This is a genomic window from Candidatus Poriferisocius sp., from assembly GCF_965219775.1.
GTDB lineage: Bacteria > Actinomycetota > Acidimicrobiia > Acidimicrobiales > Bin134 > Poriferisocius.
The window spans coordinates 1,776,553-1,832,176 of sequence record NZ_OZ244793.1 but is presented as its reverse complement, the minus strand read 5'-3'; the positions used below and the strand labels follow the sequence as shown (position 1 = coordinate 1,832,176).

The following is a 55,624-nucleotide window of genomic DNA, read 5'->3' as shown; positions in this document are numbered from 1 at the left end:
GTTGGTCGTCCACCATGACTTGGCGGTACTCATCCCAGTCGGGGTGCTCGCCCCGCAGGGTGCGGTAGTAGTCCACCAGCGGCTCGATGGCGTCGGGGCCGGAGATGATCTCGGCTCGGCACTCCACCTGCACCCAGTCGCCGAACCAGTCGCGGGGAAACACGCACAGCCAGCTTCTGGGGTCTCGCCGGAGGTTCTTGGTCTTGTAGGCCGTCACCCGGGTGCTCATCACCACCGTGTCGTCCACCACCGCCAGGGTGACCGGCGACATCTGCGGGGTGCCGTCACGCCGAACGGTGGCCAGCACCGCATTGGTGTTCTCCCGGATGTAGTCCAAGGCTCTTGCAGGGTCCATGCAGGCATCCTAAGCCCCGCCGTCCCAGCTTTAACGCGTAGAGCCAGAAATGGGAAGTTCTCTTTCGTTGACCCGGGCAGCACCGAATTCAAGTGCCGCTGTGATGTCCTCTGGTTCGAGGTAGGGGTAATCAGCCAGCAATTCGTCATGAGATCTGCCAGCCGCGAGCTGGCCCAGGATCATGGAGACGGTCACGCGCAAATCCCTGATGCAGGGCAAACCGCCCATACGGCCAACGTCGACGGTGATCCGGTCCAGGTGCATGGCCTTACGGTACTTCTCCCGCTTGACTTCGTGGTCGGGATATTCCCGGGAGTACTGCCTACCAGTGGTTCCAGCGGGTGACCAGCTCCAGGGGTTCCCGGCGGGCGGGGCGGAAGTCGGTGCCGATGGTGTGGGCGAAGGGGATGAGGGCCACCTGCATCACCTCGTCGTAGGGGATGCCCAACAGCTCGGCCGCTTCCTCCTCGTAGCAGAGATGGATGGTGGTCCACACCGTGCCGATGCCCCGCTCCCGAGCGGCCAGCATGAACGACCAGACCGCCTGGATCACCGACCCCACATGGGAGGCCACCGTCACCGGGTGGTGGCCCCACACCCGGCCCATCAGGCAGGGGATGAGCATGCCCGGCACCTCGTGGATGTGGTCGAACAGGTGGCCGGCCGAGGCGTGCATCTTCTCGTCGTCGGCCTCCAGGCGGGAAGGATCGGCCCCGTCCAGGCGGGGGAGCACGCTCAGGTGGTCGCCGACCACGTCCCGGGCCCGGCGGTACAACTCGGCCAGGGCGGCAATCAGGTCGGGTTCGGTCACCACCATGAACCGCCAGTTCTGGCGATTCGATCCGGTGGGGGCCTGCACGGCGATGTCCAGGCATTCGTTGATGAGCTCGGGGGCCACCGGTCGGGAGGTGTCCAACCGCCGGCGCACCGCTCGAGTGGTGGTGAGCACCTCGTCGGCGCTCAAGTGCAAATTGGCCATGGCCTTAGTTCTAGCGGCTGGCGACCGGGGTGAGGGGACTCTCCAGTGCCGGCATCTCCGGGTCGAACAGCCACGCCCTCACCACCGCCACGGCCTCGGCGCCCCCGATGTCGCCCACGATCCCGAGGAAGGCGTCGGTGTTGGTGTTGCCCCCGGCGGCCCGGTCGTAGTGGGTGCGCAGGATGGCGAGGAACTGCTCCTCGCCCACCTGGGTGCGCAGGGCGTGCAGGGTCAGCGCGCCCCGGCGATAGACCGAGTTGGTGTCGAACAGTTCGTGGATCTCGATGGCACCCGGTGGTGTGGTCCCGGTTTCGACCAGGTCACGGTGCTCACCGGCCATCACGGCATTGATGTCCAGGTCGTTCCTGTCGGCGATGAACATGAGCGAGAGGTAGTGGGCGAAGCCCTCGTGCAGCCAGGTCTCACTCCAGTCGTCGAGGGTCACGGAGTTGCCGATCCACTGGTGGAGCACCTCGTGGGCGATCACGTAGGAGCCGATCCTGTCGGGGCCGTGGATCGACAGCGTTTGGTTCTCCAGGGCATAGCCGAGGGGGAAGGGCATGACGATGGTGCCGTAGGCGTCGAATGGGTAGGGCCCGAGGATGTCCTCGAAGTAACCGATGGCGTCGATGGCCACCCTCACCCGGTCGAGCATCGAGGCGTCCGCGCCCTTGGGCAGGTAGTCACGGATCAACAGGCCGTCGGGCAGGCGCTGCTCGTGGCGCTCGAAGTCCCCGATGTACACCGCGGCCAGGTAGGAGGCCATGGGGTCGTCCATCCGCCACGTGGTGGTGGTGCGGCCGGCGGCGGAGGACTCATTGGTGAGCAGGCCGGTGGCCGCGGCGGTCACTCCGTCGGGAACGGTGAGGTGGAAGGTGAAGGTGGCCTTGTCGGTGGGGTGGTGGTTGCCGGGGTACCACGTCATCCCTCCCGACGGCTCGCTGACGGTGTAGATGACGCCCTCATTGGCGTGCCACCCCAGCGGGACAAGGCCCACTCCGGGATCCTCGACAGGCTGGGGGATGCCCGAGTACGTGACGGCCACTTCGAAAGTGGTGCCCGAGGTGATCGAATCAGCGGGCCGGATGGTGAGTTCCTGCCCGTTGCGGGAGTACTCGGCCCGGCGGTCGTCCACGGTCACCTCGGTGACGTCGAGGCCGTGGAAGTCCAGATTGAAGGTGGTGAGATCCTGGGTGGCCACCGCGGTCACGGTGGTGACGGCGTCGATGGAGTTCTCCGCCACGGCGACGTCGAGGTCGATGTCGTAGTGGACGACGTCGTAGCCGCCGTTGCCCAGCAGGGGGTAGAAGCTGTCGCCCACCCCGGCCAAGGCATCCACCGGGTTGGACGAGGCGGTGGCCGAGGCCGTGGTGGACGAGCTGACAGTCGGGGAGGAGCTGGCCGTGGCCGATGGGTCCGTCGTGGGCGGGGCCGATGGCTGTTGGTCCGGAGTGAGCGGGGCGTCCGACGTGGCCGGCGGGGAGGTGGTCGGGTCGTCGTCGCTGCAGCCGGCGGCCAGGGCCAACAGCACCACCACGACAAGAATCCCGAGCCGCTTTCCGGGGATCACCACTCAAGCCTACGGGTAGAGTGGAGAAATGGCGCTGGTGCTCGACCGGTATCCCGACATCACTTACGACGCTGCTCCTTCCCAGATTGACGACCCCGAAGAGCTGCGCCTGCTCCGCCAGTGGGAGGTGGCCATCGGCTACCGGATCTTCGCCGCCCTGCGGTGGGGGCAGATCGGCGACGGGCACATCACCGCCCGTGATCCGATCCTCACCGATCACTTCTGGGTACTGGGGTACGGCATCCGATTCGGGGATGCCACCGTGGAAAGCCTCACCCTGGTCGGTCCCAACGGCCAAGGCGTGGCCGGCCCCGTGGGCAACGGGGTGAATTTCGCCGCCTACCACATCCACTGGCCCATCCTCGATGCCCGCCCTGATGTGGTGTCGGCGGCCCATACCCATACTCCTTTCGGTACGGCGTGGTCTGCGAATGTGGCGCCGTTTCGGGCGATCAGTCAGGAGTCGTGTGGTTTCGTGTTCGATCAGGCGTTGTATGAGGGTGAGAACCTGGAGATCAGCGACGTGGGTGGGGGTGAGGCCATTGCCCGGGCCATGGGCAACAGTCGGGTGTGCATCCTGCGCAACCACGGGCTGCTCACTGCGGGGCGTTCTCCCGCGGAGGCGGTGGGGTGGTTCGTGGCGGCCGAGCGGGTGGCGGAGGTTCATGTGAAGGCCCCGGATGCTCGGGCGGTGAGCGAGGAGGCGGCCAAGGAGGTGGAGGCGTCGCTCTACACCGCCGACATGGGTTGGCGGATGTTCCAGTGGTTGGCCCGCGACCTGGTCCCCGACCCCTCCGTGGTGTTGACCTGAGTCCCAATGGCGGCCAACGGCGATAGGATGCCCCCATGGTGAAATCCAGGATTCTTTGGCCGTTGTTGGCGATGGCGGTGGCGATGGCCTTGCTGGCCACTGGCTGCGGTGGAGGCGGCGGCGGGGAGACGAGTCCCGCTGAGTCCGAACCCCAGGCGACGATTTCCCCGGAGACGCTGGACTTGTCGAGGTCGATCCAGTTGGCAGCCGCCCAATCAGCCGAAGCCACCTCAATGCGTGGCGACATGGCTGTTGGCTTACACAATGTCCCCGAACTCGACACTTTGGAAATGCGCTGGGAAATGGAATGGAACATCAATGGCGACACTGTGGTCAGTATTGACCTTAGTGACCTGCCGGGCAGTGGAGGTGACCTTGTGATGGAAACACGAGATGTTGACGGGATATACTATGTGCCTTCATGGGCCATGGAGGGCATGTACAGGGCAACCAGCCCTTGGGTTAGTTTTACAAACGAAGAATTCGAAGAGTGGACAGGTGCTGACCTTGGGCCGTTGGAGCAGATGGAGAGCAATGCCGCTGGCATGTTCAACTTCCTTGATGGATTGACAGACGTGGAATATGTGGGTCGCGAGACAATTGATGACATGGCGACCTCCCACTATCGAGGCACACAGTCCGTGGCCGAGCTATTGGAGTCGTCAATAGTGGGAACCCAGGAGGAAAAGGACGCGGCAGTGGATAGCCTTATGTCACTTGTCGGGGATGTGGGTGGTCTCGACATTGGTGCCATGAGATTCGACTATGAAGTGTGGATTGACAGTGAAGACTATGTTCGTCGTCTCAACCTGTATGTTGACGACCTGACCAGCATGTTTTCTGATGAGGCTCGTGATGAACTCGACGACGCTGCCTGGAAGATCTTGAGCGAGGCCACCATGTCCATGGAGTCGACCTACTACGACTACGGTGCGGCCATTGAGATTGAGGCGCCGCCGGCGAGTGAGGTCACGCCGTTCTCGGAGCTGGAATCTCGTTTCCTGAGCACGGATGAGGCTCTAGAGCGGTTGGGGGTCGACGACGTAGACAGCCTCTAGGGCGACGATCGCCGCGGGGAGATCGACGCCCAGGCGCTGGGCTTCCCGGGCGAACGTCTCGGCGGCGTCGGCCAGTTGGCGTTCGACCACCGAGAAGGCCACGGGGGGCTCATCCACCACGAAGGTGCCCGCTCGGCCTCGGCCCTCCACGATTCCGGCCCATTCCAGCTCACGGTAGGCCCGGGCCACCGTGCCCGCCGACAGCGCCAGGTCGGTGGCCAGGGCGCGAATGGGCGGCAGTCGTTCATTGGGCTTGAGCCGTCCCGACGACACCATGAGCTGGAGCTGGGCCCGAAGTTGCTCGTAGGGGGGCACCTTGGTTCGTTCGTCGATCCAGATTCGCACACCGATATTGTACCAATGTATTGATGCATAAGGCACAATATTGGGCGAATTCGCCATAAACATTTGGTAGTTGCCTCTTTTGTATTGACCTGATAGCGTCACGGCGGCGACCAGAAAGGACACAGCCATGAAACTCATCACCGCGGTGGTCAAGCCGCATCAGGTCGAGGACATCAAGGAGGCCCTGGCCGAGGTCGGCGTGCAGGGCATGACGGTGAGCGAAGCCCAGGGCTTTGGTCGCCAAGGAGGCCACACGGAGACCTACCGGGGCACCGAGTACAAGGTGTCGTTCACGCCCAAGTCGCGCATCGAAATCGTGGTCGACGACTCGTCGCTGTCGGCCGCCACCGAAGCCATCGTGGGGGCGGCCCGCACCGGCAAGATCGGTGACGGCAAGATCTGGACGTCGTCGGTGGAGAGCCTCACCCGCATTCGCACCGGCGAGCAGGGCGCCGACGCACTCTGACACCAGGGCCGGTCACGTCCTGACCGGCAGATACGGAGCCGCTACCAGCCCTTCCACTCAGGGTCGCGCCGCTCCTTGAAGGCGTTGACCCCCTCGTCGGCGTCCTCGCCGGCCAGCAGCAGGTCTTGGGCCCATGCCTCCATCTCGAACATGGTCTGGCGGCTGGTCTCGAAACTGCGGTTCACCAACAGCTTGCTCATGGTCAGGCTCTTGGTGGGCTGGGCGGCCAGCCGCTCGGCCCACGCTCGGGCGGTGGGCATCAGCTCGTCGGGAGGCACCACCCGATTCACCAGTCCCATGGCGCAGGCGTCGGCCGCGCTCACGTCGTCACCGAAGAACATCAGCTCCTTGGCCTTCTGGGGGCCGATGAGTCGGGGAAGCAGGTAGACCCCACCGGCGTCGGGCACCAGTCCCCGGCGCACGAACACCTCGATGAACCGCACCCCCTCGGCGGCGAGCACCAAGTCGCAGGCCACCGCCATATGAACCCCCATGCCAGCGGCCGTGCCGTTGACGGCGGCGATCACCGGCTTCTCACAGTCCAAGATGGCCGCCACCAACTTCTGGGCGCCGGTCTTGATGCCCCGGGCCCCGTCCAGAATGGCCCGGTCGGGGGCGCCCGGGGGCCGCGCCGGGGCGGGGCGGGCCACCCGCAGGTCGGCGCCGGTGCAAAAACCCTTGCCCACGGCGGTGAGGATCACGGCCCGAACAGCCAGGTCATCGCCGGCTCGGGCGAACTCGTCGGCCAGAAAGTCCCGCTGATCGGGGGTGATGGCGTTGTGGGCTTGGGGCCGGTTGAGGGTGAGGGTGAGCACGCCACCGTCTCGGGTCACCAGGATGTCGCCGTCCAGAACCTCGGTGACCGTGCCGGGTTCGCTCTCGCTGCTCATGTTGGCCATCGCTCACCTCTGGGTCCGGTCGGGTCGGGCAACACCTGTACGGTGAAAACTAGATGACGCCATCGGGTGCCCCGCAACCGGTGACCCACCATCCGGCGGTGGGTCTGACCGCCCTGGTCATCGCGGCCTCGTTGACCGGCATCGCCATGTCGATCATGGCCGTGGGCTACCCCGCCTTGGGCGATGCCTTTCCCGGTACCTCGGCGCCGACCCTTTCGTGGGTCACCAACATCTTCACCATCGTGGGGGCGGCCGTCCTGGTGCCTGCGGGGGCGCTGGCCGACATCCTGGGACGGCGGCGGATGCTGATGGTGGGCACGCTGATATTCCTGGCCGGATCTGTGGCGGGCGGGTTGGCTCCGACGGTAGGGGTGCTGATCGGGACCAGGGCCGTGCTGGCCGTGGGCTCCTCGGTGATCCAAACCGCGGCGGTGGCCCTGCTCTTGGCCACCATGCCCGCCAACCGGCTGCCGCTGGCCATCGGGGTGTGGGCGGTGGCGGGGGGTACTTCGTCGGCCATCGGCCCCCCGGTGGGCGGGCTGATGATCCAGTGGCTGGGGTGGGAGTGGATGTTCTGGCTGAACGTGCCGTTTTGCTGCTTCGTGCTGGTGGTGGTGCCGCTGGTGTACCGGGAGTCTCGGCCCGCCGAGGCCGGGCCCCTTCCCGATCCGGTGGGCGGGGTGATGGTGGCCGCGGCCACTGCCATGGTGACCCTGGGCATCGTGCAGAGCGATCCGTGGGGCTGGTGGGACGCCAAAGTGGCGGGCAGCATCGTGGCCGGTCTGGTGGTGTTCGGGCTGTTCGTGCGGCGGAGCTGGCACCATCCCAACCCGTTGGTGGAGCTGCGGTTGTTCCGTTTCCCCAATGTGCGGCGCAGCAATCTGGCCATGCTCATCTTCGCCTCGTCGTGGTTCGCCATGTTCTTTGGTTTCACCGTGATCGTGATCCGGTCGTGGGGGTGGACACCCCTCGAAGGCGGATTCGCGGTGGCACCGCTGGCGTTGTTCGCGGGTTTGTCGGGCGTGCTCATCGGTCGGATCGCCCACCGCACCGGCCACCGGGTGTTCATCCTTCCCGGAACCGCCCTCTACACCGGGGCCACCATCGGGCTTTGGGCGCTGCTGGGCGACGAACCCGATGCGGTGGTGTTCGTGACCGGAATCACGGTGATCGGGGTGGCCACCGGCATGGTGTTCCCGTCGCTCATGGCCGCGGCGGTGAGCGACGTGCCCCCCGCCCAGCACTCGCTGGCCACCGGCATCAACTTCACCTCCCAGCGGGTGGCCACCACCATCGGAGTGGCGTTGGGGCTCACCTTCGTGACCAGCGCCGCCTCGGCGTCGGAAGCCCTCGACTTGCTGTTGGGCATGGTGGTGGTCACCGCCGCGGTGTCGTTGCCGTTCAGCGCCCGGATCGACACCCGCCCCCGCCGGAGGCCAAGCTGACGGCGTGTACATCGCAATCGGTGACGGCGTCACCCTTGAGGACGAGAACAACTTTGGGGAGTTCCACGTGGCCGTCGACGGCGACGTGGCCGCCGCGGTGGCTGCGCTGGGCGGACGGGCCCACCCCTCGGAGCGGGACAACCACCTGTGGATGGACATCGCCCTGGTGCGGGAATTGGCGGGCGAAGCCGCCGACACCGCCTGGGAGGAGCGGTTCGAGGCCATGCTGGCCTTCGCCGCCGACCACGGCTGGATCGACGACGCCGGCAACCGGGTGGAGGCCCACATCCAGGCTCCGCCGTCGCGGGGATGACCCGCCAGGAGCTTGCCCGGCCGACGATCTGACGGCTTGGCAGCCTGACGGACGGAGGGTCAGGTGCGGTAGCGCCAGGCCATGTGGGCGGTGCGTCGGCGCAGGTCGTCGTGGCGGTCCACCGGGGGGAGGTCGAGGTCGGCCAACGGGACCACCCGGGCGCGGACTTCGGGGGTGGCGGGGGCGTCCCACCAGCGGATGGTACAGAGCACGGCTTCTCGGCCTTCGGTGTCGAGCCAGTTGGGGCCGCCGGGGTCGGAGGCGGCGATCACGATGGGTCCCGGTTCGGCCAGCGCGTGGTTGAGACAGGTGAGCCGGTTGGAGAAGTCGAGGGCCTCGTACCAGGGCCGGTTGTAGAGCTGGATGTCCCAGGTGCGGGCGCCCCGGTGGTCGATGTCCACCACCAGGGCGTCGTCGGGATGAAGCGCCACCCCGGCGTGGCTGTAGAGCACGCTCTGCACGCCCCGGGCCATGCCCGCGGGGGCCAGGAACGTGTTGGGCGGCTGATCGCCGAGCATGCGCTCCTGGTAGCCCGACCAGAACCGGTCGGAGTGCTCGACCTCGTTGGCCGCCGTCTCCAGCAGGGCGGCGACGTCGAGGTTCGGCTTGGGGTCGCCCACGGTGTCGAGCCGTTCGATCACGAAGGTGGCGGGCTCCCCCGGCTGCCAGTTGAAGTAATAGTCGCGGATGTGGACGAAGGTGGCCTCCGGGTCGAGTTCCAGCCAGTGCCCCTTCCCGCCGGCGGGCGGCGGGCCGCCCAGCAGGATGTGGATGTCGTCGCCGGGGCCGAGGCCCAGGCTCGAGGCGGTCACCTCCAGGGCCACCCCGGCGCCGCCGCTTTGGGCCTGGCCCAGCTTGATCTGCAGGATGAACTCCTCGCAGGTGCCCATGTGGCCCGAGATCCGGTAGACGCCGCTGCCCTCGATGCGGGCCCGTCGGGCCACCTGGTCGGCGTTGGGCCCGCCCCACTGGTACACCGGGTCGCTGCTGCGGAAGAAGGCGGGGTGGCGGGGGTCGGTGTAGCCGATGGCGTAGGTGAGCCAGCACGCCACCTGATTGGCCAGGTGGGCCACGCCCTCGTCGTCGAGGCCCTCACCGAGGGCTGCCATCCGGTCACAGAACTCACGCCAGTCGCTCATACCCACCCCGCAACCTAGCGGGCCCCGCGGCCCCTGAGCCCACGACCGCCGTCCGGGCCCGTTGGTTGCGTCGTCCGCCGGAGAGCCTCAGAGGAGTTGGCGGAAGAGTAGGGCCACGCCGCCGATGAAGGCCACCACCAGGACCACCGGGCGGAACCAGGTGCGATCCACGCGGGGGCGGACAAATCGGGCGATGAGCAGTCCGAGGAGGATGCCGGGGATGAGCCAGCCGACGAGTTCCAGTTCGTGGCCGCCGAACTGGCCGGTGGCCACCAAGCCGACCACGCTCGACACGGCCACCAGGAAGAACACTGAGCCGATGGTGCCCCGCATGGTGGGCGGTTCCATGTCGCTGAAGGTGAGGGCGAACATCGGGCCGGGCAGACCAGCGGTGACGCTGGTGAACGCCACCGCGGTCCCGGTGGTCACCTCCACGGGGGTCGAACGGGGAATCCGGAGGCCGCACAACCGGATGAGGGCGCCCCCCGCAGCCACGCTGCCCACCAAGATGGCGATGGTCTCGTCGCTCATCGCGGCCAGAACGGACAGCCCCGCGGCCAAACCGAAGGGCAATCCGATGGCGCAGTGACGCACGGCGGAGCGGTCGGTGTGGATGCGCTCGACGACCACGTTGCGCAACCCCACGATCTGGCCCACCACGATGAGCGGTCCCGGGGCGAAGTCGGCGTCGACGGCCACCAGGGCCGGTCCCGAGACCAGGGCCAGTCCGAGCCCGATGCAGCCCTGCACCATGGCCCCCGCCGCCGAGAAGACGATGACGACGAAGGCCTCGATAACGGACACCGCGGTTGCTATCCGCCGGTCGAAGAGGCCACGGGGTCGCAGCGGTCCATGGGCGGTAACGGTTCCTCAACGCCGCGAACGAACCGGCCGAAACTGTGGAACCTCAACACCGGCGTGAGCCTCAGCCCTTGAGGGCGTCGAACAGTTGGGCCACCAGGGGCAGCGGGGCGCCGTGGAGGGAGAGGTGGATGCGGTCGGCGAGGTCCCCGAAGCGGCGGCGGATCTCGGCGGCGGCTTCGGTCGGCGTGCCCTGCACGCTGAGGGTGTTCACCATCTCGGGATCCCACACCGCGCCGATCTCGCCCCAGCGGCCCTGCTTGGTGAGCCGGTTGAGTTCGTCCTGCAGGTCGCCCCAGCCGTGGGCGTCGAGCACCACCCGGTAGGCGGGCGTGGAGCCGTAGAAGCCCAGGTTGGCCCGGCACCGCTGGTCCACCGCCTGGGCGGCCTCGTGGTCGGCGTCGTCGTCGTACAGTCCGACGATCACCCCCACCCCGACGGTGAAGTCGTCGCGACTGCGTTCGGCGGCGTCCAGCCCGGCCTGCACTTCGGGCATGGTGTGGGCCTGCAGGAATTGCCGGGTGCAGAACGGGTGGATGAGGATGCCGTCGGCGGTTTTGGCCACCATCCGGGTCATCTTGGGCCCGAGCGCCCCGGCCCAGATGGGCGGGGGGCCGAACGGCAGCGGTCCGGGCTCGAACGTGGGGATGGACAGGGTGAACGTGTAGTAGTCGCCCCGGAAGTCGAGGCGTTCGCCGTCCTGCCAGGAGGCGAAGATGGCCCGAGTGGCCTCCATGAGTTCGCGCATCTGGGCCACCGGTCGATCCCACACCGCGCTGTATCGCTTGGTGATGTGGGGCTTGATCTGCGACCCCAACCCCAGGGCGAACGTGCCGCCCGACAGCCGGTGCAGGTCGAACGCTTGGTAGGCCAGGTGCATCGGGCTGCGGGGCAGGGCGATGGCCACGTTGGTGTAGAGGTCGAGGCCGGTGTGTTCGGCGGCGGCCACCAGGGGGAAGAACACGTCCCGCTGGCCCTCGAAGGTGAACACCCCGTCGACCCCCATGGCCTCGTAGGCCTGGGCCTGGGCCCGAACCTCCCCCAGCTCGGCCGACAGGGCCATGTCGAACTTCACGGTTGCCTCCGGGCGGGCCGGGCCATGTCGAACTTCATTGCTGCCTCCCGTCGGGTCGGGCCACGTTGTACCGGATCAACCCTCGGCCTCCAGGCGGGGGAACATGGGGAAGAACACCTGATCGCCGTCGGGCGATTCGGGCAGGCCGCCGGCGAAGATCGGCCACACCGTCTCGGCGGTGTGGGGGTGGGGCAGCGACCAGTCGATCTCGTGGTCGATGCCCACCATGGAGGTGAACGGCCACATCAGGCCCCGGAAGTAGACATGGGTGCCGTTGCGCACCTTCTCCTCGAAGCTCCAGGTGTTCATCAGCCGGTAGGCGTCGGCCTGCGCTCTCTTCACGGCGGCCAGGATGTCGGGCAGCTCCTGTCGGTCCACCGGCACCAGTTCGCCGCCGGGGCGGGGGTCGAACACCGACACCGCCTCCAACCAGGCCAGGTTGTCGGCCGGCACCGAGAACGTGGACGACAGGTCGCTCACCCGATTGTGGACGCCGGGCCGAAACACCAGCCCCACCACCAGGTTCTGGTAGGGGACGTCGGCGGCCACGTGGCTCCAGGGGATCCAGCTCTCGGCCAACGACGAGAACTCCCGCACGATCATGTGGCGGCCGTTGGGCAGCGGGTAGGGGCCGGTGTCGCCGGTCCCCAGCCGGGTGTCCAGGTACAGCAGGAACAGATACTGCTGGAGGCCGGCCACGAACCGGCGGGCCATCCGGTTGTCGTCGTCGGTGGTGATCGGCCAGGCCGCCTCGTACAAGGTGTCGATCACCTCGGGGTCGCAGGTGCGCAGGGTGTCGGCCGCATCCCAACAGGAGCGGAACCCGTCGTCCCGCCAGGGCTCCACCCACCGAATCCAGTAGTCGATGAGGAACCGCACCCGGTCGCCCACGTCGTCCACCTGAGGGGCGAGGCCCATCTTGGAGAACTCCTCCAGCGCCCGCCAGCCCCCGAAGGGGATGCACGCCAGGGCGAAGGGGTGGGCGTTGGTGGTCTGCGTGCCCGGGCCCCGCATCTTGGCGCCCAGCTCCGACGCCTCGATCACCTCGTCGCACCGGGCCAGGATGTCGGGCCACCGCAACCAGGCCTCCATGCCCGAATAGCCCGTGTACTCCCGCACCGGGATGAGCCCCGAGGTGAGGCCGGTGCGACGCTTGGAGTTCTCCGACACCAGGATGTCCCAGAACTCCACTTGTCGGTTCAGTTCCCCGACGTCCAGCGGGATGGTTTGGGGCACAGCCGACGAGGATACTCCTGGGTACGGGGGCCAGGTGTGTCGTGGAGGGCGGGCTCGGCCTACCATCGCACCATGTGGGCGGCGACTGTGCGAGACGGGGGCGACCCCAACCTCGACGCGGGCGACGACGTGGTGATGGAGGTGCTCTGATGGGCAGGGCGACGAGGGCGTTGTGATGGGGCAGTTCTGATGGGGGCGCATTGATGGGCAAGGTGGTGGGCCGGGGCAGCCCGGTGTTCTCCGGGGTTTCCGGCGCCGGGCGGCTGAAGCGCTTCGAGACGCCCGACGACGTGATCGCCGTGCTCGATGCCGGTGAGGAGGCCGCCGCGGCCACCGTCGCGCTGGTGAAGGACGCCGGGGCCACCTTCCTGGCCCCCATCGAAGCCGATCTGGCCGGGATCCTGTGCCGGCTGGGCGACATCGAGAGCCACCTGGCCATCATCAGCCGGGACTTTCGGATCCCGTGCCTGATGGGGGTGACCTTCGACGGCGACGAGCCTCCCGACGGCACGCCGGTGGTGATCGACACCGATGCCGGCACCATCTCCGTGGACGGGGCAGGATAGGACCATGGCGGAGGGGGACACAGTGACGGCGGAAACTTCAGGCCCGACCCAGGAACGGTTGCGGGCCGACCTGGTGTTGGAGTACCCGTTCACCCGCACCACCGGCCCGGTGATCGGAGCCTTCCTCACCGGGCTGCGGGAGAAGATGGTGCTCGGCATCCGCCGCCCCGACGGCACGGTGCTGTGCCCGCCCACCGAATACGACCCGGAGACCTCGGTGCCGCTCACCGAGTTGGTGGAGGTGGGCCCGGGCGGCGAGGTGGTGAGCTGGACCTGGGTGGACCCGCCCCGGTCCCAGTCCCCGTGGGACGCGCCCCACGGCCTGGGCCTGATCCGCCTGGACGGGGCCGACACCCCCATGGTCCACGGGCTGTTGGTGGATGACCCCGGCGAGCTGGCCGTGGGGATGCGGGTCACGGCCCGGTGGCGGGCCGAACGCGAGGGTCACATCGCCGATTTGGAGGGGTTCGTGCCCGAGACATCGCGAGGATCCGACCGGTGAGCGTCGACCCGAGCACCCCTCCGGCGGCGTTGGCGGGCGAGGTGCGGCTGCCCGACGGGCTGGCCGACGTCGAGCCGGTGCGGTCGGTTCGCACCCCCATCCGCCTGCAGTACGACTTCATCCCCGGCGAGGCCTCGTCCGGCTATCTCAACGCCTTCGCCGACCGGAAAATCCTGGGCCAGCGATCCCCGATCGACGGGGCGGTGTTCGTGCCCCCCCGAGGGGTGGACCCCCGCCACGGGGCGGCCACCCCGGAGTACGTGGAGCTGCCCGACACCGGCCACGTGGGGAGTTTCTGCGTCACCCGGCTGCCCATTCCCGGTCGGGACGATCTGGAACTGCCCTACGTGAGCGCCTGGATCCACCTGGACGGCGCCGACATCGGATTCCTGGGGTTGGTGGCCGGAATCGACACCGCCGAGGTGCGCATGGGCATGCGGGTGCGGGCCGTGTGGAAGCCCGACGACGAGCTGGGCCGCACGGCGGAGAACATCTTGTACTGGACGCCCACCGGCGAGCCCGACGTGCCGGTGGGAGAGGCCGGCACCAACGCCTGGCACGCCAAGCAGGCCGCGGGGGAGGGAAGCTGATGCGCCCAGTGGCGGTGGTCTCGGTGGCCCAGCACCAACAGAAGGCCCTCACCCACACCACCGAGGTGGAGTTGATGGTGCCCGTCATCAACGAGGCCCGGGGCGGGGTGGGGCTCACCCAGGACGACATCGGCTTCACCTGTTCGGGCAGCAGCGACTTTCTCGCCGGTCAGGCCTTCTCGTTCGTACACACCCTGGACGCGGTGGGGGCCGTGCCCCCCATCAGCGAGAGCCACGTGGAGATGGACGGCGCCTGGGCCCTGTACGAGGCGTGGGTGAAGCTGCAGATCGGCGGGGTGGACACCGCCTTGGTCTACAGCTACGGCAAGTCGTCGCCCGGGTCGCTGCGCGACGTGTTGGCCACCCAGCTCGACCCCTACTACCTGGGGCCGTTGTGGCCCGACGCCTTCGCCCTGGCCGCCCTGCAGGCCCGGATCATGCTGGAATCGGGAGCGGTCAGCGAGCAGCGCCTGGCCGAGATCGCGGTGCGCAGCCTGAACGGCGCGGCCACCAATCCGCGGGCCGTGCGTTTCTCGGCGGAGGCCACGGTGGAAGCCGTGCTGGCCGAAGAGCCGATTGCCGATCCCCTGCGGCCCAGCGACTGCGCGGCGTCGGCCGACGGCGGGGTGGCGGTGGTGTTGGCCGCGGGCGACCGGGCCCGCGACCTGTGCGACCGGCCCGCGTGGATCACCGGCATCGATCACCGCATCGACCCTCACCAGCCGGGGGTGCGGGACCTCACCCGGGCGCCCAGCGCCCACCAGGCGGCTGTCCGGGCCGGTGCGGGCCAGGATCGCCTCGACGCCGCCGAGCTGGCGGCCCCGTTCACCACCCAGGAGCACATCTTGGAGGTCGAGCTGGGGCTCGGCCCCGACACGGCGGTCAACGCCACCGGCGGGGCCCTGGCCGGCCACACCATGATGGCCGCGGGCCTCATGCGCATCGCCGACGCCGCCGACCGGATCCACCGGGGCCAAGCCGACCGGGTGCTGGGCCACGCGGCGGCCGGCCTGTTCCTCCAGCAGAATCTGGTGTGCGTCATGGAGGGGGAGTGATGGCCGACGGCGGGCAGGGCCGGTTCAGGGAGCACCGGGGATCGAAGTCGGGGGGGAACAATGGCTGAGCGCACCGCGGTCCTGGGTGTGGGCCAGACCAAGTATCAGACCACCCGGGGCGACGTGTCGCTGCCCGGCTTGGTACGGGAGGCGGCGTACCGGGCGTTGGAGGACGCCGAGTTGGGCTGGGAGGACATCGACGCCGTGGTGGTGGGCAAGGCGCCCGACTTCTTCGAAGGGGTGATGCAGCCCGAGCTGTTCCTGGCCGAGGCGCTGGGCGCGGTGGGCAAACCCCTGTTGCGGGTACACACCGCCGGGTCGGTGGGGGGTTCCACCGCGGTGGTGGCCGCCTCGCTGGTGCAGTCCGGGATTCACCGCCGGGTGCTCACCTTGGGGTTCGAGAAGCAATCGGAATCCAACGCCACTTGGGCGCTGTCGCTGCCCCAACCGTTCTCGGTGTCGATCAACGCCGGCGCCGGGGGCTATTTCTCCCCCATCATCCGCCAGTACATGGCCCGCACCGACGCTCCCGAGCTCATCGGCTGCATGGTGGCGTTCAAGGACCGCCAACACGCCCTGCGCAACCCCTACGCCCACCTGCAACAGCACGACCTGACCTTCGACCAGGTGGTGGAGTCGCCCATGCTGTGGGCCCCGGTGCGCTTCTCCGAGACGTGCCCCTCCTCGGACGGGGCCTGTGCGCTGGTGCTGGGCGACGAGGCCGCCGGGGACGCATCGGCCAAGCCGGTGGCCTGGGTCCACGGGGCGGCCATGCGCAGCGAGGCCAACAACTTCCCCGGACGCGACGAGGTCAACCCCCAGGCCAGCCGGGACTGCGCCGACGACGTGTTCGCCCAGGCGGGCATTGCCGACCGCCGGGCCGAGATCGACGCGGTGGAGATGTACGTGCCGTTCTCGTGGTACGAGCCCATGTGGCTGGAGAGCCTGGGGTTCTGCGAGGTGGGCGACGGCTGGAAGCTGGTGGAGGAGGGGGCCACCCACCTCGACGGCGGTGATCTGCCGGTGAACTGCTCCGGCGGGGTGCTGTCGTCCAACCCCATCGGGGCGTCGGGCATGATCCGCTTCGCCGAGGCCGCCCTGCAGGTGCGGGGCATGGCCGGTGACCACCAGGTGGACGGAGCCCGCAAAGCGTTCGGCCACGCCTACGGCGGGGGCGCCCAGTACTACGCCATGTGGATCGTGGGTGCCGACAAGCCCGGTTAGTGGCGTGACGTTCTTCGCCCGGGCCGTGCTGGTGATGGCCGTCGTTGTGGTGGGTTCAGCGGCCTGCGGGGGCGACGACCAGGGCGACGTCGAGGCCTTCTGTGGGTTGGCCATCGACGGGGTGGGGATGCGCCCGGCCAACGACACTGAAGACTTGGAGCAGTTGCAGGCCCTGGAGGAGGCGGCCCCGCCCGACATCGAAGTGGCGGTCACCACCGTGGCCAACGCCTCCCGGGAGATCGAGGAGATCGAGGATCTCCGCGAACTGTTCCGCCGGGCCTTCGACCTCGAAGAAGCCGTCGCCCAAGCCCGCCAAGAAATCCGCGCCTACACCCAACACCACTGCCTCTAACCCTCAATGCCCCCCACCGCCGCACCCTGCATCATGCTGAAGTGAGTTAGTAGTCGGGGGTGTCGAACTCGATTGTCTCGAGGTCCAGTGTCTTGGCGATTTGATCCAAGAATTCGATACTGGTGAAGAACCACTCATTCCCACCCCGCTGAAAGTCGACCGAACCGCGCTTCGGCCCGGCATGGCCAGCAGTGTCCAGCATGTTGTGGAAGGTCCGTTCGAAGTCTTTGGCCGTGCCACCCTTGTCTGCAGTGACGAGATAAGCGCGCAGTACGCGGCGGTGCTCGGGGATTCCAGCACCTCGGGTTTCCTGGTTGACGCGTTCCAGAATGTCGCCCTCGGTGTACCCAACCTTGAGAAGCGTTCGATCGGGCATCTTTTCGGTCTCGGGAGAAGGGTGCGTTGGGTGCCGCAGATAGTGGGGATAAGTGAAGACGTACACCCCGGCGCGGCTATTGAGTTTGTCCTCCTGGCTCTGTTCTTTGATTTCCGCCTCATGCTGCTCAGCCTCATAGGCATCGGTGTCAGAGGCGATGTCTTCCAGCGCAGCAACATTACGCTCGAGGAGCGCCCGAGTGCTCTGGGAAAACTCATGCCTGCGCAAAATGGATCTCATGCGAGCAGCGATATTTCTTGCCATAGATGGACCCTGCGGAAAGATCCCAAACCGCAGGGCGTCGAGGTGTTGCCTGAGGCCAACGGAAGAGCCAGGACTGGCATGACCAAAGTGCTCTTGGAGGGTGCCGATGCGCTCCTCATCGGGAATGTCGTCGACAACGAGAAACTTGAAGGCAACGCCAAGAGAAGACTCTTCGTCAATTTCACGGTGAAGCGCGTTGTCGATCTCTGCGCCATGCTCTTCGCTCGGCAGGTCGCCAAGGACGTACCTGTTCCGAGATGAGAGAGCCTGAGCCCGAAGTTCAGCGCGGGAAGGCCCATGAGCTTCCTGGTTGGTGGGAGTTGGGTCCGCGGGAGGGGAGGAAGGCTCCGCGAGGGCCTGTCCGTCGTGGCTATCGAGCGTCGACATGGTGCGCTACCTCTCGTCGTCGAGTCCGGTGGAAAAGGGCACTCTAGCGATTTGCCTTGGCGTCCTCAGATTGCCGGGTCCTGCGCAGCGCTCGAGAGCGGTTCGTGCGGGAACCGTGTAAGGCTCAATGAGACTCTCGGTCGGAGCGGACGATCTCTACGATGGCCTGCCGGTCGAGGTCAACCTCCCCGTAAGCGACCGCCTCGACGCGCTTGCGGCCCATCATCTCCTCGATGGTGACGACATCGGCCTGTCGATACACCACGTCAAGCAAGTACTGCTGCAGCGACTTTCCAGCGTTGGCCGCCTGAGCCCGGAGCGTGCGGTACACCTCGTTGGGAACGTCCTTGATCAGGATGGTTGGCACCCAAGACACCTTATTGTGTCGCGCCGCCACCAGCGTGCGGATTTGATCTGCGTGAGGCTCCAGGGGCGCGCTTGGTCAACTCGCGCCCCTCGCCTCGGGCGCAACTGCGGCTGCGAACTCTTGATGGGAGAGAATTGGGGTCGCCCCGTACCTCCCGTCTAGGTATCGCTTGCCGATCGCCTCCTGCTTGCGTGGCTCAAGATCGGCCAGTGGGTAGAGATGCGTGCTGCCGTCGCCGTGCTTCTCGGTGAACCAGACCTGGTCTCGTCCGAGGAGCCGCTCTCCGACAGAGCCACCGAGCAGGGTCGAATCGTGCGAGTTGAACACCAGTTGCGCGCGCCGAGGGTTCGTCTGGGGATCCTGGAAGAGTCGAACGAGTTCGGTCGAGAGGGCCGGGTGGAGACTGGCATCCAGCTCGTCAGCCAGGAAAACGGAACCGACCTCAAGAGCTTGCACGACTGGTCCAATGAGGCCGAACCAGACACGCGTGCCGAGTGATTCGTCCTCCGCGTGTAGCGGCACCTCTTCCCCATCCGCTCCCCGGTGCAGGAGTTCAACTCCGAGTTCCTCGAAGGTTGGACCCTCGTCCAGTTCAGGCTCCTCCTCCGCCCCCTGGAGAATCCTCACCGCGCGACGGAGCCGTTCCTGCATGACTGGATCCGGCTCCCGCTTCTGGGCGGATGTCACTCCGAGATCAGCCGCATGGAGCAGAGCAATGACTCGATCCTTGAGTCGGTCGCTGCCAAGCATCTCAGTGGTAAACGCCTGACGCCAGGGCCTTGAGTCGGCCTCGGCAAGGCGGAGGTTCCTGCCAAACCACTGATACAGCGGGAGAAGCACACCATGGTTCGCTGACGCAGCCGTGGACAGGAACAGGGCGTTCGGCCTCAGTAGCTTCTGGACCGCACGAGTCTTCTGGCGGTCCACCGAGCCGGCCTCCACCCGATCGCCTTCCCGGCGGAAGATCAATGCAGCCCGACCCTTCGGATAGCGATAGGCCCACTCCTCGATGACGTGCTCATCGTCGAGGACGAAACCGTACTCGTGCCGCACTCCCTCGAGCACGAGGTCAACCTCGAACCGCGAGGGCTTGGCGCGTGCCTGTCGATCCAGGACGAATGGCCGGCGGGGGATTTCTCCCTCCGGGTCGAGCCGCCGGAACGAGTAGAGGACACAACTACGCATGTCATCCATCGCCTTGAGCAGATTGCTCTTGCCGGAGGCGTTCGCTCCGAACACGCCCGCCACCGCCAGCACATCGAGCGGTGTACCCCCCTCCCGCCAAGGAACAGAACGGACAACCGCTCGTTCTCCGACGGCCGTCGCAAGCATCGAGAACTCCAGGTCGTCCCTGAACGACCGGACGTTCTCCGCCCGAAAGGCAAGGAGCACTGAGGGTTGTGAAGCGCCACTCTGCTCAGTCATAGGCAAATTATCGCAAAAGATCTGCGTCAGAGCGAGTCAGGTCTCAAAAATCTGGCATCCAGTAGTTGACATCGGTAGAACTACACTGTTAGAATTCGCTCCGCCCAAAGTGGGCAAACAAGCGCAAACAAACAGAGGGGCCAGCCAAAGGCCGGCCCCTCTCAGAACCTGGAGACCAGTCGGCCACCACGCTCGTGTTTTCCGACTGAGATCGTAGGTCGCATGACTGGTCCTCCGCAACGACCGGAGGTCACAGACATGACTACGCATTGGCAATCGTTCTTCGACAGGTGGGCAGCGCCACCGAGCCAGACCGAGATCGACGAACGAAATCGCACCGAGAGGCAGATCAAGGCCGCGCTGCTGGCATCACCCGCAGTCGCCCGGCGGAATTTCCGCCTCTTCGTGAAGGGTTCCTACCGATCAGGAACGAACGTCCGGCGGGGCCCTGACGTCGACCTCGCCGTCGAGCTGCTGGGCGCATCGGAGAGTGAACAAAACTCCATCGTGCATAAGGCGTTTGGCGCCCAGGAGCTGCCGCTTGCCCAGCTCGGGCTACGGGAGGCACCGATCGAGTACCGCCATGCGCTGAAGACTTTCAAGGACGATTGCTTCGATGCGCTCGTGGACGCGTTCGGCCCGACCCAGGTGGATCGACACAACAAGTGCATCAGGGTCTCCGAGAAGTCGACAACGCTGCCAGCCGACGTCGTCCCATGTGCGACGCACCGACGCTATGACTCGGTGGTGACGTACCACGACGGCATTGAGATCACGCCTGACCAGGGCCACAAGATCATCAACTGGCCGCAGCAGGACTACGACAACGGCGTCAGAAAGAACGACCGGACTTCTCGCCGCTACAAACGCGTCGTCCGGGGTCTCAAGGCCCTCGAGAATCGGATGGCCGAGTTGGGTCTTCCAGAGACCCCGTCGTGGCTCGTCGAGTGCCTGGTCTACAACGTCCCGAACTCCGTCTTCGACTCCCCGAGCAACTACGTGAACGTGTTCAGCACATTGCTGTGGCTCTCCAAGGAGTTGGAGTCGACAACGGGCCGTGGCGAGTGGCACGAGGTGAACGAACTCAAGTACCTGTTCGCAAGCACGCAGCCTTGGTCAATCCAGGACGCCCAGTCGTTCGTCAGCCAGGCGATGCGATTTCTCGCACCGTGAAGAGGCAGCACCAAAAGGATGCAGCACCAATGAGCCGCTCCAGGATCATCGCAGTTGTACCCATTGCCATCTTCACCGCCCTGCTCTGGATCGGTGGCGAAAGCGTCTCCGTCGACTGGGTGCGCTACGCATCCCTCGCCACGTCGGCGGCCACGGTCCTCGTGGCCGCTTACGAGAAGTGGCTGTGGGCCATCATCCCGGTAGGCAGGTCGCGCCGACCGGTGCTTCGCGGCACGTGGTCGGGCAGGCTGGTCACACATTGGCCCGACCCGGAAACGGGACAGGCACCTGGACCAAGGGACTGCTATCTCGTCATCCGCCAGACGGCATCCACGATCCGTGCCACCCTGCTCACCGACGAGTCGCGATCTTCCTCGGCGGTCGCTGAACTCGCAGACAACGACGGAGGTACGTCGCTCTGCTACATCTTTCGGAATCAGCCCCAGATACAGGTGGACCATCGGAGCACGGCGCACCACGGCGCAGTTGTCCTTGAGATCGACAGTGGGGGGACTCGACTCGAAGGCCACTACTGGACGGACCGCTACAGCCGAGGGGAACTGGAGTTCGGGAAGCGCGTTCGGAAGTACGCAGCGACTTTCGCCGAAGCAACCGACCTCCAGAGCTTGGGACCAGGTGCCCATGATGACTGACCCCGCAGAATGGACTCTCATCGGAGGCCAAGTGCCGGGCCGAGCGAGGTTAGCACTGGGGACAAGCCAAGTGTCTGGCCATTTGACAGCAAAGTACTGGCAAGCCGACTACAGCCAGGGCTCTTGTGGTAGTGGGGGTGGGTCCTGATCCCGCGATTCTTGCTGAGCACGCTTCCCGACAATCCCTGGTAGCTCCCAGAAGGAGGCTAACATGTCAATGAATATCAACCGACGTTCGTCCCGAACAGGTGACGTACAGTACAGCGACCCTGTCGAACTGCACGATACAAATAAGTTGCGGATCGAGTTTGTGCCTTTCTTCATAGAGCGGACGGGCACAGATCAGATGTCGTGCAAGATCGTGAGATACGACAAGACTGCAGGCTGGAATCAGACATCGATAAGTCTTGCAGAGCCAGCGCTCCACAAGCTGCACGACGCGCTGCGGAACCATCTCGCAGTAGCCGATGCTGGCTCGGGAAGGTTTGTCATTATTCCATCCGATGAGAGCATCAACTTGGATTGTGAACTCTCGATAGAGCAGGTGGCGCGTGCTCTCGAGGAACTCGTCCGCACCCAGGGTATCGTCGAGCACTTTTGCAGCATGGATTTGGGAGCTGAATTGATTCATGCGCTCAGAACTGGCCTGAGGGTCCGCGAACTGCGCGACGCCGTAGCGGAGCTGACGAACCATCTAAGGGAGGGAACGAGCAACGAGGCTGTCTACCAGAACTGGTGCAAGCGCCACAGTTGGTCGTTTGGAAACTCGTATGTGGTCAACGACCAAATCAGATCGATCTCAGCGACCGACCAGATTGACCTTCTTCTTCCCCGACACCTTGGCGGCTTCCGTGACCTCATCGAGCTGAAGCGACCCGACTTGCAGATTCTGGTGTGGGATGCCTCCCACCAGAACTGGCACTGGTCAGCCGATGTGTCGAAAGCCATCGGCCAGTGCCATAGGTATCTAGACGTCCTTCATGCCGAGGTCGGGCTGTCGGGGCTGCGCGACGCGCCTGAAGTCGTCGCCTACCACCCTCGGGCAACGATCGTCATTGGTAGGAGTGTTGACTGGCAAGACGTGCAGCATCAAGCGCTACACGGGTTGAACCGTCGCTTGGCCGATATCTCGGTCATGAGCTACGACCATCTGCTCTCACAGGCGCGTCGCACACTTGAGCTAGTCGAAGCTCCAGAGCCTGAGATTGAGGTCTCTGTCCCGGTCGTGCCGAGCCGGGATCTAGAAGATGACTTCTTCTGAAGGCGCAGAGGCCAGCTAACGCTTGCGTCCGAGGGCACAAGGATGGAGCCCGGCAGCTCGGGGCGGTGGGCGCAAGATACCCGGAAAGTGACTGGGGAGAGCGGCCCCCGAAGGAACGGCTCTCCCCGTGTAGAAGGTGGACTTGAGTCCTGAGGAGCAGGATAGCGGGAGGATGCGCCTCTCAGGACTCCTGTGGGTTGAACTCGAGGGTGGCGTCGGGGTCGAGTACTCGGAAGACCTCGGTCGCTACCCATCGCTTGGATCGGCCGGGGATGCCGACGACCTCTTGGACGATACCTTCGCTCTCGAGCCGGCGGATGTGGTTCATTGCGCTTTGAGCCGTCACGTCTAGCTGAGCAGCGACGCGATTCGTAACCAAGAAGGGGTTCTGGAACACCAGGTCGACGACCTCGCCCGCTCTCGACCGATCCCCGGCGAGCATCGAACGGTACTGCTCCCTCAGGTCGGCCAGAGCCTCGGCGCGGGAAACGGCGTCCGCTGATTCCTCGGAGACGCCGGTGAGGAAGAAGTCGAGCCATTCAGCGAGTTCGCCGCGCTCCCTGACCGCTTGCAGGCGGTCGTAGTAGTCGCTGCGCCGTCGCTCGAAGTAGGCCGAGAGGTAGAGCAGCGGCTGTGGAAGCAGAGAACGCTGAACCAGCAGGAAGGCGATGAGCAGGCGTCCGAGACGGCCGTTGCCGTCGAGGAAGGGGTGGATTGTCTCGAACTGATAGTGGATCAGGGCGATCTCGATCAGGGGCGGAAGTTCGGTGGGCGCATGGAAGTACCGCTCCAGCGCGTCGAGGGCGACTTCCATCTCTGCCGGTGGCGGCGGCACAAACCGCGCCGTGTCCGGGCGATTGTCCGCAGAACCGATCCAGTTCTGAGACCGGCGGAACTCACCCGGCATCCGTTCCTGGCCGCGGACATCTTCAAGCAGGATGGCGTGCACCTCCCTGAGCAGTCGCTTCGAGACAGGGAGATCGGCCAGACGGGCCAAGCCGTGCTCCAGCGCCCGGATGTAGTTGGTGACCTCCCGGACCGGGCCCTCGGCCGTTTCCCTCGCCTGAGCGTCGAAGACTTCGGAGAGAGAGGCCTGCGTACCTTCGATCCGGCTGCTGGCCAGTGCCTCGCGGGCGACGTAGGGCTGCAGGAGCAAATGGGGGTTCGGCAGCAACCGGCCTGCTCCGGCCAGGCGACCCAGGGCGCGATCGGCCTCAGAGAGAATGCGGACCGTCGAGGCCTTCAGGGCCAACGCGGTTGGCAGCGGCTGGGGGTGATAGGTCCAGTAGCCGTGCGCCCCCGGGGTCTTGACCGGCTTCCCGAGGGAGGGAGCATCAAATCTCTTTGGGTCCACGGGGCCAAGCTACAACGAAAAGGGGGAAACCTTTGGGGCTCTTTCTCCAGCATCAAAGAACTTTGGGGCTCTTGGGGCGGAAGCCCCCTTTCTTGGAGTGCCTGGCGCCGTTGCTCGAGCGACCGAGGCGGGGGGCTGGATGGTGACGGGGTGGGGGTGGGTTGGCTAGGGTCGGGGTGCCACATTGGGAGATGGGAGGAACCGATGGGATACCGGGTGGTCGTGGACTACGACCTGTGCGAGAGCAACGCCATCTGCATGCAGGTCGCCCCTGACATTTTCGAGGTGCGCGACGACGACTTCTTGTACCTGCTGAACGAGACCCCGGGCGATGATGCCCGCGAGCGGGTCAACGAAGCGGTGCAACGCTGCCCCAAGCAGGCCATCGCGGTCGCCGAGGAGTAGCCGGCCGCTGCGCTCTTTGGCCATCGTCGGAGCGTCGCTCGCCGGAACCCGGGCGGCGGAGACACTGCGGCGAGAGGGATTCGACGGGACCATCACCATTGTCGGTGATGAACCCCACCAGCCCTACGACAGGCCTCCCCTGTCCAAACAAGTCCTGGCCGGGGACTGGGAACCCGACCGCATCGAGCTGTCCGACGAGGAGTCCCTCGGTGATCTGAACGCCGATTGGCGGCTGGGCCGTCGGGCGGTGGGGCTCGACGTGGCCGACCGCACCGTCACCCTCGACGACGGCGTCACGGTCACCGCCGACGGCATCCTCATCGCCACCGGAGCCCGCTGCCGGGAACTGCCCACCGGCGGGCTCGAGGGCATCCACACCCTGCGGGGCCTGGACGACTGCCTGGCCATACGGGCCGAGTTCGACGCCACCCCCCAGCGGGTGGCGGTGGTGGGCGCCGGCTTCATCGGGGCCGAGGTGGCGGCCACCGCCCGAAGCCGGGGCCTGGAGGTCACCGTGATCGAGGCCCTGCCGGTACCGCTGGGCCGCATCCTGGGTACCGAGATGGGCACGGTGTGCGCCGAGGTCCACCGGGATCACGGGGTGGACCTGCGCCTGGGGGTGGGCGTCGACGGCTTCGACGGCCACGGCCGGGTGGAGCGGGTGAACCTGAGCGACGGCACCGCGGTGGACGCCGACGTGGTGGTGGTGGGCATCGGGGTGATCCCCAACACCGAGTGGCTGGAGGGCTCGGGGCTGACCTTGGACAACGGCGTGGTATGTGACGAGACCTGCCTGGCCGCACCCGGCATCGCCGCCGCCGGGGACGTGGCCCGCTGGCCCAACGCCCTGTTCGGCGAGACCATGCGGGTGGAGCACTGGGACAACGCCATCGCCCAGGGCCACCACGCCGTGCTCCGACTGGCAGGCGCAGAAGCCAGCGCCGACGCCGAGCCCTACACCCCGGTGCCGTGGTTCTGGAGCGACCAGTACGACCGCAAAATCCAGCTCGCCGGCCGGGCCCGGCCCGACGACGAGGTGCGCATCATCACCGGCTCCACCGCCGAGCGGCGGTTCGCCGCCCTCTACGGGCGGGCCGGCCGCCTGGTGGGGGTGCTCGGCTTCAACCGGCCCCGCCATGTGATGAAGTACCGCAACCTCATCGAGCAGGGCACCAGCTTCGACGAGGCCATCAGGATCGCCGAACAGGAATGACATGGCCACGCCCGGGGAGTTCCCCATCAGCGAACTGGTCGCCCGAACCGGGGTTCCGGCCGCCTCCATCCACCACTATCGGCGGCTGGACCTCCTGCCCCCACCCCGTCGGGCCGCGGCCAACCGATTTCTCTACTCCCAGCGCCACGCCGACGCGGTGACCCGCATCCGGGATCTCCGGGAGCGCCACCGCCTGCCCCTGCGTCTCATCGCCCAGATCCTGGACGCGGAGAACTCCGACCACGCGCCCGTGCCCGCCATGGCCGACAGCGGCGAGCAGCTTCGGGCGGTGGCCATCTCGGAGTTCGCCCTGCGGGGCTACACCGAGGTGAGCGTGGCCGACATCTGCGCCCAGGCCGGGGTGGCCAAGGGCACCTTCTACCGCTACTACAAGTCCAAGCAAGACCTGTTCTTCCGGGCGGTGGAAGCGGTGGTGGACAACACCGCCGAGGAATTTGCGGCCGCGGTCTCCGGTGAGGTGGGGCTGAGCCGCCCGGAACTCACCCGCCGCCTGGCCCGGACGCTGCTGCCCGGGTTGCCCATCATGCTGGAGGTGGCCAAACGCTCGGTGCAGGGCCAGGTGGAGCACGCGGCGGCCGCCCAGCGGGTGTTCTGGCGGTTGGCCGAGCGTTTGGGGGAGGCCCTGTCGGACGATCCGCGGGGACATCGCCTGGCCGGAGCCCTCATCATGGACGCCATCGCCCACATCTTCGCCGAGGGGCTGATGGGCCGATTTGCCGATCGTCCGAGCTTCGACGAGGCCGGTGCGGTCATTGCCTTGACAGCACCGCACTGAGCGCGTACAAAAAGATGACCTAATGGTCAGTTCGTTGTTCGCAATGGGGTGACGCCACGGGCCGACCAGCAGGGTGACCAGCGGTCACAACCACATCCACGATGCCCCGAGTGGCCCGACGGCCGGTGGGGTGATCAAGAACGACTGACCCAGCCGGGGGGCTTTGTGCAGACCGACGTCGAGTTCGACCTGAACTCGATCATGACCCAAGCGGGGAGTGAGAACTTCCCGGTGGCCATGAAGGCCCTCCCGGCGCGCCCCCGCGCCCATCTCCTGGCGGTGTACGGGTTCGCCCGACTGGTGGACGACATCGGCGACGAGTACGACGGCGACCGCCAGGTGGCCCTGGATTGGTTGGAGGCCGAACTGCAACGGGCCCGCGCTGGCCAAGCCACCCACCCGGTGATGGTGCAACTCACCCCCCTGTTCGACGACCTGGCGGTGGCCGACGAGCCCTTCCTGGCCCTGATCGAGGCCAACCGGCTGGATCAGCACAAGCACCGCTACCGCACCCAGGCGGAGTTGGCCGAATACTGCACGCTGTCGGCCAACCCGGTGGGACGGTTGGTGCTGGCGGTGTTCGAGGTGTCCACCCCCGAGCGGGTGGCCCTGAGCGATGCGGTGTGCAGCGGCCTGCAGGTGGTGGAGCACCTCCAGGACATCGGCGAGGACTACACCGACAAGGGCCGCATCTATCTGCCGGCCGACGAGATGGCCCGCTTCGGCGTGAGCGAAACCGACTTGGGGGCGGCCACGGCGTCGGAATCCCTGCGTCGGTTGGTGGCCCATCAGTGCGACACCGCCCGGGGCCTGCTGCTGCGGGGCCGACCCCTGGCGGCCTCGCTCACCGGATGGGCCAAGGTGACGGTGGCGGGCTACGTGGCGGGCGGCCTGGCCGCCCTGGATGCCATCGCCAGGGCCGACCACGACGTGCTGGCGGGGTTGCGGTCGCCGACGAAGGCCCGCACGGCCCTCCACACCCTGGGCCTGGTGGCCCCCCGCTCGGTGGCCGACGCCGCCGCGGTGCGCACCGTGCGGAAACTGGCGGCCCGCCGGAGGCGGCGATGACGCGCCTCACCACCCCCCGCCGGAGGCGGCGATGAAGGCCGAGGACGCCTTTGCCCGCTGCGAGGAGATCACCCGGGCCGAGGCCCGCAACTTCTCCTACGGCATTCGCCTGCTGCCCAAGCCCAAGCGCCAGGCCATGTCGGCGCTGTACGCCATGGCCCGCCGCATCGACGACATCGGCGACGGCCCGCTGGCCGCCGACGAGAAACGGGCGCAACTGGCCGAGGTGCGGGCCGATATCGACCGCCTGGCCGACGGCGGGCTCGGCAACCCCGACGACCCCGTGCTGGTGGGACTGCGCCACGCCATCGACCGCTTCCCCATACCGGTGGCCGCCCTGAACGAGATCGTGGCCGGGTGCGAGCAGGACGCCGAGGGCAAGCACTACGCCACCATCGAAGAGACCGAGGAATACTGCCGGCTGGTGGCGGGCTCGGTGGGCCGACTGTCCCTCGGCGTGTTCGGCAATCGCGGCGATGCCGAGGAGGCCGCCGAGTGGGCCGACGTGCTGGGGGTGGCCCTGCAGCTCACCAACATCCTGCGCGACATCGTGGAGGACCGGGGCATGGGCCGGGTGTACCTGCCGGCCGAGGACATCGAGCGGTTCGGCTGCGCCGCCGACCTGTCGGGACCGCCCGAAGCTGTGGGCAAGCTGGTGGCCTTCGAGGCCGAGCGGGCCGAACGCCACTTCGCCGTCGGTCTGAAGCTGCTCGACGTGCTGGACCACCGCAGTCGGGCGTGTACCGGGGCGATGGCCGGGATCTACCACCGACTGCTGGCCCGCATCGCCGCCATGCCCACCGCGGTGATGGAGGGGCGGATGTCGCTACCCACCCGGGAGAAGGCGTGGGTCGCCTTCCGCAGCCTGGCCGGGGTCGCACCGTGAACCCGGCGGGCTCCGAGGCCACCGCAACCATGAACCCCCCTGCTTCGTCGCCGCACGTGGTGGTGGTGGGCGCCGGGCTGGCCGGGCTGGCCGCCGGGGTGGCCGCCGCCGACGGTGGCGCCCGGGTCACGGTGTACGAGCGGGCGCCCCGGTTGGGCGGGGCCACCTGGTCGTTCGAGCGAAACGGTCGCTGGTTCGACAACGGCCAGCACGTGTTCATGCGGTGCTGCACCGCCTACCGCCGCTTCCTGGATCGGGTGGGGGTCGCCGACCAGGTGGTGCAACAGCGCCGCCTGTCGGTGCCGGTGGTGCGCCCCGGTCGCCGCCCGGCCCGCATCTCCCGCATCGCCGCTCCGGCCCCGCTGCATCTGGCCCTGTCACTGCTGCGCTACCGCCCCCTGGCCGCGGGCAAACGCCTCCGGGCCATGGGTACCGCATTGGCCCTGCGCCGCCTCGATCCCGACCATCCCGACACCGACCGGATCACTTTCGGGCGGTGGCTACGGGATCGGGGGGAGTCGGATCGGTCCATTGCCGGGCTGTGGGACCTGATCTGCTTGCCCACCGTGAACCTGCGGGCCGACGACGCCTCGCTGAGCCTGGCCGTCAAGGTGTTCCGCACCGGGCTGCTGGACGACGCCACCGGTGCCGATCTGGGGTGGACCCGGGTGCCGTTGGCCGCCCTCCACGGGGACGCCGCCGTCCGGTGCATCACCGAAAGGGGCGGGACCGTTCGCCTCCACACCCACGTGGACGCAGTGGGCCCCGGCCCCTCGGTGCGCGTGGACGGCGAACTCATCGACCCCGACGCGGTGATCCTGGCCGTGCCCCACGACGCGGTGGACGCCCTGTTGCCGCCGGGCACCGTGGCCCACCAGGAGGGGCTGGTCGGGCTCGGGGTGTCGCCCATCGTGAACGTGCAGTTGGTGTTCGACCGCCCGATCATGGACGTGCCCTTCGCCGCGGCCCTGGATTCGCCGGTGCAGTTCGTGTTCGACCGCACCGAAGCCGCCCACTGGCCCGCGGGCTCGGCTGCGTCGGCCGGCTCGCCGCCCCATGGGAAAATCACTGCCGGTGGCTCGAGCGAAGCGCACCCCCCAGGCGAGCAGGTGGTGGCGGTGTCGCAGTCGGCCGCCTTCGACGAGATCGGGGACCGTCCGGCGGAACTGATCGAGCGCTGCCGGGCAGCCCTGGTCGATCTGTTCCCCCGCGCTGCGGAGGCCGAGGTGGTCGACGCGGTGGTGACCCGGGAACACCGGGCCACGTTCGCTGGACGGCCCGGTACCCGGCGGCTGCGCCCGGCGGCCACCACCGCCACAGACGGCCTGTTCGTGGCCGGGACGTGGACCGACACCGGTTGGCCGGCCACCATGGAGAGCGCCGTTCGCTCCGGCAACGAAGCCGCCCGCCTGGCCCTGGCGCACTGCCGCACCGCCAAGGCCAGGAGTTCATCGCCCGAGCGGGAGAGGTTGGGGGCATGACCACCGCATCGTCGGCACCGGGCGTTTTGGGCCGGGCCCGGGAGCTGGTCGACCCGGCCATCGCCGAGGCCCTGGCCGGCCTGTGCGGCGAACTCAACGAGCCTGCCGTCTACCACTTCCAGGGACGGGGCAAGGGAACCCGACCGGCGCTGGCCATCCTGTCGGCCGAGGCCGTGGGCGCGGCTCCGGCGGTGGCGGTGCCGGGGGCGGTGGCCATCGAGCTGATCCACGACTTCTCGCTCATCCATGACGACATCATCGACGGCGACACCGAGCGTCGGCACCGGACCACGGTGTGGGCCAAGTTCGGCACCGGGGTGGGCGTGATCGCCGGCGACGCCCTGCACACCTTGGCCTTCGACGTGCTGCTGCGCGAGCCCACCCCGCCCCGGGTGAAGGCGGCCCAACACCTGGCCCGGGCGGTGTCGGCCATGATCGCCGGCCAGAGCCAGGACATGGCCTTCGGCGCGACGGACGGCGTGTCCCTGGAGCAGTGCCTGATCATGGAACAGGGCAAGACCGGGGCGCTGTTGTCGTACGCCTCCTCGGTGGGGGCGATGCTGGCCGGCGCCGACGACGCCACCGTCGAGGGCCTGGCCGACTACGGCGCCCACGTGGGGGTGGCCTTTCAGGCGGTGGACGACTTGCTGGGCATCTGGGGCGATCCCGAGCGAACGGGCAAGCCCGCCGGGTCCGACCTGCGGGAGCGCAAGAAGTCGGTGCCGGTGGTGATCGCCCTCAACAGCGACACCTCGGCGGCCGATGAGCTGGCCGAGCTGTACGCCCGGCCCGAATTGGACGAGGGCGAGGTCCACACCGCCCGAGCCCTGGTGGAGGCGGGCGGCGGCCGAGAGGCCACCCGGGCGCTGGCCCACAACCACCACAACCTGGCCGTGGCCGCCGTGGACGCCCTGGTCGGCAACCAGGAGATATCCGAGGCGGTGGCCGACGAATTGCGATCGATGGCGGAGTTCATCGTGGGGAGGGATTTCTGATGGGTGTCGAGCAATGTCTGACCAGGGCTCGGGATCGGCTCTTGAGCCTGCAGGACATCGAGGGATGGTGGAAGGACGAGCTGGAGACCAACGTGTCCATCGAGGCCGAGGATCTGTTCCTGCGCGAGTTCCTGGGCGTCGCCGACCCGGAGATCACCCGTCAGACGGCCAATTGGATCCGCCACAGCCAGCGGTCCGACGGCACCTGGTCCACCTACTACCAGGGCCAGCCCGATCTGTCGGTCACCGTGGAGGCCTACTGGGCGCTGCGCTACGCCGGCGACCCCGCCGATGCCCCCCACATGACCAAGGCCGCCGCCTACATCCGAGACGCCGGGGGTTTGGAGCGCAGCCGGGTCTTCACCCGCATCTGGATGGCCCTGTTCGGCTTGTGGCGCTGGGAGGACCTGCCCGCCCTGCCCCCCGAGGTGATCCTGTTGCCCAAGCAGGTGCCGCTCAACATCTACGACTTCGCCTGCTGGGCCCGCCAGACGGTGGTGGCGCTCACGGTGGTGGGGGCCCATCGCCCGGTGCACTCCATGGGCATCAGCCTGGACGAGATCCGCACCGGGGCCACCCCCGCCGAGCGGGAGCCCGCCCCGCCCAACTCGGTGGCCCGGCGATTCCAGCTCCTGGACGGGGCGTTGCACGTCTACGAGAAACACGCCCCCCGGAAGCTGCGGGAGTGGTCGCTGCGCCGGGCCGAACAGTGGATCATCGCCCGCCAGGAGGCCGACGGCTGCTGGGGCGGCATCCAGCCCCCGTGGGTCTACTCGCTGTTGGCCCTGTATCTGCGGGGCTATTCCCTGCACCACCCGATCATGGCCCGGGGTCTGGCCGGGTTCGACGGCTGGACCATCATCGAGGACGACATGCGGCGGCTGGAGTGCTGCCAGTCGCCGGTGTGGGACACCTGCCTGGCGTTGATCGCCCTGGCCGACGCCGGGGTGGATCCCGGCGACCAGCAGATGGTGGCCGGGGCCCGCTGGCTGTTGGACCAAGAAGTACAGGTGGTGGGCGACTGGTCCGAGCAGCGCCCCCATCTGGCCCCCGGCGGGTGGGCCTTCGAGTTCGAGAACAGCTACTACCCCGACTTGGACGACACCGCCGAGGTGGCCTTGGCCCTGCGCCGCATCCACACCGGCGACGCCAAGGAGGTGTGCGACGCGCTGGATCGGGCCGTCGTGTGGACCCAGGGAATGCAGTGCTCCGACGGCGGCTGGGCGGCCTTCGACGCCGACAACTGCTCCCCGCTGGTGGCCGAGCTGCCCTTCTGCGACTTCGGCGAGGTGATCGATCCGCCGTCGGCCGACGTGACCGCCCACGTGGTGGAGATGCTTTGCGAGCTCGACGCCGACAAGACGGGCATGCCGGTCAACCAGGAGGCGGTAGCCCGCGGCCTGCAGTGGCTGAGCGACGCCCAGGAGGACGACGGCTCCTGGTACGGCCGCTGGGGGGCCAACCACATCTACGGCACCGGGGCGGTGGTGCCCGCCCTGATCAGCGCCGGTGTGTCGGCGGACGACGACCGGGTGGTGCGAGCCTGCCAGTGGCTGGAGTCGGTGCAAAACGGCGACGGGGGTTGGGGCGAGGACATGCGCTCCTACGTGGACCAGAGCTGGCGGGGGCGGGGGGAGTCCACCCCGTCGCAGACGGCGTGGGCGTTGTTGGCGTTGATCGCCGCCGGGCGGGCCGACGGTGAGGCCGCCCACCGGGGGGTGGCGTGGCTGGTGGCCAACCAGCGCAGCGACGGCGACTGGGACGAGCCCTGGTACACCGGCACCGGATTCTCCGGGGACTTCTACATCCGCTACCACCTGTATCGCCTGGTGTTCCCGGTGATGGCACTGGGTCGCTGGGTCCGGGCCACCTCGGGACAGGAGTGAGCCTGGTGGTGCTGTGTCCCATGGCCGCTGAGGCCCGAGCAGCCCGCCGAGGCCTGCGCCACGCCGGGGACGGCGGTGGCAACGGGGCCACGGTGGTGCGCACCGGCATTGGTGCGGCCCGCAGCCGCCGGGTGCAACCGCCCCCCGGACCGGTGGCGGTGGTCGGCGTGGGCGGGGCGCTGGTGGAGGGCATCGACCCCGGTGACGTGGTGGTGGCCACCGAGGTGTCGGCGCCCGACGTGGCCCCCGTCACCCTGGACGGAGCCGCCGCGTTGGCCGCCCGCCTGGGCGACGCCGGGTTCACCGTTCACACCGGGCCGGTGGCCAGCGTGGCCAAACCGGCCGTCGGCACCCGGCGAACCACGCTGGCCCAACAGGGTGCGGTGGCGGTTGACATGGAGTCGGCGTGGCTCCTGGAGCATCATGGAGGTCCGGCGGCGGTGGTGCGGGTGGTGGCCGACACCCCCCGCCACGAGCTGCGGTCGCCGGCCACGGCGGCCAGGATGATCCGGGCGCTGCGCACCATACGCCGGTTGACACCGGTACTGACCAAGGAGGTCTGCTGACATGCCCATACCGGTACGCCAGGCGGTGCGAGTGGGCGCCTACGTGTTCAAGAACAAGCTGCGCCGCCGCCAGAAGTTCCCGCTGATCGTGGAGTTGGAGCCGCTGTTCGCCTGCAACCTGGAGTGCCCTGGTTGCGGCAAGATCCAGTACCCCACCGAGGTGCTGCGCAAGCGTGTGAGCGTGGACGAGGCGGTGGGGGCCATGGAGGAGTGCGGGGCCCCGATGGTGTCCATCGCCGGGGGCGAGCCGCTGCTGCACCCGCAGATCGGCGAGATGGTCACCGAGCTCATCAAGCGCAAGCGGTTCGTGTACCTGTGTACCAACGCGGTGTTGCTGCGGCGCAAGATGCACCTGTTCGAGCCGTCGCCCTACTTCTCGTTCGTGGTCCACGTGGACGGCCTGAAGGAACGCCACGATCTGGCCGTGGCCCGGGAAGGGGTGTTCGACGAGATCGTGGAGGCCATTGCCGAGGCCAAGGAACAGGGCTTTCGGGTCACCACCAACAGCACCTTCTTCAGCACCGACAGCCCCGAGGACGTGCGCAGCGTGCTCGACTTTTTGAACGACGACCTGGAAGTCGACTCCATGATGATCTCGCCGGGCTACGCCTACGAGAAGGCCCCCGACCAGGAGAACTTCCTGCCCGTCGAGCAGACCCGCCAACTGTTCCGCGACTCCTTCTCGGAGGGCAAGCGCAAGAAATGGCGGCTCAACCACACCCCCCTGTTCCTGGACTTCCTGGAGGGCAAAGTGGAGTACGAGTGCACCGCCTGGGGCATTCCCAGCTACTCGGTGTTCGGCTGGCAGCGGCCCTGCTACCTGATGTCCGACGGCTACACCGAGACCTACCGGGAGCTGATCGAGACCACCGATTGGGACAGTTACGGCCGGGGCCGCGACCCCCGCTGCGAGAACTGCATGGCCCACTGCGGGTACGAGCCCACCGCGGTGTTCGCCACCATGGGCTCGCTGCGGGAGTCCATTCGAGCGGCGGTGGGCACCAACTAGCTCACCTGGCCCGACTGGCTCTGTCAGCTCGGTGCGGCGGGGGCCAGGGCGGCTTGCACGCGGGCGCGCAGGCCGACGTTGACGTCGAGCCGCTCGAGGTGTTGGGCCACGATCAGGGTGCCCTGAGGCACGGGGTGGGCGTCGAGGAACGCCCGCACGGCCGCGGCCGACTCCACCGTTGACAAGGCGCAGATCCCGCCCAGCAACCGGGGGATGATCTGCGAGGGCAGTTGGCGGTTGATGTCGCCCCAGTGCTCGGTGACGAACGACCAGGCCCGGGGGCCGAGTTCTCGGTGTTCGAGGCACCCCATGAGCACGAAGCCGCTGTCCTGGGTGCGGATGGAACCGTCCAGGGTGGCTGCCAGGGTGCGGTCCATCAGCGTGGGATCGCCGAAGGCGGTGAGCGCCATCTGGTAGCGGCGTTCGAGCTGGGGGGTGGGAGCGGCCCGGAAGCGGTCCCAGAACCGGTCGTAGTCGGCGGCGTCGCCGTGGGCCGCGGTCACGGCCACCGCGGCGGCGGCCACCGCCGGGTCGAGGCCGGTGGGATCGGTGTCGAACAGCTCCCGGCAGCGGGCGATCACGTCGGGATCGGCCCCGCACCGGGCCCGGGTCCCGATGAGCACGCCCCGCAGCTCTCGGGCCCGGTCGTCGTCATCGGGGCGGGGTTCCCATCCCAGCCGCTCGAACGCCGGGCCGGTCATGGCCCGCACCCGGGCCTGCAGATCAGCCCGCGCCCGGTTGTCGACCAGGTGGTCCAGGGTGGCGAGCGAGCCCGCCAGCCGCTGCCACACGGCCAGGTCGTCCTCGGCGGGGGCCAGGCGCTCGGCGAAGGCCAGGTAGTCGGCCACCGGGAGACGGTCGGCCACGGTGAGGGCCCACTGGTCGTCCACCAGCCCGTAGCGGGCCGGGGCGGCCAGGTCGGGGCCGTCGTCGCTCACCAAACGGTCGAGCAGGCCGTGGTCGTAAGCCACCCGGTAAAAGCCACCTCCGGAAGGGTTGACGATCACCCACCCGGCGTCGGGTGCCGCCAGTGTGGCGGGCTGATCGAGCACCAGCCGCTCGGTGCGGCCCTCGTCCGGTCGGGGCCCCGAGCCCACCGTCACCACCACCGGCACCTGCCAGCGGGTGTCGTCGGCCGCCCCGTCGAAGCGGAACCGCTCCTGGGTCAAGCCGATGGCCCCGTCGCCTTCCTCGGCCACGGTGATCACCGGGTGGCCGCCCTGGAAGATCCACGAGTCCATCACCTCTCGCACCGGTTCGCCGGTGGACTCGCCGAGGGCGTCCCACAGGTGGTGGGTCTCGGTGTTGGCGTGGATGTGGCGCCGGAGATAATGGCGGACCCCGTCGCGGAAGTGGTCGGCCCCCAGGTACTGCTCCAGCATGCGCACCGTGGCCGCGCCCTTTTCGTAGGTCAACAGGTCGTACATTCCCTCGGCGTCGTCGGGGGACACCACCGGGTACTCGATGGCCCGGGTGGCGGCCAGGGCGTCCACGTCGAAGGCGGCGGCCCGAGAGAGGCCGAACGCCAGCCACCGCTGCCAGTCGGGGCGGTAGGCGTCCACGGCCAGCAGCTCGCAGAAGGTGGCGAAGGCCTCCTTCAGCCAGATGCCGTTCCACCACTTCATGGTCACCAGGTTGCCGAACCACATGTGGGCCAGTTCGTGGGCGATCACGTCGGCGGCGGTCTGTCGCTCCCGCTGGGTGGAGGTGGCCGGGTCCAACAGGAGCAGCACCTCCCGGAACGTGACGCACCCCATGTTCTCCATGGCCCCGAAGGCGAAGTCGGGGATGGCCACCAGGTCGAGCTTGTCGCCGGGGTAGCCGATGGCGAAGTACTCCTCGAAGTAGTCGAGGGCGAACGCCCCGGCGTCGAGGGCGAACTCGGTGAGGTGGCCCTTGCCGGTGGGGTGGATCACCCGCAGCGGCGTGCCGTTCACGTCCACCGGTTCGGTGGCCTCCAGCGGGCCCACCACGAAGGCCAGCAGGTAGGTGGACATCACCATGGTGGGGGCGAAGGTCACCTCGTGGCGGCCGTCGCCCACCGGTCGGCGGGCCACCTCGGCCCCGGAGGACACCGCCATGAGATCGTCGGGCACCACCAGGGTCACCGCGAAGGTGGCCTTCAGGTCGGGTTCGTCCCAGCAGGGGAAGGCCCGGCGGGCGTTGGTGGACTCGAACTGGGTGGTGGCGATCACCCGCGGGTTGCCCTGTTCATCGGTGAACGTGGAGCGGTAGAACCCCCGGAGCTGGTCGTTGAGCGTACCCGTGAAGCTCAACTCCAGCCGGGCCGGGCCCGCCGGCCGTGGCTCGGCCAACCGGAGCACGGCCCGCTCGTGGTCGGGGTCGTAGGTGATCCCGACCGGGGCCTCCCCGTCGAGGCGGCCGGCGGTGATTTCCAGATCGGCGGCGTTGAGCACGATCTCGTCGGTCGGCGTCGTCACCTCGATGTCCACCCCCACGGTTCCGCCAAAGGTGGCCGCCTCCAGGTCGGGTTCCAGCCGCAGGTGGTAGTGGCGGGGTACCACCGTTCGGGGCAGTCGATGAGGGTTCACGCCGCCCGATGCTATTGCTGGGCTCCTCCACCCGATGCACCGTGCGGCCTGGGGCCGCTAGCCTCGGGCGGCGCCGAATTCGGGAGGGGTGCATGGGCAAGCTGGACGTGGTGGGGATCGGCAACGCCATCGTCGACGTGATCAGCACCGAGGAGCACGCCTTCATCGACGACCACGGTCTGACCAAGGGGGCCATGACCCTCATCGACGCCGAGCGGGCGTCGCAGCTCTACGGGGCCATGGCGCCCGCCATGGAGACGTCGGGGGGATCGGCGGCCAACACCGTGGCCGGGGTGGCCTCCTTCGGGGGTGCGGTGGGCTACATCGGCAAGGTGCGCGACGATCAGCTCGGTGAGGTGTTCGCCCACGACATCCGGGCATTGGGCGTTCGCTTCGAGGTGGCCCCGGCCACCGACGGGCCACCCACGGCGCGCTGTCTGATCGTGGTCACCCCCGATGCCGTCCGCACCATGAACACCTACCTCGGGGCCAGCACCGAGCTGCACCCCGACGACATCGACCCCGACCTGGTGGGCGACGCCCGGGTGCTCTACTGCGAGGGCTACATCTGGGACGTGGACATCACCAAGGAGGCCATCCGCAAGGCCATCTCCATTTGCTCGTCCGCCGGGGGGACCATCTCGTTCACATTGTCGGACAGCTTCTGTGTGGAACGGCACCACCAGGAGTGGCTCGACTTGGTGGACGGGCCCATCGACCTGCTGTTCGGCAACGAGAAGGAGATCTGCGCGCTGTACGAGACCGGCGACGACTTCGAGGCCGCGGTGCGGGCCGTGCAGGGCCGGTGTGCGGTGGCGGCGCTGACCCGCAGCGCCCGGGGCTCGGTGTTGGTCACCCCCACCGAGGTCATCGAGGTGCCCGCCGCGCCCGCGGCCTCCGTGGTGGACACCACCGGGGCGGGCGACCTGTACGCCTCGGGCTTTCTGTACGGCTGGACCCGGGGGATGGACCTGGCCCGCTGCGGTTGGTTGGGTTCGTTGGCCGCCACCGAGACCATCAGCCAGTTCGGCGCCCGACCCTCGGGGTCGCTCACCCACCTTGCTGATGCGGGGCCGGCCGGCTCGCATCATGGGGAATCGTCACCACCGGGTCGTAGCATCGGGGCATGAATCCCAACGAGCCCGTAGAACGGACCAGAGCCCGGTGCGCCATGGTGGGGAGAACGGCATGAACCCTTATGCGCTGGCTGAACAGGCCGGGAGAGAGCTGACCGATCACCTGGGCGGACCCTTCGACGCCGCCGTGGTGCTGGGATCGGGCTGGGCCGAGGTGGCCGACGATCTGGGCGACGTGGAGGCCTCGGTGGCCGCCGAGACCATCACCGGGTTCCACCCGCCGACGGTGCTCGGCCACGGAGGCTCGCTCAGCGCGGTGGCGGTGGGGTCCCGACGGGTGTTGGTGATGGCCGGGCGGGTGCATCTCTACGAAGGCCATTCGCCCGCCGAGGCGGTCCACGGGGTGCGCTCGGCGGTGGCCGCCGGATGCCCGACGGTGGTGCTCACCAACGCGGCCGGCGGCATGAACCCCGAGCACGGGGTGGGCCAACCGGTGCTGATCAGCGACCACATCAACCTCACCGGGCTGTCGCCGCTGTCGGGCCCGGCCCCGCCCGACGGGTACGCCGTCCGCTTCACCGACCTCACCGATCTGTACGCCGAGCGCATCCGAACGGCGGTGCGCCGGGCCGATCCGACCCTGGCCGAGGGGGTGTACGCCGGGCTGGTGGGGCCGCACTTCGAGACCCCCGCGGAGATCGCCATGTTGAGGGGCATGGGGGCCGATCTGGTGGGCATGTCCACCGTGCTGGAGGCCATCGCCGTGCGCCATATGGGCGCCGAGGTGGCCGGCGTGTCACTGGTGACCAACGCCGCGGCGGGCATGGGCGGGGCGCTCGACCACCAAGAGGTGCTCGACGCCGGCCAGGCCGCCCAGGGCCGGGTGGCCGAGGTGCTGCGCACGCTCGTCGCCTCGTTGTGAGCCCCACGCCCCAGGAGTGGCTGGCGGCCGACCCCGACCCGGTGACCCGGGCCGAGTTGGAGGGGCTGATCGAGGCGGGTGACCAGGCCGGGATCGACGACCGGTTCGGGGGGCGGCTGACCTTCGGCACCGCCGGCATTCGGGGCCCCATGGGGGCCGGACCCAACCGCATGAACCGGGTGGTGGTCCGCCAGCTCGCCGCCGCGCTGGCCGAGTGGCTCGGGGGAGCGGGCGGGGTGGTGATCGGCCACGACGCCCGCCACAACTCCGACGTGTTCGCCGCCGACATCGCCGAGGTGCTGGCCGCCGGGGGCTGTTGGCCGGTGCTGCTGCCGCCCCGGTCGCCCACCCCGGTGTTGGCCTTCGCCGTCACCCGGCTGAAGTGCGCCGCCGGGGTGATGGTCACCGCCAGCCACAACCCGGCGGGCGACAACGGCCTGAAGGTGTACCTGGCCGACGGCGCCCAGATCATCCCGCCCCACGACCAGGCCATCGAGGCGGCCATGGCCGCCCAGTCCCTGCCCCCCCGGGAGTTGCCGTCCCGGGGTCTTGACCCGGAGTGGCCCCAATCGGTCACCGTGCTCATTCCCTATCTGGCGGCCATCTTGTCCAACGTGACCGTTCGGGGACCGTTCCACCCCCTGGCCTACACCCCCCTGCAGGGCGTCGGCTTGCCCATCTTGACCATGGCCCTCGAACACATCGACAACGGCAAGCCCTTCGTGGTCAAGGACGAGGCCGAGCCCGACCCGTTCTTCGCCAATGTGGTGTCGCCCAACCCCGAACACCCCGACACCTTGACCAAGCTCATCGCCCGGGCCAACCAGATCGACACCCCGTTGGCCTTGGCCACCGACCCCGACGCCGACCGGTTGGCCGCCGCGGTGTGGGCCTACGACAACGAGTGGCGCATCCTCACCGGCGACGAGATCGGGGCCTTGCTGTGCGACTGGCTGCTGACCACCACCCACGGCGGCACCGAGCGGGTGGTGGCCAACAGCATCGTGTCGGGGCGACTGGTGGGGCGCATCGCCGAGGCTCGGGGGGCCACCCACGTGGAGACCCTGACCGGGTTCAAATGGATCGCCCGGGCGGCCGACAACCTGGGCCCCCGGCCCGACGGGCTGGATTGGCGGCTGGTGTTCGGCTACGAGGAGGCCCTGGGCTTCGCCTGCAACGACGCCGTGCGCGACAAGGACGGGATCAGCGCGGCGGTGCAGTTCGTGGCCATGTGCCGGGCGCTGGTCATCGACGACGGGAGCACCCCCATCCAACGCCTCGGGGAGCTGATGGACGAGTTCGGCCTCCACCGCACCGATCAGGTGACCGTGGATCTCGACGGCCGCTCCGGTTCCGCCTGCATGGACCTCATTCGAGCGGCCCCACCCGACCGGTTCGGCGCCATCGAAGTTGCTCGCACCACCGATTTCGGCGAGGGGGTGGGCGGGCTGTATCCCGCCGATGTGCTCCGGTTCGACCTGGCCGACGGCAGCCGGGTGTCGCTGCGCCCCAGCGGCACCGAACCCCTCATCAAGGGCTACATCGAGGTGGTCGGCGACGTTTGCTACCCCGACCCGCTGGTGCGATTGCGCGAGGCGGTGGCCGAACTGATCGGCGGCCTGTGAGGTTCTCGGCTCCGGTGAACGCAGGGAGCCAGGCCAGGGCTGGGGGCTAGGCCAGCGCGGCGATCTCCGCCCGCTGGTCGGCGGACATTGCCCAAGAGGCGGCGGCCACGTTGGAGGCCACCTGGGAGGGCTTGGTGGCGCCGCAGATCACGGTGGAAACCGCCGGGTTTGAGGCCAGCCAGCCGATGGCCAGTTCCAGGATGCTGCGGCCCTGGTCGGCGGCGAACCCGGAGAGACGCTCCACCGCGGCCAGCTTGTCCTCGGACAGGAACATGTCGCGCATCTGACCCTGCCACATGGACAAGCGGGTTCCCTCCGGCGGGGTGGTGCCCGAGTACTTGCCGGTCAACAGCCCCGACTCCAGGGGGAAGTAGGGCACCACCGCCATGGCGGCCCGCTCGCAGGCGTCGATGACCCCGTCGTCCTCCACGCTTCGGGTCAACACCGAGTAGTGGTTCTGCACGCTGGCGTAGTTGCCCGCCCCGATGTCGGCGGCGGCCGCGGCCGCCTCGTCGATCTGGTCGGCGCTGAAGTTGGAGCAGCCGATCTCCAACACCTTGCCCTCGTCCACCAGCTCTTGGAGGGCCCCCAGGGTCTCGGCTTGGGGGGTTTCGGCATCGGGCATGTGGAGCTGATAGTGGTCGATGCGATCGGTGTTGAGCCGGGTGAGGCTGGCGTCGATTGCTTGGCGAATCCAGGCCGGGTCACCGCCCCGCTGCCCCTCGGGCAGGGCGCCGGGGTGGCCGAACTTGGTGCCGATGATCACCTGGTCGCGTCGGTTGCCCACCGCCGCGCCCAGAAACTCCTCGGACTTGCCCCGGCCGTAGAGGTCGGCGGTGTCGAAGTAGTTGATCCCGGCGCCGATGGCCGCATCCACCACCGTCTGGCTGGCATCGGCGTCGATGGTCATGCCGAAGTTGTTGCACCCCAGCCCCACCACCGAAACCGACAAGCTGCCCATGCTGCGCATTTCCATGGCGATGACCCTATAGGCCACCGCCGGTCAGGACACCTCTCGAACCGAGGGGCGGGCCAAGCCGTCACCGTCCAGGGGATACCGGTGGGCGGCCTGCTCGTACACGTCGGGGGCCAGCTCCCCCTGGGGGCGCCCGGACCGCACTGCGGCCACCTCGTCCACCGCCACGGTGGCGTTGCGCAGGCAGCAGGCGATGCCCCGGGTGGCGTCATCGCCGGTGGCGATCACCACGTGGCCGTAGCGGTCGGCGACGCCGAAGGATTCGGCCAGGCCCGGCTCGAACAGGGCCGGGGAGCGGCGTTGATCGATCCACAACATGCCGATCTCCACGGCGTCGAATCGGTAGGCCGACGGGTTGTCCAGCGACGCCAGATGAGCGCGGACGGCGTCGGTCTCGCTGCGGGGGCCCTCGATGCCCACCATGCGACCGCCCTCGAAGGTCAGTGTCACCGTCGAACGGGCGTACCAGGCCAGGGGCAGCCAGATGTCGCCGGGGGCCATCACCACCGTGCCGTTGGCACTGCCCATCGCCGGGGCCGTCCCGATCACGCCCCGGGGCCATTGGGCCACCGTGCCGGGGCGGGCCGCCAGACCGTCGTGGTGCCACCGGCGGGCTCCCTGCAGGGCGATGCTCAGGTTCGTGCCCTGGGTGCTGCTCACCTGGAGTTCCCCGCCGGCATCCAGCAGCTCCAGTCCCCGCCTGACCCGGCGGCTCAAACCGGGGTGGGGTACCACCCCCTGCAGCTCCCCGGGACCGGGGGCCACCACCGACAGCACCTTGGCCTGGGGGGCGATCATCGACTCGAAGTCCTCGAGGCGCTCCGCGAGGAGGCTGACGATCACCTCGGGCGGTGTCCCGGCAGCCCCGCCCCCGCCCGGTGGTTGATCGTCGACCACCACGGTGGTGGGCGACAGGCCGAGCTGCTCGAGGGCGGCCACGGCGGCGTCGGCCATCGCGGGGTCGGTGGCTTGGTCCACCAGCACCGCGGCGGCCTGCCCCGGTGCGGTGCGGCACAAATCCAACTGGCGGGCCATGGTGTCGATCACCCGGCGATCGCCGGTTGCCGTCTGCATCCGTCCACTTATCTACTGCGGTCGCACCCGCCGTGCAACCGGAGGCATCCGCCGACCCCGAATCCGGGGCCGGTAACCTGGGTGTATGCAGAGTCGTTTCTGCGCGCGTGTTTCTTGTGGGGAGCCGGCAACCGCCGCCCTGTTCATCAACGCCCGAGAGTTGGTCGCTCAGATCGTCGACATCACCGACGAGGCCGGCATCGACGGCGTTCCGCTGTGCCGGGCCCACGCCGACGCCGTGATCGCCCCGGTGGGTTGGACCCAAGAGGACTTGCGCTCCCCCTTCTCCCCGGTGGAGTTCGAGCCCGAGCTGACCCTCATTGACGATGTTGCTCCCGAGTCCCCGGAACTCCCCGACGTCGTGCCCTTGCCCCGAATGGAATCCATCGACGGTGCCCGGCTGGACGGCGATGACGACCTCAACGACGAAGCCGTCGGCGAGGTACCCCCCCTCCTCAGCCGCGCCTTCCGAGCCGCCGGCCTCGACTGACCCCGACCCGCTTCACCGTCGGCAGGTGTCGGCAGAGCCCCGGAATGGGCGAGGCCCTAGCACGGGTTGTGTGGCACGTCGTAGGCTCTGGTCATGACCATCGTGGACATCCATGAGAAGCCCAGTGAGCGGCTGTTGCCCGACCCTGAGCCCCAGCACATCCGTTACACGCTGATCTCGGTGGACGACCACCTGGTGGAGCCGCCCTGGCTGTTCGAGGGCCGGTTGCCCGCCCGCTTCGCCGACCGGGCCCCGAAAGTGGTGGAACGCGACGACGGGGGCCAGCACTGGGAGTTCGACGGGCAGATTTTCGCCCAGCTCGGCCTCAACGCCCTCGTGGGGCGATCCGACCGCAACGATTTCACCATGGAGCCCGCCCGCTTTTCCGACATGCGCCGGGGCTCGTGGGACATCAAGGCCCGCATCCACGACATGGACCTGGGCGGCATCTGGGCGTCGATCTGCTTTCCCAGCCAGATCACCGGCTTCTGCGGCCGGGTCTACTCCGACTGTTCCGACCCCGAGTTGGGTCTGGCCGTCACCCGGGCGTTCAACGACTGGGTGTTCGAGGAGTGGTGGGGCTCCTACCCCGAGCGCATCATCCCCATGGGGATCACCTGGCTCAAGGACGCCGAGTTGGCCGCCGCCGAGATCCGTCGCAACGCCGAACGGGGCTTCGTGGCCGTCACGCTGCCGGAGATTCCCCACAACATCGGCCTGCCGTCCATCCACAGCGACTGGTGGGATCCGGTGTGGCAGGCCTGCGAGGAGACCGACACGGTGATCTGTTTGCACGTGGCGTCGTCGGGTCACGTGATGCCCAAGGATCCCGGCGGGCCCGCCCTGGGGGTGGGGGCCACCATGTTCCAGATGCACGCCTACATGGCGGCGGCCGACTGGGTGTGGTCGGGCATTCCCGTGCGCTACTCCGGCATCAAGATCGCCATGTCGGAGGGGGGCTGCGGCTGGCTCCCCATCATGTACGACCGGCTCAAGCACCAGATCGAGATCTCCGGCCACGGACGGGACATGTGGCCCGGTGGCACCGACGTCGGCCCCCACGAGGTGCTGTTGCGGAACTTCTACTACTGCACCATCAACGACCCGTCGTCCATCGACGCGGTGATCGCCCTCAATCTGGATCACACCATGGTGGAGACCGACTACCCCCACGCCGACTCCACCTGGCCCGACTGTCAGGACACCCTGGTGTCCAAACTCGGCCACCTGAGCGACGACGTGATCCGCAAGCTCACCCACGAGAACGCCGCCCGGCTCTTCCGCCACCCCCTCCCCGACGTCCGCCTGCCGTAGCCGGTCGGCGGCTGCGTGGCGGCCGGGGGTTCCGGTTCTGCTCAGTCCGTCGGCCCTCGATTGGGGAAGTGCGTGGCGGTGAAGCTGTCGATGGTCGTGGAGGCTTCGCTCCAGGCTGCGGGCAGTTCGGCGAGGTCCTCGAAACCGCCGATGAGTTCGCCCGACGTCGTGTCTTCGATGAGGAATCCCTCAGCGTAGGGTGCGAGCACGGGTGCCCCGTCAGGGATGGAGGGCGCTTCTTCGATGACGGGGAAAGTTCTCATTCCCTCCGTGTAGTCGTCCAGGAAGAGCACCAGGCGCTGGTTCTCAGGTGTGGCGTTGCGGAAGGTCTCGACCGGGAGTTCTTTGGTTCGGGCGATCTCGACGTAGACCAGCCCGTCGCGAATGAGCGACTTGTTACCGGCGAGGACGCGATCGACTTGGACAGTGAGCGTCAGATGCAAGAACGCGGGCTCGTCATGGCGGGTTGGGCCGACGCCGAACACCCGGCCGTCGTCCACTGCGGTGATGGTCCCGGTCACCGTCACCGACGCACGGTCGCCGAGGTCGGCGGGAGAGTCGTGGGGGTCGTAATCGGAACTCTCACCGGTGCCGCGCATAACCGACACCAGGGCGTCAGAGCCTGTCGGGCGGATCCCGGACGAATTAGCCGGGGTGATGTCTCCACCCCCACAAGCGGCAGCGACCAGAAGCAGGGCAACGAAGCCACCAGACACGCTGCCCACAAGGAGACGACCATGAGGGTGTGTCAGCGAAGTTGATCCTGCTGGCATGGAGGCTCCTCTTCGGCGCCGACACCGGACCCCCTCCACCCCTCTGAGGCTTGAGGCGCCCACCGGCCCAAGTCCACCCTACGAGCCCTTCGGAGGAATCCCAACAAGCCGATCCGTCGCGACCATCGGTGGAGCCCGCCACCCCTCCACGGCTACACCTTCTGCGAGCGGGCCACCGCCCGCCGGGCCATCTTCGCCTGGATCAACCGGTACAACACCCGCCGACGCCACCCCCGGCCTCGGCTACACCACACCCATCCAATGGGAACACCACTACCATCAACCCAAAGCCCACCAAACCGCACAGCCAACACGACCAGCCAACCGGGGGACACCCAGACGAACGGAGGCCACACGATGATGCTCAGGTTCGCATTCGAGGCCGCTGAGGCCGTCGGGCGACTTCTTTGGCGGCTTTTTACAGGTAGGTGGCGGCGACGCGACAGCTACACGGCCATCCTCCTCGTCATCGTGGGCTGTGTTGCCCTGGTTGTCTGGCAGTGTGGGGGGTAGCTCAGCCCAGGACGGTGACATCCTCGGGCGGCGGGGGAGAGCGGGCCGCTGACGGTTACTCGTCGTTACGGGCCTCCTCAGGGACGGCCTCGCCCATTCGCGAACTTGTAAACGCAGATTCCCAAAGCGTGATGAAGGCCATACCAATCACGCTCGCCCCCAGGAAGGCAAACGCAAGGGCCGCCACGTAGGGCCTGGCACCGTGGTCTTCGGGAATCGGCAGCGTTGCCAGTGCCGCCACAAAGTAGGGGAGTACACACACCAAGATGAGGTCCCCGGCCGACTGAATGTGCTCCCCGAGGAACCCTTCCGCCCCCTGCATAGCCCACCCCCACCCACCCCCACCTCAACGCGAATTTCGATGAGCGCAGAACGCGACTACCAGCGAGCACTCACAAGCAGGGCGTGGGCCCTTTCCCAGGCTCTCATCTCCCCGTCCCAGTACGGTGTCCGACGCGACCCCGTTCGGGGACGTGATCGCACGGGTGGACGCTGCCATCGAGGGGGCCCAGGCGGTCTGGAAGCAGCAACTGGCACCCGGTGACCTGCACCGCTTGAAGCAGGAACACCAGTTCGACCGCCGGCGTGGTGAGCCGGGCGGCGGTTTGAGCCAGTGACCACCCGCCAAGAGACCAACTATCAGGGTGTTCTAGTAGTTTCAATAATCTTTGAACACTTATATTATGTTCAGTTGTAGAACTGTCTTCGGGGGTTGCAAGCAGGGGGCCGGCGTTGGCCGATGGGGCTTGCCCGTTCTCGGACATTGGGCCAGCATGGGTCGATGACCGGTTCTTTGCCCAGAGGTAGGTGGCACCCCACCCGCTCCTGGCGCGGATACGCATCGTTGGTTGCCATCCTGGTGATGCCCCTCGCCAGGTTCCTCACTGGCAAGACTCACAGTTGGTTTTTCCGTGTCGCGGGCACGGTGCTGGCTGCCACCTTCACCGTGGCGATAACCACGCGCTACCACGGGGATGCTCGCTGGGTCGCCTACCTCAGTGCCTTCGGTGCCGTAACCCTTGTCTATTGGCTGTTCTACGCACCGGCAAAGTATGCCTACAAGGACAACTGCTGGAACGAGTCGAAAGAAGCCAAAGGAGGAGCCAGCCCTCCGCGCACAGACTATGCTTACGAGGACATTACGGACCGGATGATAATTCACAACGGTCAGCATCCCAGTAAGCACTACATACCGGTCGAAATAGAGGTATTACAAGACTTTGTTGACTTGGGAGGCAGATACCAGCGTAAGGATAAAGACTCTTACACCCACTTTCGCCAATGGCGACCTCCTGGCTTTTGGCACGGCCATGAAGAATATATGATCTTACGGCGCCGGGTGAGTGGATTAGATATTGAGACTTCACATCTCTTGGAGAGTGCTATCTCCTATGACTTGTGGGACCACAGCATGCAGCACTTGGGATACTTGAAGAGCCAGCATCCAGCAGCGTTTGTAGTGCTAATGATGGCCCTTATGTTGGACAATGATGCCCCTAAGTGGCGTGAACAAGCTAGGCAATGGAAACGAAGACAGGCTCGTAGGGCATAGGGGTTATTACGCAAGGCGTTCTGCAACTCCAATGGTGGCAGTACCCGTATGGCGTCAAAGTCCAGGTGAGAACAGTACGGGGTGCAGGCCAGAGCCAGCCACAACGCCGAGCGGTTCAAGCGCATCCTTACCGATTATGTTCTCTACGCATACAAGTGCAGATCAGAGCCCACCTACCTCACGCGTGCACGACCTCTATGGGTACTGCACCTAGTCGAACTCTGCAGCTTGCTGGCCCAGGAAGCGCCTGTGAGGGGACTCCCTTACAGGCGCTAAGTCGACGCGGCAGAAGAAGACGAGCCCGGGCAACCTTGAGGTGGGCTCCACCGGTGGGCTACCGACTCTTCGAGCCTGCGCGGATTTGTGGGGTGGGGGTGGTGTGCGGGTCCGGCTCGCAACTCCAGGCCCACCGAGTTCACGATTCGCCCCACCGTGTCGAGTGTGGGGTCAACCCGTCCCGACTCGATGTCAACCAGCAGTTCCTGCTCGCAACCGGCCGCCTCGGCCAACTCGGCGACCGTGACCCCCATCGCCAACCGGGCCGTACGGACCAGCGTCGACGCCACAGAGGCATTCCCCAACGCACGCGACGCCGAAGACGGTCGCACCCCGGCCGCCTTCTCGAACGCCCGGATCGAAAGCACCGGTCCCAAACCCATCAGAACCTCGACAGACACCATACAGGAAACACACCAGGGTCAGTCTTGTGTTGGGCCAGCCATTCCCCGGCTAGGGATGGGTGCCCGCTCGGCCCGCCGTCCTCCAACTAATGGGGGAGTCTCGCCGTCCGGCTCTTCCGCCACCCCCTCCCCGACGTCCGCCTGCCCTAGCCGGTCGGCGGCTGCGGCTGGGGGGGCGGCGGGGGCATTCGACTGTCAATCCTGATTTCCGGGCCGATACCGTGGGGCGGGTTATGTCGTTTGAGCTTCCCCCCCTTCCCTACAGCCACAGCGCGCTCGAACCCTACGTGAGCACCGACACGCTGAACTTCCACTACGGGCGCCACCACGCCGGGTACGTGGCCAACCTGAACCGCCTGACCACGGGCACCGAGTGGGAAAGCGCCGCCCTCGAAGCGGTAGTCGCCGGTGCGGAGGGGCCGATCTTCAACAACGCCGCCCAGATCTGGAACCACACCTTCTACTGGAACTCCATGAGCCCCGACGGTGGCGGCGCTCCCTCCGGGGCGTTGGGCGCGGCGGTGGCCGAGTCGTTCGGCTCCACCGACGAGTTCCGCCGCCGGTTCGCCGACGCATCCGTGGGTCTGTTCGGCTCGGGGTGGACCTGGCTGGTGGCCGACACCGACGGCCGCCTCGACATCATGCAAACCTCCAACGCCGACCTGCCCCTGCTCCACAATCGACGGGCCTTGCTGGTGATCGACGTGTGGGAGCACGCCTACTACCTCGACTACCAGAACGCCCGAGCCGCCTACGTCGAGGCTTTCCTGGACCACTTGATCAACTGGGAGTTCGCCGCCCGGAACCTGGCCGCCGACTGACCCGCCCCCGTCGGGCACCCCCGCCGCCGAGGCGGCCCGCTACCATCGCCGGGTATGGCCACCGCTGAGGCAACCCAAACGATCGACCTGCTGGACGGGTACACCTACGCCCAGGACCCCTGGCCGATGTACGCCTGGCTGCGGGAGAACGACCCGGTCTACTGGGACGACAAGAACCGGATCTGGGGGGTGTCGCGCCACGCCGACGTGCTGGCCGTGGAGAAGGACACCGACCTGTACAGCTCGGCGTCGGGCAGCCGGCCGCTGATCGACATGTCCGACTCCATGATCAACATGGACGACCCCGACCACCAGCGCCAGCGCATGCTGGTGGCCCGGGAGTTCACCCCTCGGGCGGTGCGCAAGCTGGAGGACAAGATCCGGGCCGTGGTCACCGAGCTGATCGACCGGGTGGCCCCCCGGGGCTGCTGCGACGTGGTGTACGACCTGGCCGCCCCGCTCCCGGCCTACCTGATCGGCGAGAAGCTGGGGTATCCCCCCGAGTTGTGGCCCCGGGTGATGCACTGGTCGGAGGCCACCATGCAGGGCGGCGGCGGGCCCGCCTACCACACCGTGCAGGGGGAACGGGCCATCGAGGAGTGGGGCATGATCACCTACGAGCTGGTGCAGAAGCGCAAGGCCGACCCCCAGGACGACCTCATCTCGCTGTGGGCCCACAAGGAACTCGACGGCAAACCGCTGAGCGACGAGGACATTATGCACGAGGTGCTCTTGGTGCTCGACGGCGGGGCCGAGACCACCCGCACGGTCATCGGCACCACCTGTTTGGCCCTGATGGAGAACCCCGACCAACGCCAGATCCTCATCGACGAGCCCGAGGTGATCGGCGAGACGGCGGTGGAGGAGTTCATCCGCTACGTGTCGCCCATCTTGAACATGCGCCGCACCGTGACCACCGCCCACGAGCGCCACGGCCACACGCTGAACGAGGGTGACCAGGTGCTGTTGATGTACGCCTCGGCCAACCGCGACCCCGAGGCCTTCGACAACCCCGACGAGCTGGACGTGCGGCGCGACGCCCGCCATCACTTGTCTTTCGGCTTCGGCACCCACTTCTGTTTGGGGGCGTCGCTGGCCCGCCTGGAGTTGAAGGTGATGTTCGAGGAGCTGATGCGGCGCATCCCCGACATGCGCCTGGAGCCCTACTACGAGCCCCGCTTCCGTCCGGGGGCCTTCACCCGGGGCCTGGAGGGCCTGAACGTGGAGTTCACCCCCAGCGAGGCCGAGGGCGACGGCTCCCTCGGCATGTTCCCCATCACGGTGAGCTGAGCCGATGGCCGTGGCCGACGCGGTGGCCGCCGGCGCCGATCGGGCGTCGGATTCGGATTCGGTGCCGGTGGAGATACCCCCCATCGTCTCGGTGGACGACCACGTGATCGAACCGCCCCACGTGTGGGAGTCGCGGCTGCCCGCCCGCTACCGCGACATCGGTCCCCGGGTGGTGACCGCGCCCGGCGAGATCACCTACGAGGGGGGCGTGCTGTCGTGGACCGAGGGCACCGGGCGCCCGACGGCCTGGTGGTACTACGAGGATCTGCACTACCCGATGGTCCGCACCCACTCGGCGGTGGCCTTCCCCCGCGAGGAGCTGCAGATGGTGGGCATCACCTTCGAGGAGATGCAGCCCGGCGCCTGGCAGGTGGCCCCCCGGCTGGCCGACATGGACATCGGCCATGTGGAGGCGTCGCTCTGCTTTCCGTCGTTCCCCCGGTTCTGCGGGCAGGCCTTCGCCGAGGCCGGTGACAAGGAGCTGGCCCTGTTGTGCGTGCAGGTCTACAACGATTGGATGGTGGAGGAGTGGTGCGGTCCGTCGGGCGGGCGGTTGATCCCGCTGTGCTTGATTCCCCTGTGGGACGTGGACCTGGCCGCGGCCGAGGTGCGGCGCAACGCCGAGCGGGGGGTGCGGGCGGTGTGCTTCTCGGAGATCCCGCCCAATCTGGGCCTGCCGTCGATCCACTCCGGCTACTGGGACCGGTTTTTCGCCGCCTGCGAGGAGACGGCAACCGTGGTGTGCATGCACATCGGCTCGTCCTCCAAGATGGTGTCCACCTCACCCGACGCCCCCGGCGCGGTGGGCTCGGCGCTGGTCCACTCCAACGCCACCTACTCCCTGGTGGACTTTCTGATGTCGGGGGTGTTCGTGCAATTCCCCGGCCTCAAGGTGGCCTACTCGGAGGGGCAGATGGGCTGGCTGCCCTACATCTTGGACCGGGTGGACGTGGTGTGGAAGGAGAACGCCGCCTGGGGCGGGGTGGCCGACAAGGTGCCCGAGCCGCCCTCCACTTACTTCCGGGACCACGTTTTCGTGTGCTTCTTCGACGACAAGGTGGGGCTGGCCAACATCGACGCCATCGGGCTGGAGACCATCACCACCGAGACCGACTACCCCCACTCCGACTCCACATGGCCGCACTCCAAGGAGTTGCTGGGCGCCCAGATGGCCCATCTGACCCAGCCCGAGGTGGACGCCATCTGCCGGGACAACGCCATCCGCATGCTGGGCCTGGAGCTGCCCACCGCCGCCGAACTGCGGGGTTGAGCCGCCGGTGACGGCCGCGCCCGGCGGCCTCGCCTCTACCGGAACGGCGCCCCGCAGGTGGGCCAGGGCTGCCAGCCCCGCTCCTCCCACAGGCGATAGGCCATGCGGTCCTGATCGGTGGGCTCGGCATCACGGGGATCGACGCCCACCAGGTGGGGGTAGTGGCGGCCGGCCACGCCGTTCCAGGTGCCCTGGTTGAACTGGTAGGCCCCCAGGTAGGGACCGGCGGGGTTGTAGGCCCGGTAGTTGCCGCCCGACTCGCACCGACGGAGCTGTTCCCACTGCTGCTCGGTGGTGCCTGCGGGCGGGGCCAGGTCGTCGGGGTCGTCGGGGCACCCGTCGGGAACCACCTCGGTGTCGATGTCGAACAGGCAGCGGTACTCGTTGAGCAGCGCCTCCTGGGCCACGATCAGCGTTTCCTGCTCGGCGATGAGCGCGGCCTGATTGGCTATCACCGCGTCGCGCTCATCGGTGTCCTGGCCCCCGGCGGGAGCGACCCCCACTCCCACCGCCGCCACCGACACCGCGGCCACCACGGTGGCGAGCACCGCCACCCGATACCTGCGCCGAGTTCCCTTCATCGGTCCCGTCATGTGTCCGGTCATCTGTCCCGACATCTTTCCCGTCTCCATTCGCTTTGCCTCACCCCGTGAGTACACCACTGGGCGCCACCGTCGGCCTCACTCGCCCTCCGGCTTCCCGATGAAGCGGCAGAGTTCAACCAGTGATGCCAACACCGCCTGTCGCTTCTGCTGATTGGTCATGTAGGGGGCCCGGGACAACTCGATTTGCAACCAGGGCATGTCCTCGGCGCAGGTGCGGGTGATGTAGCCACCCCGGAAAGGGGTGTTGACGGTCACCTCGCCGCCCAGTCGGGGGGCCAACGCCTCTTGCAGGGCGACCAACCACTCGGTCGGACAGGTGCGGTCGTCGTTGCTGAGACAGGCGTGGGGCCGGGTCGATCCCGCATCCGACGCGGTCGGGGGACCGGTGGCCGCCATGGTGTGACCGTCCACCCCCAGCAGGAACCGACCGCTTTGCCCGAGTTGGCGAAGGCGGCGATGGTACGGCCGCCAGTAGGCGTCGATCAGCGCCCTCACCACGTCCGGAGGCGGAAACGCGGCGTAGACCGGCTCCTGCCAGCAGGTGTGGGTCTTGATGATGCCGTCGGGTCGGAAGTCGTCGGGTGCCCGGTTCAAGTCGACGATGGCCCGGGCGACCTCGGTGGTCACGTGGACCTCCACCTCGTCGGCCAGGGCATAGATCTCGGCGGCCCCCTCGTCGCCGTCGGCCTCGATCTGGGCCGGAGTCAACACGCAGTACGGCTCGGCCTCGGGCGGCACGCTGGTGCCTGCGTGGGGAACCGACAACACAAGGGGCAACGCCACGCTAACCCCCACCCCCGAGTGGAAGGGGCCTGCCTTGGGGGCGTGGGCTGGGCGGCGCAGGGGACATCAGCCCGGTCCGGCGGCGGTGCCGTCTCGGCGGGGGTCGGCCACGCCGATGAACTGGTCGCCTTCACGCTTCACGAGTTGCACGCACCCCAAGTAGAACGCGTACGCCTCCCGGCGCCTCACCGTGAAGCCCCGCTGCTCCAGAGCGGCGGGAATCTCATCGCTCATTCGAGGAGCCTCCAGGGAGACCTCCCCGTCCAGCGAGCAGTGCAGGCGGGGGGCGTCCACCGCGGCCGGCGGTGACTGCTCCTCCAGCCGGATCATCACCTGGAGCACGGCCGGGGCGATCCTCTCGCTGCCGGGAGAGCCGATGGCCAGGCAGCACTGCCCGTCGGAGAACGCCAAGGTGGGGGCCACGCTGGCCCAGGGGACGGCGTTGGGCCGCAGGTAGTAGGGGTGGGTGGCGTCCTCGTACTCGTAGGCACTGAGATAGTTGTTGTACAGAAAGCCCAGCTCGGGTGAGGCCGCGCACGCCCCGTAGACGTTCTCGATGGACTGGGTCAGGGCCACGGCGTTTCCTGCGGCGTCCATGACCGACAGGTGCGTGGTCTCCCCCTTGCCGATCGCCATGTGGTGGATCCTTGACGCCAGCCTCCGGGCGTACTTCCGGCTGAGCATGACCTTCTCGTCGACTTGCGGATAGACCTCCGGGTGGAAGGGCCGGTCCTGGCGGTCCTGGAAGGCCTGCCGAATCGTCTCGGCGAAGAGCACGGCCCCGTCGGGAGAGTCGAGGTCGCGCGGTTCGGAAGGGAGCGACTGGTACACGTTCATCATCTGAATGAGGGTGCGGCCGGCTCCCGGCGGGGGCATGGTGTGGACCTGGAGGTCGTGGAAGCGCCCGTCGAGCGGCTCGCGCTCAATGGGTACGGGGATCTGGGCGAGATCGTCGGCCTGGATGAGGCCCCCGTTGGCGTCCATGTCGGCGGCGATGAGCCGGGCGATCTCCCCGTGGTAGAAGTCGTCCATGCCCACCGTGGCCAGGCGGCCCAGGGTGGAGGCCAACACCGGTTGACGGAAGACGGCCCCCTTCCGGTAGGGGTGCCGCCCGTGACGCAGGAAGAGCGAGGCGGCGCCGGGCGAGCGGCGCAGGTGCTTGCGTTCTCGGGTGGTCAGTCGCTCCTGCAGTTCGCTGACCTCGTACCCCTCCTCGGCCAGGCGTATGGCCGGCTGCAGGACGTCGCCGAGTCCCAGGGCTCCGTAGCGGCTCAGGGCGTAGTCGTAGGTCGCGGGCGAGCTGGGAACGGTGGTGGCCCGGTGGCCTCGCCGGCGTTCACGTGCCAAGTCGCCGAACGATTCGACCGTGGCCCGGTGGGGCGCCCGGGAGGATCCGTCCAAGGCGATGGTTCGGCCCTCGTCGGCCAGGTGGATCATCATCATCGTCTGGCCACCCAGCCCCGAGGCGGCGGGCTCGCACACCCCGAGTGCCAACGCGGCGGCGACGGCGGCATCGACGGCGTTTCCCCCCGCTTCCAGGATGGTGGCTCCGGCGGCAGTGGCACCGGGGTGGGCGGTGGAAACCATGCCCCGGTTGGAAGTGGCCACCCGCTGGGGCTGGTGGCCGGGGAAGGACGTCACGCGGGCAGTTCCTGGGCCAAGAACTCCGTCAGCACCAGGGTCCGCTCGATGAGGCTGATGCGCTCGATGTGCTCGTCGGGGGTGCTGCGGCCGTGGGCGGCTGGCCCGATGCCGCAAAGACTCGGCGTGGTCGCGGCCACCAGGCCCCCGAGGGAGGCGACGCTGGAGGTGGTGCGCTGGAAGCTGATGCCGTGCTGGTCGGCCACGTCGTTCCAACGCTCCAGCAGGGCCGCGTTCTGGTCGGTTTCCGGCATGGGCGGTCGGTCCCAGTCCACCGTGAGATCCCATCGGCAGCCCCTGCGACCCAGGATGGCGCGGATTTCCCGCTCCAATTCCGTCGCCCGTTCGCGGTCCTGATAGGTGATCAGGAGTCCCGCCCGCACCTGGTGGGGAAGATATTGGGCGTAGCCGTGGGTGGCGAGGTCGAGGATGGACACCGACACCGCTTTGCTCCGGGAGGTGAGCTGCACGATCTGCTCCAGTTTGGCGATGGTCCAGCGGGTGGTGGCCTGCCGTTGGGTGGTCTGCACCGGCAATATGGGATTGCCGGTGACCTGGAGGGTCAGCTTGCGGTTTCCCCGGCGCCGCAGCACGATGCCGTCGGATTCGGGGGACGGGGCCAACACAAAGACCCGCTGGGCTCGGGCGGCCGCCTGGCTGATCTCGGCGCTCTTGCGGCAGCCCAACACCTCGTCGGTACACAGCATCACCCCGAGGGGGAGGCGTCGCAGCCGCCGGATGCTGCGCAGGCTGCGGAGGGCGTATTCCAACATCACCAGGCCGGCCCGTTGCCCGACGGCTTCCCCGTAGAGCTTCTCGGGGTCGCGGCGGAACGGCTGCGTGGGCGAGAGCTGCGATCGGGGGGTGTCCAGACCGGCCAGAAAGAGCGTGCCCCCGTCGAGTCCGGCCTGGGTCTCCCAGGCGCCGACCTGCGGGGCGTCGGTCAGCTCCGGTATGGGCTTCATGGCCAATTCGTCGAACAGATTGCCCGCCCTGGTCATGGCTCGTTGCAGGCCGACGGGATCGTCAAAGGCACTGGGCAGCTCCACCCATTCCTTGACCCGGCGCTCGATGCGGTCGCGCCGTTGCGTCACGTACGCCACCGCGTGCTTGCGGGGGTCGGCCTTGGCGCCGTCGACCACCGGGGGAGTGGGGGTACCGAAATAGCGGGCGCGGGCCACGTCCAGCAGGCGGTTCACGAACCCCTCGAAGTCCAGGCCCACGTAGGCGGCGCCCACGAGGTACGACCCGTGCTCCCCCA

Annotated in this window: 57 protein-coding genes (2 of these 57 running past the window's edge); 34 read left to right on the top strand and 23 right to left on the bottom strand. The window is 67.9% G+C overall.

Translation table 11 applies throughout. From position 1 onward, the window contains the following. The 4 genes in view from ACOQPQ_RS08220 to ACOQPQ_RS08205 are tightly spaced (at most 58 nt apart) and all read right to left on the bottom strand, a layout consistent with a single transcriptional unit that may run on beyond the window. Positions 1 to 355, bottom strand: the 5' portion of a protein-coding gene (locus tag ACOQPQ_RS08220) for a PPOX class F420-dependent oxidoreductase (RefSeq protein WP_420638958.1). The gene continues 53 nt to the left of window position 1, outside the view; only the first 355 of its 408 coding nucleotides appear in the window; it begins with the start codon at positions 353 to 355; its stop codon lies off the left edge, out of view. 30 nt (positions 356 to 385) lie between these two features. Then, complete coding sequence (locus tag ACOQPQ_RS08215) at positions 386 to 619, bottom strand: DUF433 domain-containing protein (RefSeq protein WP_420638957.1); 234 nt, start codon at positions 617 to 619, stop codon at positions 386 to 388. A 58-nt stretch (positions 620 to 677) separates the two neighbouring features. Further along, entirely contained in the window at positions 678 to 1,334 is a 657-nt protein-coding gene (locus ACOQPQ_RS08210; protein ID WP_420638956.1) for a nitroreductase family protein, read from the bottom strand. A 10-nt stretch (positions 1,335 to 1,344) separates the two neighbouring features. Next, entirely contained in the window at positions 1,345 to 2,904 is a 1,560-nt protein-coding gene (locus tag ACOQPQ_RS08205; RefSeq protein WP_420638955.1) for a M1 family metallopeptidase, read from the bottom strand. Positions 2,905 to 2,932: 28 nt separating this feature from the next. Between ACOQPQ_RS08205 and ACOQPQ_RS08200 the strand changes: the two genes are divergently transcribed. After that, the gene (locus ACOQPQ_RS08200) at positions 2,933 to 3,715 is read left to right on the top strand and encodes a class II aldolase/adducin family protein (RefSeq protein ID WP_420638954.1); all 783 of its coding nucleotides are present in this window, start codon (positions 2,933 to 2,935) and stop codon (positions 3,713 to 3,715) included. A gap of 35 nt (positions 3,716 to 3,750) precedes the next feature. Further along, positions 3,751 to 4,773 (top strand): hypothetical protein, encoded by a 1,023-nt coding sequence (locus ACOQPQ_RS08195; protein ID WP_420638953.1) that lies wholly within the window; start codon positions 3,751 to 3,753, stop codon positions 4,771 to 4,773. Here the strand turns inward: ACOQPQ_RS08195 and ACOQPQ_RS08190 are convergent. After that, positions 4,735 to 5,118, bottom strand: coding sequence for a GntR family transcriptional regulator (locus tag ACOQPQ_RS08190; protein ID WP_420638952.1), 384 nt, complete (start codon positions 5,116 to 5,118; stop codon positions 4,735 to 4,737). The two genes, ACOQPQ_RS08195 and ACOQPQ_RS08190, sit on opposite strands and share 39 nt — an antisense overlap. Positions 5,119 to 5,245: 127 nt before the next feature. Here ACOQPQ_RS08190 and ACOQPQ_RS08185 point away from each other — a divergent pair, with 127 nt between their 5' ends. After that, positions 5,246 to 5,584: a P-II family nitrogen regulator gene (locus ACOQPQ_RS08185; protein WP_420638951.1), complete on the top strand. Its 339-nt coding sequence runs from the start codon at positions 5,246 to 5,248 to the stop codon at positions 5,582 to 5,584. A 41-nt stretch (positions 5,585 to 5,625) separates the two neighbouring features. Here the strand turns inward: ACOQPQ_RS08185 and ACOQPQ_RS08180 are convergent, their stop codons facing one another. Then, positions 5,626 to 6,474, bottom strand: a complete 849-nt coding sequence (locus ACOQPQ_RS08180) for an enoyl-CoA hydratase/isomerase family protein (RefSeq protein ID WP_420638950.1) — start codon at positions 6,472 to 6,474, stop codon at positions 5,626 to 5,628. Between the two features lie 62 nt (positions 6,475 to 6,536). Between ACOQPQ_RS08180 and ACOQPQ_RS08175 the strand changes: the two genes are divergently transcribed. Together ACOQPQ_RS08175 and ACOQPQ_RS08170 are read left to right on the top strand one after the other, a co-directional pair. Continuing rightward, a complete protein-coding gene (locus ACOQPQ_RS08175) occupies positions 6,537 to 7,928 on the top strand; it encodes an MFS transporter (protein WP_420638949.1) in 1,392 nt (463 codons plus the stop codon). A 4-nt stretch (positions 7,929 to 7,932) separates the two neighbouring features. After that, positions 7,933 to 8,241: a hypothetical protein gene (locus ACOQPQ_RS08170; RefSeq protein WP_420638948.1), complete on the top strand. Its 309-nt coding sequence runs from the start codon at positions 7,933 to 7,935 to the stop codon at positions 8,239 to 8,241. A gap of 59 nt (positions 8,242 to 8,300) precedes the next feature. Here ACOQPQ_RS08170 and ACOQPQ_RS08165 read toward each other — a convergent pair whose 3' ends face one another. From ACOQPQ_RS08165 to ACOQPQ_RS08150, 4 genes are all read right to left on the bottom strand, one after another. Next, a complete protein-coding gene (locus tag ACOQPQ_RS08165) occupies positions 8,301 to 9,380 on the bottom strand; it encodes a hypothetical protein (protein ID WP_420638947.1) in 1,080 nt (359 codons plus the stop codon). Positions 9,381 to 9,467: 87 nt separating this feature from the next. Further along, positions 9,468 to 10,184 carry a TSUP family transporter gene (locus ACOQPQ_RS08160; protein ID WP_420638946.1) on the bottom strand — a complete coding sequence of 239 codons (717 nt, stop codon included), beginning with the start codon at positions 10,182 to 10,184 and terminating at the stop codon, positions 9,468 to 9,470. 121 nt (positions 10,185 to 10,305) lie between these two features. Next, positions 10,306 to 11,304, bottom strand: coding sequence for a TIGR03617 family F420-dependent LLM class oxidoreductase (locus tag ACOQPQ_RS08155; RefSeq protein WP_420640378.1), 999 nt, complete (start codon positions 11,302 to 11,304; stop codon positions 10,306 to 10,308). Between the two features lie 87 nt (positions 11,305 to 11,391). After that, positions 11,392 to 12,552: a hypothetical protein gene (locus tag ACOQPQ_RS08150; protein ID WP_420638945.1), complete on the bottom strand. Its 1,161-nt coding sequence runs from the start codon at positions 12,550 to 12,552 to the stop codon at positions 11,392 to 11,394. Positions 12,553 to 12,755: 203 nt separating this feature from the next. Between ACOQPQ_RS08150 and ACOQPQ_RS08145 the strand changes: the two genes are divergently transcribed. From ACOQPQ_RS08145 to ACOQPQ_RS08120, 6 genes are read left to right on the top strand one after another with little or no spacing between them, the layout of a single operon-like run. After that, positions 12,756 to 13,118, top strand: a complete 363-nt coding sequence (locus ACOQPQ_RS08145) for a PEP-utilizing enzyme (protein WP_420638944.1) — start codon at positions 12,756 to 12,758, stop codon at positions 13,116 to 13,118. A gap of 4 nt (positions 13,119 to 13,122) precedes the next feature. Continuing rightward, positions 13,123 to 13,620 (top strand): Zn-ribbon domain-containing OB-fold protein, encoded by a 498-nt coding sequence (locus ACOQPQ_RS08140; protein WP_420638943.1) that lies wholly within the window; start codon positions 13,123 to 13,125, stop codon positions 13,618 to 13,620. After that, positions 13,617 to 14,210, top strand: coding sequence for a Zn-ribbon domain-containing OB-fold protein (locus tag ACOQPQ_RS08135; protein ID WP_420638942.1), 594 nt, complete (start codon positions 13,617 to 13,619; stop codon positions 14,208 to 14,210). Before ACOQPQ_RS08140 ends, ACOQPQ_RS08135 begins: the two co-directional genes overlap by 4 nt. Further along, on the top strand, positions 14,210 to 15,265 hold the full coding sequence (locus ACOQPQ_RS08130; RefSeq protein WP_420638941.1) for a lipid-transfer protein: 1,056 nt from the start codon (positions 14,210 to 14,212) through the stop codon (positions 15,263 to 15,265). Before ACOQPQ_RS08135 ends, ACOQPQ_RS08130 begins: the two co-directional genes overlap by 1 nt. A 60-nt stretch (positions 15,266 to 15,325) precedes the next feature. Then, positions 15,326 to 16,489 (top strand): thiolase domain-containing protein, encoded by a 1,164-nt coding sequence (locus ACOQPQ_RS08125; RefSeq protein WP_420638940.1) that lies wholly within the window; start codon positions 15,326 to 15,328, stop codon positions 16,487 to 16,489. A gap of 4 nt (positions 16,490 to 16,493) precedes the next feature. Next, on the top strand, positions 16,494 to 16,841 hold the full coding sequence (locus ACOQPQ_RS08120; RefSeq protein ID WP_420638939.1) for a hypothetical protein: 348 nt from the start codon (positions 16,494 to 16,496) through the stop codon (positions 16,839 to 16,841). A 46-nt stretch (positions 16,842 to 16,887) separates the two neighbouring features. On the opposite strand, the gene ACOQPQ_RS08115 is transcribed toward ACOQPQ_RS08120, so the two are convergent. From ACOQPQ_RS08115 to ACOQPQ_RS08105, 3 genes are all read right to left on the bottom strand, one after another. Then, complete coding sequence (locus ACOQPQ_RS08115) at positions 16,888 to 17,868, bottom strand: hypothetical protein (protein ID WP_420638938.1); 981 nt, start codon at positions 17,866 to 17,868, stop codon at positions 16,888 to 16,890. 124 nt (positions 17,869 to 17,992) lie between these two features. After that, positions 17,993 to 18,235, bottom strand: coding sequence for a FitA-like ribbon-helix-helix domain-containing protein (locus tag ACOQPQ_RS08110; protein ID WP_420638937.1), 243 nt, complete (start codon positions 18,233 to 18,235; stop codon positions 17,993 to 17,995). A 75-nt stretch (positions 18,236 to 18,310) separates the two neighbouring features. Beyond that, a complete protein-coding gene (locus tag ACOQPQ_RS08105) occupies positions 18,311 to 19,660 on the bottom strand; it encodes an AAA family ATPase (protein ID WP_420638936.1) in 1,350 nt (449 codons plus the stop codon). 258 nt (positions 19,661 to 19,918) lie between these two features. On the opposite strand from ACOQPQ_RS08105, the gene ACOQPQ_RS08100 reads away from it, so the two are divergent. The 3 genes from ACOQPQ_RS08100 (at position 19,919) to ACOQPQ_RS08090 (ending at position 22,747) form a co-directional block, all read left to right on the top strand. Further along, positions 19,919 to 20,833: a hypothetical protein gene (locus ACOQPQ_RS08100; RefSeq protein ID WP_420638935.1), complete on the top strand. Its 915-nt coding sequence runs from the start codon at positions 19,919 to 19,921 to the stop codon at positions 20,831 to 20,833. Positions 20,834 to 20,862: 29 nt separating this feature from the next. Continuing rightward, positions 20,863 to 21,486 carry a hypothetical protein gene (locus tag ACOQPQ_RS08095; protein WP_420638934.1) on the top strand — a complete coding sequence of 208 codons (624 nt, stop codon included), beginning with the start codon at positions 20,863 to 20,865 and terminating at the stop codon, positions 21,484 to 21,486. Between the two features lie 211 nt (positions 21,487 to 21,697). After that, the gene (locus ACOQPQ_RS08090; protein WP_420638933.1) at positions 21,698 to 22,747 is read left to right on the top strand and encodes a Shedu anti-phage system protein SduA domain-containing protein; all 1,050 of its coding nucleotides are present in this window, start codon (positions 21,698 to 21,700) and stop codon (positions 22,745 to 22,747) included. Positions 22,748 to 22,928: 181 nt separating this feature from the next. On the opposite strand, the gene ACOQPQ_RS08085 is transcribed toward ACOQPQ_RS08090, so the two are convergent. Then, positions 22,929 to 24,101, bottom strand: coding sequence for a Fic family protein (locus ACOQPQ_RS08085; RefSeq protein WP_420638932.1), 1,173 nt, complete (start codon positions 24,099 to 24,101; stop codon positions 22,929 to 22,931). Positions 24,102 to 24,305: 204 nt separating this feature from the next. On the opposite strand from ACOQPQ_RS08085, the gene ACOQPQ_RS08080 reads away from it, so the two are divergent. The 10 genes from ACOQPQ_RS08080 (at position 24,306) to hpnH (ending at position 34,406) form a co-directional block, all read left to right on the top strand. Then, a complete protein-coding gene (locus ACOQPQ_RS08080; protein WP_420638931.1) occupies positions 24,306 to 24,506 on the top strand; it encodes a ferredoxin in 201 nt (66 codons plus the stop codon). A gap of 16 nt (positions 24,507 to 24,522) precedes the next feature. Then, positions 24,523 to 25,719 (top strand): NAD(P)/FAD-dependent oxidoreductase, encoded by a 1,197-nt coding sequence (locus tag ACOQPQ_RS08075; protein WP_420638930.1) that lies wholly within the window; start codon positions 24,523 to 24,525, stop codon positions 25,717 to 25,719. A 1-nt stretch (position 25,720) separates the two neighbouring features. Further along, positions 25,721 to 26,515: a TetR family transcriptional regulator gene (locus ACOQPQ_RS08070; protein WP_420638929.1), complete on the top strand. Its 795-nt coding sequence runs from the start codon at positions 25,721 to 25,723 to the stop codon at positions 26,513 to 26,515. Between the two features lie 165 nt (positions 26,516 to 26,680). Beyond that, the gene (gene hpnC, locus ACOQPQ_RS08065) at positions 26,681 to 27,583 is read left to right on the top strand and encodes a squalene synthase HpnC (protein WP_420638928.1); all 903 of its coding nucleotides are present in this window, start codon (positions 26,681 to 26,683) and stop codon (positions 27,581 to 27,583) included. Between the two features lie 31 nt (positions 27,584 to 27,614). Next, complete coding sequence (hpnD, locus tag ACOQPQ_RS08060; RefSeq protein WP_420638927.1) at positions 27,615 to 28,469, top strand: presqualene diphosphate synthase HpnD; 855 nt, start codon at positions 27,615 to 27,617, stop codon at positions 28,467 to 28,469. Then, complete coding sequence (gene hpnE / locus ACOQPQ_RS08055) at positions 28,466 to 29,950, top strand: hydroxysqualene dehydroxylase HpnE (RefSeq protein WP_420638926.1); 1,485 nt, start codon at positions 28,466 to 28,468, stop codon at positions 29,948 to 29,950. The genes hpnD and hpnE overlap by 4 nt, the downstream gene beginning before the upstream one ends. Beyond that, positions 29,947 to 30,945, top strand: a complete 999-nt coding sequence (locus ACOQPQ_RS08050; protein ID WP_420638925.1) for a polyprenyl synthetase family protein — start codon at positions 29,947 to 29,949, stop codon at positions 30,943 to 30,945. The genes hpnE and ACOQPQ_RS08050 overlap by 4 nt, the downstream gene beginning before the upstream one ends. Further along, positions 30,945 to 32,831, top strand: a complete 1,887-nt coding sequence (gene shc / locus ACOQPQ_RS08045) for a squalene--hopene cyclase (protein WP_420638924.1) — start codon at positions 30,945 to 30,947, stop codon at positions 32,829 to 32,831. The genes ACOQPQ_RS08050 and shc overlap by 1 nt, the downstream gene beginning before the upstream one ends. Next, positions 32,828 to 33,397 carry a hypothetical protein gene (locus ACOQPQ_RS08040; RefSeq protein ID WP_420638923.1) on the top strand — a complete coding sequence of 190 codons (570 nt, stop codon included), beginning with the start codon at positions 32,828 to 32,830 and terminating at the stop codon, positions 33,395 to 33,397. Before shc ends, ACOQPQ_RS08040 begins: the two co-directional genes overlap by 4 nt. Position 33,398: 1 nt before the next feature. After that, positions 33,399 to 34,406 (top strand): adenosyl-hopene transferase HpnH, encoded by a 1,008-nt coding sequence (gene hpnH, locus ACOQPQ_RS08035; RefSeq protein ID WP_420638922.1) that lies wholly within the window; start codon positions 33,399 to 33,401, stop codon positions 34,404 to 34,406. A 23-nt stretch (positions 34,407 to 34,429) separates the two neighbouring features. Here hpnH and ACOQPQ_RS08030 read toward each other — a convergent pair whose 3' ends face one another. Beyond that, complete coding sequence (locus ACOQPQ_RS08030) at positions 34,430 to 36,958, bottom strand: M1 family metallopeptidase (RefSeq protein WP_420638921.1); 2,529 nt, start codon at positions 36,956 to 36,958, stop codon at positions 34,430 to 34,432. A 92-nt stretch (positions 36,959 to 37,050) separates the two neighbouring features. Between ACOQPQ_RS08030 and ACOQPQ_RS08025 the strand changes: the two genes are divergently transcribed. From ACOQPQ_RS08025 to ACOQPQ_RS08015, 3 genes are read left to right on the top strand one after another with little or no spacing between them, the layout of a single operon-like run. Further along, positions 37,051 to 38,088 carry an adenosine kinase gene (locus ACOQPQ_RS08025; protein WP_420638920.1) on the top strand — a complete coding sequence of 346 codons (1,038 nt, stop codon included), beginning with the start codon at positions 37,051 to 37,053 and terminating at the stop codon, positions 38,086 to 38,088. 58 nt (positions 38,089 to 38,146) lie between these two features. After that, on the top strand, positions 38,147 to 38,956 hold the full coding sequence (locus ACOQPQ_RS08020) for a purine-nucleoside phosphorylase (protein ID WP_420638919.1): 810 nt from the start codon (positions 38,147 to 38,149) through the stop codon (positions 38,954 to 38,956). Continuing rightward, positions 38,953 to 40,581 carry a phospho-sugar mutase gene (locus ACOQPQ_RS08015; protein ID WP_420638918.1) on the top strand — a complete coding sequence of 543 codons (1,629 nt, stop codon included), beginning with the start codon at positions 38,953 to 38,955 and terminating at the stop codon, positions 40,579 to 40,581. The genes ACOQPQ_RS08020 and ACOQPQ_RS08015 overlap by 4 nt, the downstream gene beginning before the upstream one ends. Positions 40,582 to 40,627: 46 nt before the next feature. On the opposite strand, the gene ACOQPQ_RS08010 is transcribed toward ACOQPQ_RS08015, so the two are convergent. After that, a complete protein-coding gene (locus ACOQPQ_RS08010; RefSeq protein ID WP_420638917.1) occupies positions 40,628 to 41,557 on the bottom strand; it encodes an aldo/keto reductase in 930 nt (309 codons plus the stop codon). A gap of 27 nt (positions 41,558 to 41,584) precedes the next feature. Next, the gene (locus ACOQPQ_RS08005) at positions 41,585 to 42,631 is read right to left on the bottom strand and encodes a hypothetical protein (RefSeq protein ID WP_420638916.1); all 1,047 of its coding nucleotides are present in this window, start codon (positions 42,629 to 42,631) and stop codon (positions 41,585 to 41,587) included. Positions 42,632 to 42,716: 85 nt separating this feature from the next. Between ACOQPQ_RS08005 and ACOQPQ_RS08000 the strand changes: the two genes are divergently transcribed. Further along, positions 42,717 to 43,121, top strand: a complete 405-nt coding sequence (locus ACOQPQ_RS08000; RefSeq protein WP_420638915.1) for a DUF3499 family protein — start codon at positions 42,717 to 42,719, stop codon at positions 43,119 to 43,121. A gap of 93 nt (positions 43,122 to 43,214) precedes the next feature. Then, positions 43,215 to 44,435 (top strand): amidohydrolase family protein, encoded by a 1,221-nt coding sequence (locus ACOQPQ_RS07995; protein WP_420638914.1) that lies wholly within the window; start codon positions 43,215 to 43,217, stop codon positions 44,433 to 44,435. A 41-nt stretch (positions 44,436 to 44,476) separates the two neighbouring features. Here the strand turns inward: ACOQPQ_RS07995 and ACOQPQ_RS07990 are convergent, their stop codons facing one another. Then, positions 44,477 to 45,160 (bottom strand): hypothetical protein, encoded by a 684-nt coding sequence (locus ACOQPQ_RS07990; protein ID WP_420638913.1) that lies wholly within the window; start codon positions 45,158 to 45,160, stop codon positions 44,477 to 44,479. A gap of 1,007 nt (positions 45,161 to 46,167) precedes the next feature. Here ACOQPQ_RS07990 and ACOQPQ_RS07985 point away from each other — a divergent pair. Both ACOQPQ_RS07985 and ACOQPQ_RS07980 read left to right on the top strand, forming a co-directional pair. Continuing rightward, entirely contained in the window at positions 46,168 to 46,338 is a 171-nt protein-coding gene (locus tag ACOQPQ_RS07985; protein ID WP_420638912.1) for a hypothetical protein, read from the top strand. Between the two features lie 227 nt (positions 46,339 to 46,565). Continuing rightward, positions 46,566 to 47,273: a hypothetical protein gene (locus ACOQPQ_RS07980; RefSeq protein WP_420638911.1), complete on the top strand. Its 708-nt coding sequence runs from the start codon at positions 46,566 to 46,568 to the stop codon at positions 47,271 to 47,273. A gap of 272 nt (positions 47,274 to 47,545) precedes the next feature. Here ACOQPQ_RS07980 and ACOQPQ_RS07975 read toward each other — a convergent pair whose 3' ends face one another. After that, positions 47,546 to 47,932: a helix-turn-helix domain-containing protein gene (locus ACOQPQ_RS07975; RefSeq protein ID WP_420638910.1), complete on the bottom strand. Its 387-nt coding sequence runs from the start codon at positions 47,930 to 47,932 to the stop codon at positions 47,546 to 47,548. Positions 47,933 to 48,186: 254 nt separating this feature from the next. Here ACOQPQ_RS07975 and ACOQPQ_RS07970 point away from each other — a divergent pair, with 254 nt between their 5' ends. Genes ACOQPQ_RS07970 through ACOQPQ_RS07960 form a run of 3 tightly spaced genes read left to right on the top strand, consistent with a single transcriptional unit; the run spans position 48,187 to position 51,334 of the window. Beyond that, positions 48,187 to 48,774, top strand: coding sequence for a superoxide dismutase (locus ACOQPQ_RS07970; RefSeq protein ID WP_420638909.1), 588 nt, complete (start codon positions 48,187 to 48,189; stop codon positions 48,772 to 48,774). A 54-nt stretch (positions 48,775 to 48,828) separates the two neighbouring features. After that, positions 48,829 to 50,064 carry a cytochrome P450 gene (locus ACOQPQ_RS07965; protein ID WP_420638908.1) on the top strand — a complete coding sequence of 412 codons (1,236 nt, stop codon included), beginning with the start codon at positions 48,829 to 48,831 and terminating at the stop codon, positions 50,062 to 50,064. A 4-nt stretch (positions 50,065 to 50,068) separates the two neighbouring features. After that, entirely contained in the window at positions 50,069 to 51,334 is a 1,266-nt protein-coding gene (locus ACOQPQ_RS07960; RefSeq protein WP_420638907.1) for an amidohydrolase family protein, read from the top strand. A 35-nt stretch (positions 51,335 to 51,369) separates the two neighbouring features. Here ACOQPQ_RS07960 and ACOQPQ_RS07955 read toward each other — a convergent pair whose 3' ends face one another. The 4 genes from ACOQPQ_RS07955 to ACOQPQ_RS07940 all read right to left on the bottom strand — a co-directional run. Next, entirely contained in the window at positions 51,370 to 51,966 is a 597-nt protein-coding gene (locus tag ACOQPQ_RS07955) for a transglycosylase family protein (protein ID WP_420638906.1), read from the bottom strand. Positions 51,967 to 52,014: 48 nt separating this feature from the next. Next, a complete protein-coding gene (locus ACOQPQ_RS07950) occupies positions 52,015 to 52,722 on the bottom strand; it encodes an N-formylglutamate amidohydrolase (RefSeq protein WP_420638905.1) in 708 nt (235 codons plus the stop codon). Positions 52,723 to 52,788: 66 nt separating this feature from the next. Beyond that, positions 52,789 to 54,363 carry a gamma-glutamyltransferase family protein gene (locus tag ACOQPQ_RS07945; protein WP_420638904.1) on the bottom strand — a complete coding sequence of 525 codons (1,575 nt, stop codon included), beginning with the start codon at positions 54,361 to 54,363 and terminating at the stop codon, positions 52,789 to 52,791. Beyond that, positions 54,360 to 55,624, bottom strand: partial view of an ATP-grasp domain-containing protein gene (locus ACOQPQ_RS07940; RefSeq protein WP_420638903.1) — the 3' portion only. Its footprint extends 883 nt past the window's final position; 1,265 of the gene's 2,148 nt are visible here — the last part of the coding sequence; its start codon lies beyond the right edge, outside the window; it ends in the stop codon at positions 54,360 to 54,362. Before ACOQPQ_RS07940 ends, ACOQPQ_RS07945 begins: the two co-directional genes overlap by 4 nt.

Bases quoted from the DNA above. Each gene is read 5' to 3' on its own strand.
- ACOQPQ_RS07955 (WP_420638906.1), bottom strand. From the start codon at position 51,966: ATGGAGACGGGAAAGATGTCGGGACAGATGACCGGACACATGACGGGA.
- ACOQPQ_RS08115 (WP_420638938.1), bottom strand. From the start codon at position 17,868: ATGTCGACGCTCGATAGCCACGACGGACAGGCCCTCGCGGAGCCTTCC.
- ACOQPQ_RS08095 (WP_420638934.1), top strand. From the start codon at position 20,863: ATGAGCCGCTCCAGGATCATCGCAGTTGTACCCATTGCCATCTTCACC.
- ACOQPQ_RS08090 (WP_420638933.1), top strand. From the start codon at position 21,698: ATGTCAATGAATATCAACCGACGTTCGTCCCGAACAGGTGACGTACAG.
- ACOQPQ_RS08125 (WP_420638940.1), top strand. From the start codon at position 15,326: ATGGCTGAGCGCACCGCGGTCCTGGGTGTGGGCCAGACCAAGTATCAG.
- ACOQPQ_RS07975 (WP_420638910.1), bottom strand. From the start codon at position 47,932: ATGGGTTTGGGACCGGTGCTTTCGATCCGGGCGTTCGAGAAGGCGGCC.
- ACOQPQ_RS07995 (WP_420638914.1), top strand. From the start codon at position 43,215: ATGACCATCGTGGACATCCATGAGAAGCCCAGTGAGCGGCTGTTGCCC.
- ACOQPQ_RS08005 (WP_420638916.1), bottom strand. From the start codon at position 42,631: ATGCAGACGGCAACCGGCGATCGCCGGGTGATCGACACCATGGCCCGC.
- hpnH (WP_420638922.1), top strand. From the start codon at position 33,399: ATGCCCATACCGGTACGCCAGGCGGTGCGAGTGGGCGCCTACGTGTTC.
- ACOQPQ_RS08140 (WP_420638943.1), top strand. From the start codon at position 13,123: ATGGCGGAGGGGGACACAGTGACGGCGGAAACTTCAGGCCCGACCCAG.
- ACOQPQ_RS08165 (WP_420638947.1), bottom strand. From the start codon at position 9,380: ATGAGCGACTGGCGTGAGTTCTGTGACCGGATGGCAGCCCTCGGTGAG.
- ACOQPQ_RS08210 (WP_420638956.1), bottom strand. From the start codon at position 1,334: ATGGCCAATTTGCACTTGAGCGCCGACGAGGTGCTCACCACCACTCGA.
- shc (WP_420638924.1), top strand. From the start codon at position 30,945: ATGGGTGTCGAGCAATGTCTGACCAGGGCTCGGGATCGGCTCTTGAGC.
- hpnD (WP_420638927.1), top strand. From the start codon at position 27,615: ATGAAGGCCGAGGACGCCTTTGCCCGCTGCGAGGAGATCACCCGGGCC.
- ACOQPQ_RS08080 (WP_420638931.1), top strand. From the start codon at position 24,306: ATGGGATACCGGGTGGTCGTGGACTACGACCTGTGCGAGAGCAACGCC.
- ACOQPQ_RS08010 (WP_420638917.1), bottom strand. From the start codon at position 41,557: ATGGAAATGCGCAGCATGGGCAGCTTGTCGGTTTCGGTGGTGGGGCTG.
- ACOQPQ_RS08175 (WP_420638949.1), top strand. From the start codon at position 6,537: ATGACGCCATCGGGTGCCCCGCAACCGGTGACCCACCATCCGGCGGTG.
- ACOQPQ_RS08215 (WP_420638957.1), bottom strand. From the start codon at position 619: ATGCACCTGGACCGGATCACCGTCGACGTTGGCCGTATGGGCGGTTTG.
- ACOQPQ_RS07970 (WP_420638909.1), top strand. From the start codon at position 48,187: ATGTCGTTTGAGCTTCCCCCCCTTCCCTACAGCCACAGCGCGCTCGAA.
- ACOQPQ_RS08100 (WP_420638935.1), top strand. From the start codon at position 19,919: ATGACTACGCATTGGCAATCGTTCTTCGACAGGTGGGCAGCGCCACCG.
- ACOQPQ_RS08185 (WP_420638951.1), top strand. From the start codon at position 5,246: ATGAAACTCATCACCGCGGTGGTCAAGCCGCATCAGGTCGAGGACATC.
- ACOQPQ_RS08200 (WP_420638954.1), top strand. From the start codon at position 2,933: ATGGCGCTGGTGCTCGACCGGTATCCCGACATCACTTACGACGCTGCT.
- ACOQPQ_RS08025 (WP_420638920.1), top strand. From the start codon at position 37,051: ATGGGCAAGCTGGACGTGGTGGGGATCGGCAACGCCATCGTCGACGTG.
- ACOQPQ_RS07960 (WP_420638907.1), top strand. From the start codon at position 50,069: ATGGCCGTGGCCGACGCGGTGGCCGCCGGCGCCGATCGGGCGTCGGAT.
- ACOQPQ_RS08070 (WP_420638929.1), top strand. From the start codon at position 25,721: ATGGCCACGCCCGGGGAGTTCCCCATCAGCGAACTGGTCGCCCGAACC.
- ACOQPQ_RS08130 (WP_420638941.1), top strand. From the start codon at position 14,210: ATGCGCCCAGTGGCGGTGGTCTCGGTGGCCCAGCACCAACAGAAGGCC.
- ACOQPQ_RS08105 (WP_420638936.1), bottom strand. From the start codon at position 19,660: ATGACTGAGCAGAGTGGCGCTTCACAACCCTCAGTGCTCCTTGCCTTT.
- ACOQPQ_RS08020 (WP_420638919.1), top strand. From the start codon at position 38,147: ATGAACCCTTATGCGCTGGCTGAACAGGCCGGGAGAGAGCTGACCGAT.
- ACOQPQ_RS08000 (WP_420638915.1), top strand. From the start codon at position 42,717: ATGCAGAGTCGTTTCTGCGCGCGTGTTTCTTGTGGGGAGCCGGCAACC.
- ACOQPQ_RS08050 (WP_420638925.1), top strand. From the start codon at position 29,947: ATGACCACCGCATCGTCGGCACCGGGCGTTTTGGGCCGGGCCCGGGAG.
- ACOQPQ_RS08180 (WP_420638950.1), bottom strand. From the start codon at position 6,474: ATGAGCAGCGAGAGCGAACCCGGCACGGTCACCGAGGTTCTGGACGGC.
- ACOQPQ_RS08155 (WP_420640378.1), bottom strand. From the start codon at position 11,304: ATGGCCCTGTCGGCCGAGCTGGGGGAGGTTCGGGCCCAGGCCCAGGCC.
- ACOQPQ_RS08195 (WP_420638953.1), top strand. From the start codon at position 3,751: ATGGTGAAATCCAGGATTCTTTGGCCGTTGTTGGCGATGGCGGTGGCG.
- ACOQPQ_RS08145 (WP_420638944.1), top strand. From the start codon at position 12,756: ATGGGCAAGGTGGTGGGCCGGGGCAGCCCGGTGTTCTCCGGGGTTTCC.
- ACOQPQ_RS07965 (WP_420638908.1), top strand. From the start codon at position 48,829: ATGGCCACCGCTGAGGCAACCCAAACGATCGACCTGCTGGACGGGTAC.